We start from the raw sequence: 57,671 nt of genomic DNA, 5'->3' as shown, positions 1-57,671 counted from the left end.
GGACAACGTGATGGAGGGACAATGACCGCTCCAAATGCTAAAGCTGTGCAACGTTGCATACAAGATGCGGTTAAAGATTCGGGCATTTTAGCCGAAGATATTGACACTATAAATGGGCATTTAACAGCGACTTCAAAAGACAGTTTGGAAATCGAAAATTGGACAAAAGCATTAGGTAGAAGCGGAACGGGTTTTCCGTATATAAACTCTTTAAAAGCGATGGTTGGTCATTGTTTGGCAGCTTCGGGTAGTATAGAAAGTGTCGCTACTGTATTGCAGTTAAAACACCAATTTGTGTTTCCTAATATTAATTGCGAGGACGTGCACCCTAAAATATCTGCACTAATTTCTGAAGAAAAAATTGTAAAACAGACTATTAATACAAGCCTTAATATTGCAGCAAAAGCCAGTTTTGGTTTTGGTGATGTTAATGGTTGTGTGATTTTTAAAAAATATAAATAGGATCTTCGACAAGCTCAGACTGACATTGGTTTTTCATATTTGTGATTGTAATAAACATTTTAATTTCGATATTGCCAATTGTGTATATAGATGCCACACTGAGCTTGTCGAAGAGGAAGCATTAATAAAATGAGCTTAAATATGAAATTTTATTACGTTTATATATTATTATGTGTTGATAAAACGTACTACACAGGTATGACTAATGATTTAGAAAGAAGAGTATCTCAACATAAATCTGGTCACAAAAAAGACTCGTACACAGCAATGAGGTTACCTGTTAAATTGTTATGGTATTTACAATGCGAAAATCCTAAAGAAGCCATTGCGATTGAAAAACAAATTAAAGGATGGTCTCGAAGAAAGAAACAAGCTTTGATAGAAGAAAACTGGCAAGATTTAATTGAATTTTCGAAAAATTATTCTCAATATAATAATCGTATTTAATCTGTGATTGGTCTTCGACAAGCTCAGACTGACATTGGTTTTTCATATTTGTGATTGTAATAAACATTTTAATTTTGATATTGCCAATTGTGTATATAGATGTCAAAGTGAGCTTGTCGAAGAGTAATAAATATTATAACCTTGGATATTGCTAATTGTGATTATAAATGTCACACTGAGCTTGTCGAAGTGCTAAAAAAAAGAGATATTTAAAAATATATTTACGCTTACGCTGAAATAGAAAACAGAAAAATCACACTATGACTAAAGAAGAACTTATCGCGAAATTAAAAACTATTGTACAACCTTATATTCAAAACGAAGACGCTTTTAATAATTTATCTGAAGCGACTGATTTTATAAACGATCTTAAAATAAATTCAGCAAATTTAGTAGATGTTATTCTAGATGTAGAAGACGAATTTGATATTAGAATAGAAAACGACGACATGGAAAAAATGACGTCTGTAAAAGCAGCAATGGATATTGTAAACGAAAAATTAGCAGCAAAATGATAGGTAATGATATTGTCGATTTAAAACAAGCTGCTAAAGATAGTAGTTGGAAACGTCCACGTTTTTTAGATAAAATTTTTACGCCAAGAGAGCAGCAATTAATTTGGTCTGCTAAAGATCAAGACCAAATGGTTTGGCTACTTTGGAGCATGAAAGAAGCTGCGTATAAAGTAAATGTACAACAGTTTGGGATACGGTTTTTTAATCCAAAACGTTTGGAATGTACTTTACTTTCTAATTTAAAAGGAGAGGTAGTTATTGAAGACAATCGTTATTTTATAGAGTCTATAATTACTGAAGATTTTATTTATTCTATTGCGTTAATAGCGTCTGGTAAAAGTTATAAAAGTGAATGGTTTTTGAATCAAAGTCAAGATTATATTATACAAAGTAAATGCCTTAAAAACCGCTTTTTAAAAACGTTGAATTTAGATGAAGTAACTATTATTAAAAACAATATTGGTGTGCCTAAACTACAGCATAACAGTGACTTGTTAGATGTCTCTTTTTCGTTGACACATCATGGTGCTTTTAGTGGTTATGCTATCTTGTGATTTCTAAATACTGAGTAGTATTTTTTTCTAAGTTTGTTTTACTTTCAAAAAATACAATGTCATCACCTAATAAGGCTTCAATTAAGTAATAGTGTCCTTTAAAATAAGTGTGTATTACTGTAGCTTTAAGCTCAGAATTGGTTACCATTTTTAATTGATGTGCGTATATTATAGCATCACCAATAATATTAAACTCTCCAAAAAACGAAGCTATTAATGGTGCTTCTGGATTTTTAAATAAATTTTCTGGACTATCATTCACAACAATTTTGTTGTCGTACAAAACAATCATTCTGTCTGCAAAACCTAAAACATCTTCTCTGTCGTGGGTTGCAACAATACATGTAATGTTTTTATCTTTTAAATATCTAAACACATTACGTCTAAGCGATTGTTTTTGGAAGTTATCAATATGACTAAAAGGCTCGTCTAATAAAATAATTTCTGGCTGTTTTGCCAATGCACGTGCTAATGCTACACGCTGTTTTTGACCACCGCTTAACGTTTTTACTTTTGTTTTAGCAAGTTCAGTAAGTTCTACAACTTCTAGTAACTCTGCAGTACGTTCTTTTTTTTCTTCTGGAAAAAAATTAGAAAGGTGTTTACCAATGTTTTCTTCAACGGTTATATAAGGCATTAAGTCAAATTCTTGAGAGACATATTTCATGAATTCATAACCGACAACCAAATTATATTTAGGACCTAAAATCTCTTGGTCTTTCCAGAAAATTTGACCTTCATTTAAGTCAAATTCACCAAAAATAAGATTTAAAAGAGTGCTTTTTCCAGAACCGCTTTCGCCAATAATAGCAACGTGTTCACCTTGATTAGCAATTAAAGAGATGTCTTTTAAAACAGGTGTTTTATTATACGAAAAAGAAAGATTTTTTACTGCTAGCATAGTCGTGCAAAAATAGTATAAAAAAACCGCTCCAAATGGAACGGTTTTGAAATTTATTATTGTTTTTTAATTCCACCCACCACCTAAAGCTTGATATAGTTTGACATTAGCTAATAATTGGTCGCGTTTAGTTTCTATAATTTCAATTTTAGAATCTAATGCTTCTCTTTGTGTAAGGAGTACTTCTGTATATTCTGCTCTTGCAGATTTAAAAAGTCTAATAGAAAGATCTATAGCTTCCGTAAGTGCCTCCACTTGTTGTGTTTTTAAAAGGTAACTTTTGTTTAAATTCTCTACATTAGATAATTGATTTTCTACTTCTATAAACGCATTTAAAATCGTTTTTTCGTATTCATAAATAATCTGAAGTTGCTTGTTACTGGCAGTTTTATATTCTGCTTTAATTGCATTTCGGTTAATTAATGGAGCGATTATATCTCCAATTAAAGAATATGCTAAAGATTCTGGTGTGCTAGTTAAAAATTTAGGTTTAAAAGCTTCTAATCCAACACCAGCTTTAATACCAATGGAAGGATAGAAATTTGCCTTAGCTATATTTACGTTTAATTTTGAGGCAGACAACTCTAGTTCAGCTTGTCTAATATCTGGTCGATTGGCTAATAATTGTGAGGGTACACCAGAGTGCATAACGTCTACTTCTTTAGTTATAAAATCATTAGAATTTCTGATTACTGTTTGTGGATATCTTCCAACTAAAAAATTAATCAAATTTTCTGTTTCTACTATTTTTTGCTGAATTTGATATTTATTACTTTTATTTTTAAAAACCTCAGCCTCAAAGCGTCTAACAGCTAGTTGTGTTGCTCTGGCAGCTTCTTTTTGAAGCTTTACCATTTTTAAAGCACTTTGTTGTAAGTCTAAGTTCTGTTTAACTATAGTAAGTTGGTTATCCAAAGCAATAAGCTCATAATAGGCACTTGCTATTTCTGAAACTAATTGCGTAACCATAAAGTTTTTACCTTGGATAGTTGCTAAATATTCTAAAACTGCTGATTTTTTACCATTTCTAAGTTTTTTCCAAATATCCAATTCCCAAGAGGCAGAAAGTCCTGCCGAAAAGTTGGTTAATGGTTCCGGAAATTCTTCATGTTCACGTATGTCTAAGTGTTGCTCTACAGCACCATTTCTGGTGAATTCACCAACTTTATCAACTTCCGCACCAGCGTAAATACCTACATAAGGTAAATAGTCTCCTTTTTTAGCTTTTATTTCGTTTTGAGCCATATTAATTTGCTGTAGCATCATATTTAATTCTTGATTATTAGCTAATGCCAAGTCTATCAAGTTTGTTAAATTTTGGTCGGAAAAAAAGTCTTTCCACTTTACAACTGCTGTGTTTAGTGTATCATTACTATTGTTACTGTAAGTCTCAGAAATGGTTTTATTTTCTTCTCTTATCGCTATTTGTGTTGGCACACATGATTGTAATAATAGTACAATCATGATGCTAACAACAAAAAGATGTTTTATGGTTTTATTATTCATCTTTATTTTTTTTGCTTAGTTTTTTAAATAGATTTTTTAGTTTAAGAATCTGCTCAGTATTCTTTTTAGTTTGTTGTCCAGCAGATTCACTATTTCTAATAAATTCTTCAGATAAAGGCTCAAGCGACTCATCTTTTATTAGACTTTTTCCTTCAGCCATTTTGGCGAAAATGTAATATAATCCTGGAATAATTAATACTCCGCCAATAGTCCCTATTAACATACCTCCTAATGATGAACTTCCTATGGTTTTATTAGCAATTGCTCCTGCACCTGTTGCTATTATTAAGGGAATTAATCCTGCAATAAAAGCAAAGGACGTCATTAAAATAGGTCTAAATCTAGCTTTGGAACCCTCAATTGCTGCTTCTAGAATTGTAGCGCCTTGTCTTTGTTTTTGTACTGCAAACTCCACAATTAATACTGCGTTTTTACCAAGTAGTCCTACTAACATGATTACTCCAATTTGTGCATAAACATCATTAGCTAATCCCATTGCTTTTAATAGGAAAAATGATCCAAAAACACCCACAGGAAGTGATAAAATAACCACCAATGGTAATAAAAAACTTTCGTATTGTGCAGCTAACACAAAGTAGACAAATACTAAAACTATAATAAATATATAAGTCGATTCATTACCTCTACTGGCTTCATCATAGGATAAGCCTTCCCAAGCGATGTCATATCCATTGGGTAGCTCTTTTTTAGCTACTTCGTTTATCGCGTTTATGGCGTCACCACTTGTATATCCTGAAGCAGGTAAACCTCTTATTGACGCAGAATTGTAAAGGTTATATCGTGTAATTTCATTTGGTCCTAATTTTTTTTCAATAGACATAAAAGCGGAATATGGTACCATATCTCCTTCTTCGTTTTTAACATAAAGCTTTTCTAGATCAGATGGTAGTCTTCTATATTCTGGTGCTGCTTGTGTGTATACTTTAAAGAATCTACCAAATCGAATAAAACCTTGCTCGTAAGTACTACCAATTAAAATATTTAAATTTTCCATTGCTTTACTAATAGTTACTCCTTTTTGCATAGCAATTTTATTGTTTATTTTTAACTCATATTGAGGGTAGTTTGCAGAAAAGAAAGTAAATAATCCAGTAAGCTCTTTACGTTTGGACAATGCAGCTATAAAGTCGTTATTAATCTTTTCAAAATGTTGATAATCTGTAGAGTTGGTTTTGTCTAGTAAGCGCATTGCAAATCCACCAGAAGATCCAAAACCAGGTACTGCAGGAGGCTCAAAATACTCGATAACAGCTCCTAAATCTTTGGTTTCTTCTTCAAGTTCTTCCATTATCTCATGCACAGAGTGGTGACGATCTGACCAAGGTTTTAAATTAATTAAACACGTACCAGCATTAGAGCCTCGACCTTCTGTCATAATCTCATAACCAGCAAGTGATGACACAGATTCTACACCTTCGGTTTCTTCACAAATTTTTTGAAGTTTTTTAGCAACTTCATTTGTACGTTCTAAAGTTGCTCCAGGAGGCGTTTGGATAATGGCATAAATCATTCCCTGATCCTCGTTAGGTATAAAACCAGCAGGTAATACTTTATTAGTAAAATATATTCCTGCACAAAATGCTGCTAATATCCCAAAGGTTATAATACGTCGCGCTACTATTTTGTTTAGTACTGCTACGTATTTTCCTGTAAGTTTTTCAAAACCATTATTAAACCAAAGTATAAATTTATCTACAATAGATTTTTTAGTTTTACCATGGTTATTTTTTAGTAGCATTGCACATAAAACTGGTGTTAATGTTAATGCTACAATTGCTGAAATTACAATTGAACCAGCCATAGTAATCGAAAATTGACGATAAAATACACCAACAGGACCTGTCATAAATGAAATAGGTATAAAAACCGAAACCATTACTAAGGTTATGGCTACAATTGCTCCTCCAATTTCGCCTAATACTTCATAAGATGCTTTGTAGGGTGTGAGGTGGTCTTCTTCCATTTTAACATGGACTGCTTCCACAACAACAATAGCATTGTCTACTACAATACCAATTGCTAATACTAATGCAAAAAGAGTAATTAAGTTAATTGACAACCCAAATAATTGCATTACAAAAAAGGCACCAATTAAGGATACAGGTACTGCAATGATTGGTATAAGTGTAGAGCGCCAATCTCCTAAAAATAAAAAGACAACAATGGCTACTAAAATAAAGGCATCTCTAAGGGTATGTAAAACCTGCTCTATAGACGCGTCTAAAAAGTTAGACACATCATAACTAATTTGGAAATCTACATCAGGTGGTAAATCTACTTCTAGCTCTGCTAATTTGGCTTTTACCTCTTTAATAACATCACTACCATTACTACCAAACGTTTGTTTTAGGACTATTGAGGCGGATGGTTTACCATCTAAATTAGAATAAATGTCAAAAAACTCACTACCTAAATTCACATCAGCAATATCTTTAAGTTGAATGGTTTCACCTTCTTTATTTGCTCGAACAATGATGTTTTTATATTGATCAGGTTCGTTATATCTATTTTGATAGGTTAGTACATATTCTAAAGATTGTGCAGTTTTACCAGAACTTCTACCTAAACGACCAGGTCTAGCTAAAATGCTTTGCTCTTCCATTGCTTCTAAAACTTCTTCTGCAGAAATATTATAGGCACGCATACGATCTGGTTTTAACCAAACACGCATTGCGTATTTTCTGCTTCCTAAAATTTGTGCACTTGCAATCCCTTTAATACGCTGTATTTCTGGGATTATCTTGGTATATGCATAGTTGTATAAAAACTTTTCGTCGTTGTGCTTATCTGTACTAGATAGGTTAACGTACATTAACATACTAGGTTGTACAGGTGTTATAATTACACCTTCACGTTGCACTAACTCTGGTAATAATGGCATGACCTGATCCACACGTGTTTTAACCCTAACAACAGCTTCGTTAGGATCTGTTCCTGGTTCAAAAATCACACGTACTGTAGCTTCACCAGCACTTGTTGCATCTGATGCTATATAACGCATGTCTTGCACACCATTTATAGCTGTTTCTAGCGGAATTAAGGTAGAGTTTACTAATACCTCTGAACTAGAACCAGGATAGGCTATAAAAATATTTACTGTTGTAGGTGCTATTTGAGGGAATTGAGATATAGGGAGTTGCTTGATAGCTAATCCACCTATAAATAAGATGATAACCGAAATGACAATAGCCAAAACGGGTCTTTTTATAAATTGTTTAAACATGTCTTTTGAAGATTAAATTCTAAAATTATTCAGCGTATAAGTCTAACTCAGACATTACTTTGGTTGGCTCTAAAAACTTGGTTTCTATTTTTTGATTGTTTTTTACCATTTTTATACCTTCTAATAAAATCGTGTCGTTTTGCGAAAGCCCTTTGCTTATTATAAATAGATGTGGTAGCTCTGCTCCAATTGTAATTTCTTTTTGTTTTACTACATTATTTTTATCTATTACAAAAACATAGGTTTTATCTAACACTTCAAAAGTGGCTTTTTGTGGTATAATTATAACATCTTTAAAAGGGATAGACATTAATACACTACCAGTTTCGCCATGTCTTAAAATACCATCAGGATTAGGAAACGTGGCTCTAAAAGCAATATTTCCGGTTTCGCTATTAAACTCTCCTTCTATAGTTTCAACAATGCCTTTTTGGTTAAATTGTTTGTTGTTAGCCATTAGTAAGCCAACTTCTTTTTTAACGTCTTTATCTGTGCTTGTTATATAATCTAGGTATTCCGCTTCTGGTACGTTAAAATATACCCACATTTTACTATTGTCAGACAACGTGGTTAGTAACTCTCCTTCGTCCAAAAGACTTCCTTCTCTTGCTTCTAAATGGTCCATTATACCATCAAAAGGTGCGGTTATTTTAGTAAAACCTAAATGAGTTTGTGCTAAAGCAACTTCAGCATTTGCTTTATCTAAATTGGCATTTGCCATAGCTAATTCATTTTGAGAAACGACATTGCCTTCAGCTAATAGTTTAGTGTTTTGTAATTCAATTTGTGCAGCATTAGATTCGGCTTTAGCCTTTTGTAATTCAGCTTGATAAATATTTGGCATTATCTGGAACATAGGTTGTCCCTTTTTAACGTGTTGACCTTCGTCTACAAATATACTTTTGAGATAACCTTTCTCTAAAGCTCTTAATTCTATATGTCTTATGGAGTGAATTTGACTAACATAGTCCTTAATTATAGTGGTGTCTTTTTTGATAGGATTTGTAACAAGAAAAGCAACATGTTCTTTCTTTTCTTCTTTTTTAGTTTCGCAACTTGTATGAAATAGACATGCGAATAAACCCATGAAAATGAAGATTTTTTTCATAATTTTTTATTTAAAATAAAATGAGATTGTAGCAAGTCATTGCCAATAAGGCATATGACTGGCTGTTTGTGTTCTGTTAAAATGTTTTGTAAGTAATAAACCAATTGCAAATTGGTTTTAAAAAAGAGAGAAAATCAGATTATAAAAACCTCTAATCTAATGTGAAGTTTTGTCGAAGTTTGACAAAAAATTTGTTTGTAATGGTTAGCCTCTGCTTGAAGTTGAGAGGATAAATCGCTTAATAATTGAGCGTTTAAAAATGCAGCTATATAGCTACCAAAAGAATTTATAGTGGTATTTGTTACCGATTCTTCATTTTCTGCTTCTTCACTTTCTGTATAATCAAAAATTAATTGGTTGTCTTGATTATTGAAAATTGAAAAGTGAGCGGATTGACTTGAAATGTCATCTATTGAAACTGGGTTTGTTGTTTCAGATTTAGATGTATTAATTAAAGTGAAATTATTATCTAATGTACTATTTGCAAATACGTTTATTACTCCTGAGAATAACAAGAGTATTATTAGCGTCAAATATTTAGAGATAATTTGTTTCATTTTATGGATGCAAAATTATATCAATTGACTAATATCACCAAAATAAAGATTGTTTTTTATGTGTTATTTAAGACTAGAAATATGATATACAAAAAACCTGTAGGATATTGTACCTACAGGTTTTTAATACTTTGTATGTGTTTGTTTTAATCTTTAAAGTTTTCGATTTCTATTGGTAATACTTCAAAACCCATATTGTATAGTGTAAATCCATAAATATCAGCATATTGCTCTATGGTTTTACTAACGGGAGTTCCTGCTCCATGTCCTGCATCAGTTTCTATTCTGATTAAAACAGGATTGTTTCCGGTTTGTTTAGCTTGTAATTCTGCAGCAAATTTAAAACTGTGTGCAGGTACAACTCTGTCGTCATGGTCACCTGTTGTAACCATCGTAGCTGGATATTGTGTGCCTTCTTTTACATTATGTACAGGAGAGTAGCCTAGTAAATAATCAAACATTTCTTTATTATCTTCTGCAGTACCATAGTCATAAGCCCAACCTGCTCCAGCTGTAAACGTGTGGTAACGTAACATGTCTAAAACACCAACCGCAGGTAAAGCTACCTTCATTAAATCTGGACGTTGGGTCATTGTTGCTCCAACTAGAAGACCTCCATTAGAGCCACCTCTAATAGCTAAAAAGTCTGATGAGGTGTATTTTTGATTAATAAGGTACTCTGCAGCAGCAATAAAATCATCAAACACATTTTGTTTTTTAAGTTGTGTTCCTGCATCGTGCCATGCTTTTCCGTATTCACCTCCACCACGAAGATTAGGTACAGCGTATATACCACCTTGTTCCATCCATACAGCATTAGCAATGCTAAAACTAGGTGTTAAACTTACATTAAAACCACCATAACCATATAGGATTGTTGGGTTTTTACCATCAAGCGTTAATCCTTTTTTATGTGTAATAATCATTGGTACTTTTGTATCGTCTTTTGAGTTATAAAAGACTTGTTTGCTTTCGTAATTTTCAGGATTAAAATCAATATTAGGTTTACGGAATAGCTCTGAAGTACCGTTTTCAATATCATATTTATAGATACTACCAGGAGTTACATAGTTTGTAAATGAATAGTATAATTCTTTTTCTTCCTTTTTAGCACCAAATCCACTAGCACTTCCTACACCAGGAAGTTTTACTTCTCTTACTAATTTACCATCATAGTCGTACTGCATTACTTTAGATACTGCATCTACCATATATTCAGTAAAAAAGTATCCACCAGCTGTTGAAGGACTTAATACATTTTTAGTTTCAGGTATAAAATCCACCCAGTTTTCTGGTGTCGGATTTGAAGCATCAACAGTAACTATTTTTTTGTTTGGAGCGTTTAGATTTGTAACTAAAAATAATTTTGATCCTTGGTTTTCTATTAAATAAGTGTCACTATCTGTATTACCAATGATTTCTACTAATTTAGAGTTTGGTTGTGTTAAATCTTTAATATATAATTTGTTTCCAGAGGTTGAAACACGAGGTGATATTAATAGGTAACGATCGTCCTCTGTTACGCTTCCGTAGATATATCTGTGTTTTTGCGAAGGTGTACCTCCAAAAATTAATTGATCCTCTTTTTGAGAGGTTCCTAATTTATGGTAGTATACTTTATGTTGATCTGTTTTTGCAGATAACTCGCTACCTTTTGGTTTGTCATAGCTTGAGTAATAAAAGCCTTCATTTTTGTACCAAGACATACCACTAAATTTTATGTCTACTAAGGTGTCTTCAACTATTTTTTTAGACTCAGTATCCATTATTAATATTTTTCGCCAATCGCTTCCTCCTTCAGAAATAGCGTAGGCTAGTATCTTTCCATCTTTAGAAAAACTTGTTCCTCCAAGAGATATGGTACCATCTTCTTTAAACGTATTGGGATCTAAAAATACAGTAGCTGTATTTGGATCTTCACCAGTTTTATAGCGATATATTACGTATTGGTTTTGTAAGCCATCATTTTTATAAAAATAGGTATAGTCACCTTCTACAAAAGGAGCTCCAATTTTCTCGTAATTCCATAATTTTTCTAGACGTTGCTTTAGTTTTTCTCTGTAAGGAATATTATCTAAATAGCCATATGTAACTTTGTTTTCTGCTTTTACCCATGCTTCTGTTTCTGGACTTCTATCGTCTTCTAACCATCGGTAAGGGTCTTTGACATTTGTGCCAAAATAGTTATTAACAGTATCAATCTTGGTTGTTGTTGGATACTCAACAACAATACTTTTTTCTTTTTTTTCTGCTTCTTTTTTACAGGACATAATAGTTATTACGGTTAAAATACCAATAGCTAGTTTTTTCATGTTGAAGGGATGGTTTAATTGTGTGAATAAAATTAATTAAAAAAGCACATGTAAACTACTAACATGTGCTTTTTAAGATTTTTTTAATTCTTTATAAATTTTTGAGCTTTTATATTTCCGTTACTTATAATTTTTAAAATATAGTTTCCTGATTGAATATTTGAAACATCTAAGACGTTAGCATTTAATATTCCTTTTAATACTTGTCTTCCATTCATGTCAAAAACAGAATACTCCGTGTTTTTTAAAAGATGATTTTCATAATTTAAATTTAAACTGTGAGTCGTTGGGTTAGGGTAAAGAATAAGATCTGACAATAAAAACTCGTCAAGACTTAATTGATTTTGACCCTCTATTATATTTAATGTTTGATTGATTGTTGGGTTTAAAATTACATCTACTATACCTGAAGGCCACTCCACTGTTAAGCTTGTAATATTGGTTGCTGTGCCTAATCCAAAATGTGTGTTTAGCGTGTTCATGTATCTAAATCCGTCACCACTTCTAACATCTCTAATTTGGCTGCCAAGAGCAGTCTCTATTGTTATTCTAGCTCCAATTCCATTTATATTACTAACGTTGCCAACGGTATTTAATGTAATCCAATTATTTGTGGTGGTGTCATTCATATAAATTGAACCAGCACTACTAAAGGCATCAATAAATCCATCTGTGTTTAGGTCTCCAAAAGATCCTGCTGAAGGTAATATGCTTGTGTAAAGATTAAAAGTCATGTCACCATTACCAATTAATATATTGCCATTTGAAGCTAAGTCCAAAATACCATCATTATCAAAATCGTAAGTTACGTTCTCAATACCAGTATCTGTCATATCTAATACTCCTGATCCAGTAGTGACATCTGTAAACGTTACTATTCCTGTTGTTGCGTCTAAATCATTTCTCATTAATTTATGAGAACCAGAACTAGCGCCAACAAATACATCCATATCACCATCGTTATCAAAATCGCCCCATGATGAAGACCACGTTTGCATTGGATCTGATAATCCAATTTGAGAGGCTACCTCTGTATAATTGACTACTAATGTATTTGAAGCATCGTAATAAGAATCGTTTCTATACATTTGATTTAGTCTTCTAGCTTCTTCACCACCACATTTGGCGATAAACAAATCAGAATCTCCATCGTTATCATAATCAACGAAAATTGATCCATAATGTCCACCAGATGCGTAATCTCCTAAATTAAAAGGAGCAGTTCCTACGGTTGATTGATAGTATTGTAAATTACCATTGCCATCGTTAATGTAATACACAGTAGGCTCTACATCATGACAAACAAATGCATCTAAATGACCATCCATATTTAAATCTGCAAAGTTTGATCGTTGAGAGAATACATATTCTGAACCAGAAATTTCAGTAAATCCTGTTCCAGTATCGTTTGCTTTCATAAAGGTTACACCTTGACCTGCACCATATAAAAAGTCCGTATAACCATTAGCATCAAAATCTGCAGCTGCAAGACTCCAGTTTGGTGTAAAATCTGCTGAAGACGTTGCAATATTTACACTATTAAAACCACCTGTAGCTAATTGATAATTAATATTAATATTAGTAGCTGTAACAGCAACAACATCATCTAGAAAATCACCATTCATATCAACAACAGCACGATTTGTGCCAGTTGTAGGTAAAGTTTGTTGAGTAAATGTAACAGGAGCTGGAGGAGGAGGAAGGACTACAGCACCTTCAGTCAATTGCCAATCAAATCCAGAGTCATTCCATTTATCGTCAAAAGCAATATAATATGTTGTGCCAGCAATTACGTTAAATTCTGCAATAGACAAAAAATTTGTTCCAGAATCGTCATCTCCTGCAACACATGTTAAGTTACCACAGGTTCCTGAATATATATGTAATCGAGTGTCTTTTCCTGAATTTTGAGTTAAATCCGTACTAATGGTAACTGTGTAATCGTTGGTTGGTATATACCTGTACCATTCTCCATTTGTTGCTCCAGTTCCATTTGCTGCGCAAATAGGAGTAGGTATTTCTGTTCCATCAATAATTCCGTTAATGGTAAAAACACCTGGACCGACTATGGCAGTGTCTGTGTTTGCATCCAAACAGCTATTACTGTTGGTTTGTGCTTTAATTAAAAAAGTAATTAAGCAAATTAAAATAGTAAGTAGTGGTTTTTTCATGGTTGGCTATTGGTTTATTCGCAGTTTTGTGTTAGTGAAGTGATCCATTGTTCTAAAAGAATAACACCTTCTTGGTGTATGAGTGTTCTGCCTAATAATGGCATTCTATATTCTTCTTGTGTATTATTTAATCTAAAATGAATTAATGAGCGTGCTATGTTATTTGGTTCTACAATTTTAGAGTAAGGTGCTATTGGTGTATCTGGATCAACACAAACACCTAAACTAACCTCACCTTGATAATCTCCAAATGCAAATCTAACAGGTCTGTAGTCACAATGTCTATCTTGACTGTGGCAGTGCGCACAATTAATGTCTAAGTAACCTCTAATTCTGTCGTTAAGTGTTGAGGTAGGATCTTGCCAATTAGAAACCGTATTAATAGTGTTGGGTATGTTGTCCTCTAAATAACCAATTTCTATCCATTTTTGTAATTGATTTTTAACACCATCAGCGTAAGCTAAATCTTTATTAAGGTTTTGGGGTTTTGGACCAATTGGGATCGAATTAATTTCAGACTTGTGGCATGTAAAGCACTCTGCTGCAGAAGGAATTCTGTAAGTGGTGTTTTTTGTTACTCCGTTTTCAATAAAAGTAACATCCGTATAACTTCCGGATAAATCAAAGTATGCTTCTGTTTGATTGTCATTCCAGATATAATTTGCAAATTTCCAACCTTCGTTGGATTTATACATTAATCGTGTTTCAATAATCCTTGATAAATTACTAGGTAATGTATTTTGGTAATAAAAGTTTTTTATAAAAACAGTGCCATCAGGAAAATTTAATATGGAATAATCATTAACATAAGTTGCCTTTTGGTTTTCTGGCATCCATATAAATCTTTTTTTGTGTGCGTAATCTGTAAATAACGAATTAATAGGCTGATATGGCAGGACGCCCAAAACAGGAGATAAGTCTTTAAGATTGCCTTCAAAAAAATGGTATTCTGATAAAGTGTTAAAAGGAGTTGCTTCTGGATTAAAAATAACAGGAGACGTTGCTGCACTTTGTTGTATTGGGACATACGTTTCTTCTGAGCTACAAGAAAATTGTAGCAAACCAGAAAAAATAATAACTAATAAGACTGCGTAGTTTTTGACCATATAAAAAGATATATGGTCACTAATATATAAATTAATTGTCCCAAAAATGGGATTAACTTAATGAATTTTAGCTTGTTATAATTTAAACTAGCTTGTTTTTTACTAAATATTCTGCAATCTGAACTGTGTTTGTAGCTGCTCCCTTACGTAGGTTATCACTAACAATCCACATATTAATAGAGTTTGCTTGAGATAAATCACGTCTAATACGTCCAACAAAAACCTCGTCTTTACCATTAGCGTATAATGGCATTGGATAGGTGTTTGTATCTAGATTATCTTGTACGACTACACCTTCGGTTTGGCCTAAAAGCGTTTTAACTTCAGCTAAATCAAAATCATTTTCAAATGCAATATTAACAGACTCACTATGTCCACCAGCTGTTGGTATTCTAACTGCAGTAGCTGTTACAGCAATAGTATTATCGTTTAATATTTTTTGAGTTTCGTTAACCAATTTTAATTCTTCTTTGGTGTAACCATTGTCTTCAAATACGTCACAATGCGGAATTGCATTTTTAAAGATAGGATAGTGATACGCCATTTCTCCAGTAACGCCATTTAATTCATTTTCTAATTGTTGCACAGCTTTTACTCCTGTACCAGAAATGGATTGGTAAGTTGAAACGACTATTCTTTTAATTTTATATTTTTTATGAAGAGGAGCCAAGCACATAACCATTTGTATGGTCGAGCAATTAGGATTGGCTATTATTTTGTCTTTTTTAGTAAGTTGATTTGCATTAATCTCCGGAACCACTAGTTTTTTGTCCTGATCCATTCTCCAAGCCGAAGAATTATCAATCACAGTTGTACCTACATCTGCAAATTTTGGTGCCCATTCTAATGATGTGCTTCCACCAGCCGAAAATAAAGCAATATCTGGTTTGGCATTTACAGCGTCCTGTAAACTTACAATTTTATAATCTTTACCGTTAAATGAAAGTGATTTACCTACTGATCTTTCTGAAGCTACAGGTATAAATTCTGATATAGGAAATTGTCTTTCTTCTAATACTTTACGCATAACTTCTCCAACCATTCCGGTTGCTCCAACTACAGCTACTCTCATTTTAAATACAAATTAAATTAAAGGCTAAAATTAGGGTATTTAACTAAAAAAATAATACAATTAGTATTAATTTTTTCGTAAAAATTTGAGCATAAAAAAACCGATTTTAAAACTAAAATCGGTTTTTTATGATAATACTAAAAATTAGATTACTTTTTTAAAGCATCTCTAATTTCCATTAATAATTCGTTATCAGATGGTCCTGCTGGTGCAGCTGGCTCAACTGGTTTTTTAGTTTTATTGTATGCTTTAACAATTAAGAACATGATAAATCCAACAATTATTAAGTTAATTATTGTGTTAATCCAGCTACCATACATGATTGCATTTTCTGGTTTTGTAACAACACCAGCTGCATCTACTACTGCTTCATCAAGTACAAGTTTTTTAGCAGCAAAATCAATTCCTCCTGCAAAATGTCCAACAAATGGCATAGCCACGTTGTTTACAAATCCATTAATTACTTGGCCTAATGCTCCAGCCATAATTACAGCAACCGCAAATTCAATTACGTTCCCTGTCATGATAAAATTCTTAAATTCTTTAAGCATAATTTTAATTTTTAATGTTAGTTAATATTAATGATATTCGAATTTAGTTAAAATTTTAACATAATTGGTATTTATCAAATATATGTAAATGACATTTATCGACGAAATACACGTTTTACACGTTGAGAGATGGCAGTAATTAATTCATAGGAAATGGATTGCACATTTTCGGCTAAAGTTTCAGCAGTGTGTTGGTCATTAAAAACAATAACTTCGTCACCTTCATTACAGTCAATTGATGTAATATCTACCATAATCATGTCCATACAAACATTACCTAATATATATGCCTTTTGATTATTTATGGTTACAAATCCATTACTATTACCATATTGTCTTTTTATACCATCTGCGTGACCAATTGGTAACGTTGCAGTTTTTGTGTCTGTTTGCGCTATAAAAGCTCTGTTATAACCTAGGCTTTCTCCTTTTTTTATATGATGAATTTGCGAGATGTTAGTTTTTAAAGCTGCTATTGGTTTTAGGTGTTTGTTTACATTTGGATCGTTTCCAAAACCGTTTAATCCAATACCACTTCTAACCATATCAAAGTGTGCTTCGGGATAATTTATTATACCAGATGTATTACAAAGGTGCAAAAATGGCCTGTAGTCTAATTTAGCATAGACTTGTTTGTATATTGTTTTAAAATGCTCTATTTGAGATACAGTAAATGCTTTATCATCCAAGACTTCACTTTCTGCTAGATGAGAGAATAAACTGGTGATGTGTACCGCTTTGGTTTTAGATACTGTTTCAGTTATTTTAGAAATATCCTCCAAGCCAAAACCTAATCTATTTAATCCAGTGTTAAATTTTAAATGTACAGGATAGTTGTGTTGCTTATGAGTTTCTGCGGAAGCGATAAAAAGGTCTAAAACTCTTTGTGAATATAGACTTGGCTCTAGGCAACGTGTAATAATGTCGTCAAAGCTTACGGGTTGAGGATGTAATACTAATATTGGTGTTGTGATTCCTGCATCGCGTAAAGCAACACCTTCATAGGTATAGGCTACAGCAAAATAATCAACTTCTAATTCTTGAAGATATTTTGCGACTTCAATAGCGTCACTACCATAAGCAAAAGCTTTTACAACTGCTAAAAATTTAGTGCTTCCGGATAGTTTTGATTTTAAAAACTTAAAATTATGTTTAAGTGCCTTTAAGTCTATTTCTAAAACTGTTTCTTGAGCCTTATTCATTAGAGATTTTAGGTTTAATTTTAATCTCCTCAGCAGCTTCAACCTTCATGTCTTTTACTTTTTCTCTAAGGGTTGCTTTATAATACGCAGCTCTGCTTAGTGGCTCATACTCTTCAGTTTCGCCTAATAATACAAGGTTGTCATTAGCAGATTTTCTAAAACTATATTGTGCTAGATTTCCGGTTCTGGTACAAACAGCGTGTACTTTTGTAACATATTCTGCAGTCGCCATTAAGTATGGCATTGGACCAAAAGGGTTACCTTTAAAATCCATATCTAAACCAGCAACAATAACACGTATCCCTTTATTTGCTAAGTCGTTACAGACACGAACAATTTCGTCATCAAAAAACTGAGCTTCGTCAATACCAACCACATCACAGCCATCTGCAAGAATTGGAATATTAGCTGCAGCAGGTACAGGAGTGGATCTAATCTCGTTAGCATCGTGTGAAACTACCATTTCATCATCATAACGTACATCAATTGCTGGTTTAAAGATTTCTACTTTTTGTTTAGCAAATTGAGCGCGTTTAAGTCTTCGGATTAACTCTTCAGTCTTTCCAGAAAACATTGATCCACAGATGACTTCAATCCATCCAAATTGTTCTTTTTGATTTACTGTATTTTCAAGAAACATTTTGTAAATTTAGCACTAAAACGTAAAGCATTTACGTTTTGTATAAAGGTGGGTCAAATTTATTAAAAATCAAAAGGCTAACTTGCAATTAATTCAAAAATTATAAAAAAAAATAAAACCATGAAGAAGAAATTAGAATCAGAATTAATGAGTATTGCACACAGGATTCTAAAACTAGTTGGTAAAGAAGACGTTAATAGGATGCATGCAGAAGTTGCTGTTTTGTATGAAAAGTTAACCGTTTTAAAATTTGCTAACGAGAACTTTGAAGATAGCATTCCAACGATTGGTAATGACTCTTCCTTTTTTGATATGTTGGACTCTGCCTTCAATAATAAAGTAAGTGATAATATAGAAGTCGACGATAAAACTTATATTAATTTAGACGATGCTGATCAGGATGATATTATGGAGCCTGTCATGGAAAAAATTAAAGATATGGTTGCCCAAATGCCACAAGAAACACATCAAGTTGATGATCTAATAGACTCGGTTTTACCAAAACATAACTATGCTAAAAATGATTTTGAAGAAATAACTGCAGGCTTTGATGAGATTCCTGTTTTTGATCCTGTGTCAAAATCTGATATAAATGAAAAAAAGAGTTTAAACGATAAACTTAAATCTGGTTTAAACATTGGATTAAACGATAAATTGGCATTTATTAAGCATTTGTTTGATGGTGAACCTGACGATTATAATAGAGTGTTATCGCAACTTAATACGACTACAACATTAGACGAAGCTTTTAATTTAATTAATAATGTGGTTAAACCAGACTACAATAATTGGGTTGGTAAAGAAGATTACGAAGTCCGTTTTATGGAAATTATCGAAGCTAGATTTAAGTAGTTAGCAAACATTAATACTTAATTTAAATGAAACAAACGTCTATAAAGACTGTGTTGTATTGGATTGCTACAATTTTAGTTTGTGTGATATTTTTATACTCAGCACAGATGTATTTTTTTAATACAAATATGGTAGAAGGCTTTTTTAAAGCACTAAATTATCCAACCTATTTAGTAATTCCTTTAGCAATAGCCAAAATACTTGGTGTTGTTATGATTTTATGGCGAAAAAATAAATGGTTAACAGAATGGGCTTACGCTGGATTTTTCTTTGATGCTTTATTAGCAACAGTAGCACATTACAATGCAGGACATGGTCTTTTTGGTATGTCTTTTTATGCTGTTATTATAGTTTTAATCTCTTATTTTTTAGGGTTATCGGTTCGTCAAAAAAACAAACTAATAGTTTAAATATATATATCCTACCAAAGGATTTTTTATTGTTGAAATACTTAACACATAATAATAAGTGCCAACAGGTAACACTTTATTCTGATTAAAAGGACCTTGATTTGGCATTCCGTTCCAATCATTAATATAAGTAATACTTTGGTATATTAATGTACCATATCTATTGTAAATTTTTAAATCATTATTTGGATAGTCTTCAATGCATGGTATTACAAAGGTGTCATTTACCATATCACTTCCAGGAGAAAACCCTTTAGGGATTTGTAAACAATCATCAACAGTAATCATTGCCCAATCCTGATTATTTGTGTCATTTCTATCAATCTCTAAAACTTCAGTTAATGTAGCTGTGTTTAAAAGATTATTGGAAGATATAACTTGAGCTGTTATAGTTAAACTCTCTGATTGATTTGGTAGTAAGTGGCTTATACTCCATAAAAACGAATTTACATCATAATTTCCAAAGCTGGTGTTAGCAGTTATAAGCTGATAGCCAATTGGGAGTTTTTCAAAAATCAAAATATTTGTAGCTTCGGTTGTTCCAACATTACTAGCGCTAATGGTAAAAGTAACCTCTTGACCAATAGAAGTTTGTGTTGGAGTTACAGATTTTAATACTTCAATATCAACATTAGTTGTATCCTCTAAAACAGTTAATGTTGCATTTGCTTGAGAGCTATCAATATTATTTTGATTGCTAAAATTGCTACTGCTATTATTGTATATACCTTCCATTGTAGAGGTGACCAAAACCGAAAAACTACAACTTGCCACACCTGCTGGAATAATTAAGTCAGATACGCCAACAAATGTTCCGCCTAATGAGCTAGTAAATGTTGCAGTACATCCATTACTATCTGTCCAAGATATTGGACCTGCTATAGTTAATCCAAGAGGCAAATTGTCTGTAAAGGTTATATTTGATTGCGCTGCGTTACCAGAAACATTAAATACTGTAAACTCTAATTGACTTTGTTGACCTACAATTATTTGGTCTGGAGTAAAGGTTTTTAAAACCGTTGGAGCAATAACTTGCATGTTGCTAATAGATAGGTTGGTATCTGGAGTTAGCTCATTATTTTCGTTAATATTGGCTATGGCTTGTGCAGTATTTGTAAATGCACCACCATAACTTGGTGTTGTTACCGGAATTGCTATTTGTATTGTAGAGCCTCCTTCCATATTTGTAATATTACCAGAAATAGTATTACCAGAAATATTAAATGCGGACATGCAGGATGCTATGCCTGAAGTCACAATACAAGATGGTGTTCCGTTTATTGTAAATTCTGGACCTAATATATCTTCAAAAGCAATATTTGTTGCGTTTGAACTTGTGTTACTATTTGTGATGTCTATTATCCAATTAAATGTACTATTTACACCAACAGAGGTAAATTCGGGATAGGTCTGTACAACGATGTCAATACAAGGTGCTAGATAAGTTAAAACATGATCTGTATTGTCATCCAAATTAAACTCGTTATTATAACTAACACTAGTTATGCTTGCGTTGTTTCTAACTGTAATAGGGTTAGTGCTGCACTCTGGTAGCCAATCTATAATGACTTCATAGGTTATTGAGCTTTGCGCAGGAAGTACCACATTTTCTTCAGGAGTAATTTCCCAAAAAACATCGTTTTCTCCTGCTTCAGGAATACCATCCTGAAACTCTCCGATGTTAGCATTAATAATATCATAACAAGTGGCAGTACCTGTGGTGTCAATACAACTTACAGAAATTAATGTTCCTGATGAGGCGTCAGTAATAAAATCACTTAAATAAATTATTGAATCTACATTACCATAATTAGTCGCCACAACTTGATAAGTGACTTCTCCCCATTCTATTGTGTTTGTTGGTGTTAAACCACTTGGTAAAACTGGGTTTGTCTGTTCTTTTGTAATATTAAGCATAACAGTTTCGGCAGGATCACATTCCTCTAAAGGAGGTAATAACAAGAAATCACTATCAGCATTATTTCCAATATTTGGATCAATAATAGTGCTTTCTAATAAATTTACACCACTTCTAACGTGTACCAAGGTATTATCGTCTGCTTGTATGGAGCAGTCGTCTGGTTCAATAAATACTACAACAGTAGTTACTGTAATTGTAGTGTTAGTGGGTAGGATAAATTCGCTGCTTTCCCAAAATTGATCCTGATCAGTTAAAGTAAAATCTGTACAGGCAATAGGACCTGTGGTAGCATCACAATTTATGGATATAATGTCCCAATCGGTATTTAAGGTTAAATTTTGAAGAAAAAAGCGCATATAAGCATCTTCAGGACCCATATTACAAATGGTGGTTACAAAAGTTACTTCTTCGTTCCAATCAATTTCTGCTAAAGGATCAGGATTAGTTTGTATAGTAGTTATACATAAATCCGTCATGTCGCAAAGGTTTCCTTGTGGTAATGGATTAGTAATTATGTTGGAACTATCTGAAGATTGATTGATATCAGAAGGGATAAACGTTAGGTCGATTAAACTTGATAATTCTAAATTGGCAAGCTGTATCGCACACGTTGGATCTAAAAAAAGGACTTCCATTTCAAAAGTTATAGATCCTCCAGATGTAAACTCGATAGGTGTTGTAAAGGTAAATAAAGGTTGAGACGATGTAATCCCAACTGTTACACCTCCATATGTTGAGGTGTCAGGACACAGCACACCAGCAGTAGTGCTAATGCAATTTAAACTATTAAGTCGTATTCTAGGAACGCCATTTAAAGGTCCAAAAGGATTATCAAATCTACTTATAAAGTTTTGTAATGGAAAAGGTACGTCACTATTATTTGTAATAGTAACTTGATAAGTTATAGTTTGGTTCCAATCACTTATTGAAGTGCCTGAAGTAGGTAAAATTTGATTGTAATCAACTGTAAAGTTAATTGGAGGTTCGACTATGTCAATAGATATAACAGACGTGTTGTTGGATAAGTTATTATCCGTTGTGCCTTCAGGCGAAAAAACTGTGGCGTTGGTAGCGACACCTCCAGGCGTTAAAGAAGCTTTAACAACAACCTTTAATTGTACACTGCTATTTGAGGGTAGGCTTGCTATTGTACCAGATATTGTGTTTCCGCTTAAAGTAATTGGTGTAATCACGCTGGCTCCACCAGTTTGATTTTGACTATTAGTACTTAAAACCGTTAAGGAGGGATTTAATGTTTGTGTAAAAGTTGCATTAGTAACATTGCCTCCCGAATTAAAAATGGTAACAATATATTGAAAATCTTGATAAATATTGACTTGCGAAATTGAACTGCCAGATAAGTTTTGCGCAGCAACTACTATTGATAAATCTGTGGTTTGCGCTTTGCTTATTAAAAATGATAAACAAAAAACAAGTAAGCAAAACGATTTTTTCATGGTTGGTTTATTAATAGATGTCTAATTTACTAAAAGGTTGCTTCAACTCTCTCAAAAAGATTGTAAATTTGAATAAGAATTCAGTTAAAACATGAGTAAATTATACATAGTTCCAACACCAATTGGTAATCTTAAAGACATGACATTTAGGGCTGTAGAGGTTTTAAAAGCAGTCGATTTAATTTTAGCAGAGGACACACGCACCTCAGGCAAGTTATTAAAACACTATCAGATTGGCACGCAAATGCAAAGTCACCACATGCATAACGAGCATAAAACGGTGGATAATCTGGTCCAAAAACTAAAAGCAGGAACCACTGTTGCATTAATTAGTGATGCAGGGACACCAGCCATTTCTGATCCAGGATTTTTACTTACACGTGCCTGTATAGAACAAGGTATTGAAGTAGACTGTCTTCCAGGAGCAACTGCGTTTGTACCAGCATTAGTAAATAGTGGCTTCCCTAACGATAAGTTTGTTTTTGAAGGCTTTTTACCAGTAAAAAAAGGGCGTCAAACAAGATTAAAGCTATTAGCCGAAGAGACCAGAACCATCATTTTTTACGAAAGTCCACACAAATTAAATAAAACCTTAGGTCATTTTTGCGAGTATTTTGGAGAGGACAGACCAGTATCAGTGTCTAGAGAACTAACTAAATTATACGAAGAAACAATTCGTGGAACCGCAAAACAGGTTCTAGAACATTACACCAATAAACCACCAAAAGGCGAAATTGTAATTGTGGTAGGCGGAAAAAGCAAATAAAATATAGGATAAAGATGACAATAACAGCATTTAAATTAAAATTAAAAAACACACCAAATACTATCGCTTTCGCGGAAACTATGCAAGTTGTGGACACATATTTTGATTTTACACCAACAGCTTTTACAAATGGTTTGGTGCAAAATGCCGAAGGAGAAAATTCTGGATCATGTAAAGTGTTTGCTTTTGCAAAAGCAGAAGCTTTATCTAAAACCGAAACCTTGGCATGCTTTGGACAGTATTATTTTGATGAGGTTTTAAATGACCCAAATGGAACAGGTCATCAAAACATTAGAAACTTTATGATAACAGGTTTTGAAGATTTGCATTTTAATCAAAACCCATTAACTAAAAAGAATATCTAATAAAAAACCTCACTAGAAATAGTGAGGTTTTTTTATTATTATCTAAGTGTAAGCTTTAATTACACGTGTTTCCCGACTTCAAAACCATGTTTTCCTAAATATTGGTTTCCGCTATCAATAGCATCTTCTTCTAAAGTAGTTCCCATACTGTCGTTCCATCTGTTTAGGTATCCAAATAAAGAGATTACACCAAGCATTTCTACAATTTCACCTTCGTCCCAATATTCGTGTAAACGTGTTTTAATGTCGCCATCAACTGCATTTGGTACTTGACTAGCAGCTAAACTAAAATCTAAAGCAGCACGTTCTGCGTCGCTAAAAGCAGGATGTGTGCGGTATTCCCAAATGTTATCTAATTGTTCTTGTTCTGCGCCATAACGTTCTGCTGCTCTAATAGCATGTGCTTGACAATATCTGCAACCTGTAGCATTACTACTAACCCATGCAATCATTCGTTTTAAGGCAGAGGTAACACGACCTTCATTAGCCATAACCGCTTTGTTTAAATTAATAAAGGCTTTACTAATAGCAGGTCTACGTTGCATAGTTAATACCGAATTTGGACAAAATCCAAGAGTCTCGTTAAAGAAAGTCGCCAATTCTTTAGTTTCTAAATCGTAATCTGCTGTTAAAGGTGTTACTAATGGCATCGTTTTTTCGTTTTTAAGTAGTATTTTTGATTGATATCAATAAACGAAAAAATATTCAATTATGTCGCATAAAATTACAACCAATTGGAAGGGAAACATGTTATTCGATTCTGATAACCCAAGTGGTCATCATGTTTTAATGGATACAGATGTAGAAGGTAAAGAACGTGAAGGCCTATCTCCAAAAGCACTAATGTTATCGTCCTTAGCAGGTTGTTCTGGATTAGATGTCGTATCTATTTTAGATAAAATGAAAATTGATACTTATGATTTAAAAATGGAAGTTGAAGGTTTGTTAACCGACGAGCATCCTAAATATTATCATACCGTAATTTTAGATTATCATTTTACTGGTACAGATTTAAATGAAGAAAAAATAAACAGAGCAGTACAATTATCTATCGAAAAATACTGTGGTGTTATGGAGATGTTTAGACGTTTTGCAGAGGTTAAAACCAATGTGCATATTCATAATAAGTAATTATAATTACTTAGAAAAAGTCTAATTTATATTCTAAATCCATTACATGCGCTGGACCTTAAAACCAAAACCAAATCCTGAAACCGTTAAGTCTTTAGCGGATAGTTTGCAAATTGATGTACCCATTGCATCGCTTTTAGTACAGCGTGGCATTGAAAATTTTGAGGATGCTAAATCTTTTTTTAGACCTAGCTTAGACCATTTGCATGATCCGTATTTAATGAAGGATATGGATAAAGCTGTGGTTAGAATACAGCACGCTATTGCTAATGATGAAAATATATTGGTATATGGCGATTATGATGTAGATGGCACAACTTCCGTTGCATTGATGTCATCGTATTTAAAAACAAAAACACCTTTAGTTGCGACTTATATTCCAGACAGATATGACGAAGGTTATGGTGTGTCTTATCAAGGTATTGACTTTGCGGAAGACAATGATTTTGGTCTTATAATAGCACTAGATTGTGGTGTAAAAGCTGTAGATAAAGTTGCATACGCGAAACAAAAAAATATAGATTTTATAATTTGTGATCACCACAGACCAGGTCCTACTGTACCAGATGCGGTAGCTGTTTTAGACCCAAAACAAGCAGATTGTAATTATCCTTATAAAGAGTTGTGTGGTTGTGGTGTTGGGTTTAAATTAATTCAGGCTTTAGCCGAAAAAGATGGTCAAACTATCAACGATTTACTTCCGTATTTAGATTTAGTAGCGACTGCAATTGGCGCAGATATTGTTCCCATTACTGGGGAAAATAGGGTTTTAGCTTACCATGGTTTAAAAGTGGTAAATCAAAAGTCGAGAGCAGGATTTAAAGCGATTATCAATCAGCTTAAAAAAGACACGTTAACTATTACAGATGTTGTGTTTACTATCGCGCCACGTATTAATGCTGCAGGACGCATGAAGCATGGGCAATATGCGGTTGACTTATTAACGGAAGTCGATTTTGCTACTGCAGTGACGTATGCTGAAGAAATTGAAGCTTTTAACTCTGACCGACGAGAAACGGATAAAACAATTACAGTTGAAGCGTTAGCACAAATCATAGAAAACAAAGAAGAACAAAGACTAACCTCTGTCGTGTATCAAGAAGATTGGCACAAAGGAGTTATTGGTATTGTAGCTTCAAGATTAATTGAGACGTATTACAGACCAACATTGGTGTTTACTAAAAGTGGAGACAAATTAGCAGCATCTGCTAGATCAGTTTCTGGATTTGATGTCTATAATGCCTTAGAGGCTTGTAGTGAGCATATCGAACAGTTTGGAGGTCATATGTATGCTGCAGGTTTAACGCTTAGAGAAGAAAACTACGAAGCTTTTAAACAAGCATTTGAAGATGAGGTTTCTAAAACCATAGATAAAAATTTACTAACACCAGAAATTAAAATTGATACGACTTTAGGGTTAAGTGCTATTGATGATAAATTTTGGCGTATTATTAAACAGTTTGCACCTTTTGGACCCGGAAATATGACGCCTATTTTTATGACTGAAGATTTGAAAGATACGGGTTATGGAAAATGTGTTGGAGAGGATGATAAGCATATTAGATGTACAGTGACCCAATCTGGCAGAGAAAAATTTGTGTGTATTGGTTTTAATTTAGGCGATAAATTAAATCTTATAAAAGATAAAAAACGTTTTAAAGCGGTCTATTCTGTGGATGAAAATCATTGGCAAGGTAATGTGTCTTTGCAATTAAAATTAAGAGATTTAAAAGAGTAATATGGCTAAAAATGATCCATACGCAGCACTGAGAATAAGAGAATTTAACATCTTTTTATTATTAAGATTTGCTTTAGTTTTTGGCTGGTCGATGCAATTTATTGTAATTGAATGGGAAGTCTATACATTAACAAAAGATCCTTTGTATTTGGGATTAATTGGACTGATGGAAATTATTCCAGCATTTTCTATGGCTTTATTTGCTGGACATATTGTTGATCAAAAAGAAAAACGGAATTTGTTAGCACTTTGCATCGCAGCATTTTCGTTAATTAGTTTGGGCTTGTTTTTATTGACTTGGGACAAAATTGTTGCCAACTGGGAAACCAGTAGTATTTTATATTGCATTTACGCTTTGGTCTTTTTTGGTGGCTTTTTACGTTCGTTTTTTGGACCGACTATTTTTTCATTAATAGCTTTATTGGTGCCTAAAAAGATTTATCCGAATGCAGCGACTTGGAGTAGTAGTACTTGGAAAGCAGCAACCGTTTTAGGAGCCTTATTTGGTGGTTTTTTTATTGGTTGGATTGGTGTGGCTAGTACATTGTGTATTGTATTTGTCTTAGTGGCATTGGCTTTTGTAATTACATTCCAGATAGAGAAGAAGCCTATTTTAAATCCTAAGATTGGCGAGTCTGTAAAAGACAGCCTAAAAGTTGGACTTAAATTTGTGTTTAATAATAAAGCTATTTTAGGCGCATTATCTTTAGATATGATTGCAGTTTTATTTGGTGGTGCAGTTGCTTTATTGTCTGTGTTTGCACAGGATATATTACATGTTGGACCTAATGGTTTTGGTATACTTAATGCGTCTGTATCCATTGGTAGTATATTAACCATGTTTATTACAACCTATTTGCCAGTAAATAAAAATGCAGGTAAAAAGTTGTTAATTTCTATTTTTGGTTTTGGAATTTGTATTATTATTTTTGGAATGTCCAAACTGTTTTGGGTTAGTGTTGCAGCCTTGTTTTTTTCTGGTGTGACGGATGGTGTATCCATGGTAATACGTCAAACCATTTTACAATTAAAAACACCTGATCACATGCGTGGTCGTGTAGCCTCTGTAAATAGTATGTTTGTGGGATCGTCTAATGAGCTTGGTGCTTTTGAAAGTGGTATTGCTGCCAAGTACTTAGGTGGAGCTGCTAGAGCTGTAATTTTTGGAGGTGTTATGACACTTTTGACAGTTGTTGCTATTGGTGCAAAAAATAAAACCTTAAGAAACTTAGATTTAACTAAGGATATTGAAGACCATGAAAATGAGGATTAATTTACTTTTTTGCCATTAATTGCTCTAAAATACTATAGTTTTTATTTAAAAATAATTGGTAGCTTTTTAAAGCATCTTCTAGAGAAAAACCCCATTTATCAATGACTTCGACTTTGGTTTTTTCGGATAAAAGCCCAAATAATGGACGGTATTTTATGGGTCTATTGTACCAAAGAGAAAATTCGGGAACATCGTTTTCTAGGCTTGCTGTAATGCATAAGCTTTGTTTTGAAGTTGTAGATTTGAAGTCTAAAGATGGACTATAGTAAATTTGGTTTTGTTTTAAAGATTTCATTTGTGTTAAAATCTCTAACCATGGATAGTTAGTTATCATTTTAATGACTTCGGTATCGCTTAAACTGTTTTTTGGATATTCTATTTTAGGTTTATCCGGATGACAAATAGAGTAGGTGTAAGTCATTTTATTTATAGTCCTTTAACTCCATGTTTTCGCCATCAAAAACACCATAGGTGAAGTACTGTATCCAATCTCCTAGATTAACGTATTTAGAGTTGTTGCCTAAGTCTATGTTTAATGGTAAATGTCTGTGTCCAAAGACAAAGTAATCACGATGTTTTGTTTCTAATTTGCGTTTGCAGTATTGCACTAGCCATTCTTTATCGTTTCCTAAAAATTTAGCATCATCGTCACCAGAGATCATTTTGTTTTTAACAGACATGTATTGTCCTAAGCGTAAAGCAAAATCTGGGTGTAATAAACGTTGGAATAACCATTTAGCAACAGGATTGGTAAACACTTTTTTCATGCGTTTATAGCCTTTATCTTCTGGTCCTAAACCGTCTCCATGCCCTATAAAAAAGGTTTTATTGTTAAAGGTAAATTCTTTTGGTTTGTGGTAAATGGGAATGTTTAATTCTTCTTCAAAATAGCCATCCATCCATAAATCATGGTTACCTACAAAGTAATAGATTGGGATTCCGGAGTCACTAATTTCAGCAAGTTTACCTAGTGTTCTGGTAAATCCTTTTGGTATTACGCGTTTATATTCCATCCAAAAATCAAACATATCTCCTAATAAGAAAATAGCTGCTGCATCTTCTTTTACCATGTCTAACCATGCGACAAACTTTTTTTCGCGAGGTAAGGATAGCTCTTTTGTTGGTGCGCCTAAATGATTGTCTGAGGCGAAATATATTTTTTTTCCTTTTGGAATTTGCATGTGGTAAAGATAACTATTTCTTGATAATGCCTATCGTTAGCAGGTGTGTGCGTTAGCGATTGATACGGTATCCTTTTTTGTGCGCGCTTATGCGCAAAAAAGATATAGTGGAAAGCGCGACCCTTGTGGTAACGCCCAAATTATTTATTGGTTATCGCTGGCGTACCATTGTGCGTAGCTAGTTGCGGTTTCGGAAAGTTTTAGTGAGTGTAATTTGATGTTGTTTGGTAGTCGGTCTTGTATTTTTTGTGCAAAATCGATGACCATCATTTCGCTGGTTGGTTGATAATCTACTAGTAACACGTTGTGATCTCTGTCTTGAAGCTCTTTGGCTAGTTGGACATGTGGTGTGTTTTTGTTAAATACTGTGGCGTGATCAAAAACGTCTACAATTTCTTCTTTTACTATTTTTTTTAGATCTGTAAAGTCTATTACCATTCCAAATTTTACATTGTTGCTATCAGAAATTGGTGTACCTATTACTGTTACATCTAGTTTGTAACTGTGTCCATGGACGTTTTTACACTTTCCGTCATAACCATAAAGTGCGTGTCCAGTCTCAAAAGTAAATTGTTTTGTAATACGAATATTGCTCATTAACCTAAGTTTTATTGCGCAAAGATATTGAATTTGTAAAAGCGAAAGGTTATTAGGTTACATTTGCGCACTTTTTTAAATATAAAACAGGTTATGAATCAGATTTTTGAGGCTTTAGATTTTATTGAAAATCCATTGTATGAGCAAATTATAGAGGATATTGCAAAGCAAAAATTTACGATTATTGATAATTTTTTTTCTGAAGAAGAAGTTGTTGCTTTAAGAGGGTCTATACTTGAGAAGTATGAGGAGGATGCTTTTAAAAAGGCTGCTATTGGTAATAAATTTGATGAAGTAATAGTTAAATCTATTAGAGGTGACGTGATTTTATGGATTGAGGAAGCTAGAGCTAATGCAGCGGAATCTTTGTTTTTTAATAAGATTAATGATTTGGTTGGTTATTTAAATAAAACGTGTTTTTTGGGAATTTTACATAAGGAGTTTCATTATGCGATTTATCCAAAGTCAACGTTTTATAAACGTCATTTAGATACCTTTAAAAATGATGATAGACGTAAGTTGTCTTTTGTGTGCTACTTAAATCATGAAGATTGGCAACCAGAAAATGGTGGCGAATTGGTATTGTATTTAGACGATAATGGTAATGAGGTAGAGAAAGTGGTATATCCTTTTCCTGGTCGTGTGGTAATATTTGAAAGTCAAATTTTAGAGCACGAAGTTAAACCAGTAAATACTAAAAGATTAAGCATTACTGGTTGGCTTAAAACGCGTTAATTAGCGTCTTCTGTTGCGCATTTTATTATAGAAATAAGCTATAATTACAAATAATGCTAGTAATGGAAAAATTAAATTGCTCATAATTTTAAGACTCTTTGTTACGATTTTTATTAAATCTGTACAGCAAATAAGCTAGTACTACTAAGATAAAAAGTGGCAAATACGATCCAATTAAAATACCGATTTGATAATTGTCATCTGGAGCATTTTTGATTTTGTCTTCAATATTGACTTGTAGTAAGCTTAATAACATACGATTTTATTATGTTGTAAAGTTAGTTGTTTTGTGCAAGAGGCAAAAATTGTTTTCTAAATTTTATAATTAACGGAAAACCACGCGCTATAATCCACAAAGTAAAGGCCATAAATATACCATGTAGTTTTAAATTGTAATAATCTGCAATAAAAAGGACTGGTAAAAAAACAAAAAAAGTGGATAGTAAAAGTAAGTTACGTAGGTCTTTCATTTTTCCTAAACCTTTAAACATACCATCAAATATAAAGGCTAAAGCACATAAGGGTTGCATGGCTAGTACCATCCAAAAAACACTATAAAAGGTTTTTAAAACTTCGGGTTCCTTGGTAAAAAGTTTACCTATTGGATAGTAAAATATAGCTCCAATTAGTGCTACTAGGCTACCTAAATAAATCCCATATTTTATTAGTTTTTTACTTAATTCTAATAGCTCTTTATAGTTTTTTTGACCATACAGTTTGCCAGACAAAATGTTTCCTGCGCTGGCATAACCGTCTATTATAAAGGCTCCTAAAAACCATAGATTAATTGCAATTGTATAAGCTGCAATATAGTTTTTGCCATAGCCTGTGGCATATTTTGTTGCAAAATATAACGTGATATTTAAGGCTAGTGTACGTACAAACAAGTTTAATATCATGATAGTAAAATTGCTGATTTGTTTGTTTAATGGGAATTTAACCCGAAGCGGAATATTAGTTTTGGTTAAGAGTAAATAGCCAGATAGGATTGCCATTATTATTTGTGCTATTATACTTGCATACGCAGCACCTTTTATATGCATAGGTTGTATAAATCCATCAATACCATACACTAGCATAAAGTCTAAAATCACATTTAAAAAGGCTCCAATAATTGCAATTACCATGGGATAGTAAGTGTTTTGTAATCCTCTAAAGGTGCCAAAAACTGCAATAACAAATAAGGTAAACGGAAAACCAAATACTCTAATTTTATAATACTCTATACTATAATCCAAAATCAGTCCTGAGGCATTATAAAGTTTAAATATCTGCGATGTAAATGGATATGTTGTTACTATTATAACTAAGCTTAACGAGGTAATTAATAAAATAGCTTGAGCAGGTAAGTCTTTAACTTGGTCTAACTTATTAGCGCCAACATGTTGTGATATTATAGAAGAAATAGCGCTTCTAGTTTGTCCTAATATCCAAATTAACATAGATAAAAATGTGGTAACTATACCAATTGCAGCCAAGGACTCAGTTGGGTTAAGCTGTACATTTCCAACAACAGCAGCATCTGTTAAAGACAAAATAGGTTCTGATATACCTGCTATAAGTGCAGGAATGGCTAGTTTATTTATATGTCTTATGCTTATGGAGGTATTCAAAATTTGTATTCAAAATGATTTTGTAAAGGTCGTAAAAGATTATCGAAGTTTTTGTAAAGAAAAATCTGTATTTTTGATTTCTAAACACTCTTTATATGAAATCTATTTTAGTTCCTGTTGGGTCATCAAAAAACGCACAAAGTCATTTACAATACGCAGTAGATTTTGCTGAAGCTTTTGGCGCAAAATTATATGTTGTTCAAGTATATAATGTTTATACCAAATCAGGAACGATGATTAAGGTGGATCATATTTTAGAAAGAGAAAGTTTAGATTTTTTAAATAAGCACGTTGCTTCGGTTAATAAAAAAAATGTTGAGGTTATTGTAAAAACCTTTAAAGGAAAATTAGTAGACACGTTAGAGTTAGTTTCTAAATCGTTAGACATTGATTTAATTATTTTAGAGCCTAGAACAAACTCGATTAAAGATGAAGTTTATTTAGGGAAAACCTCTGGTAAAATCATTAAGCAAACTAATATTCCTGCACTTATTGTTCCTGAAGGTTATGTTTATAAACCAATAAATTCAATATTATTTGCATTAAAATCTGCAGTCATTAACAAAGTTGATGCTTTGTATCCTTTATTAAGTTTAAAAAACCATTTTAATGCTAAGTTAAATTTACTGCTAGTAAAAACACCTTTTCACTCTCAAAGTGATTTTGTTATAGCAGAGGATTTAAAAGAACATTTATCATCTACAAAAGAATCTGAAAACGCTACTACGTTTCAAGGTGTCTTAGAGCATTATAAAGAGTTTAATCCTGATATCCTTTGTGTTGTGCGTCGCAAAAGAGGATTTTTTACTAAAATGTGGGAAAAAAATAGTATCCTTAAAAAGGACTTTTATGTGACTACATTTCCTGTTTTAGTGCTAAGCGGACTAAAATAAGTTATTCGTGTTTTGTGCTTTTGTCGGAAAAATCATTTGATTTAACTAATATAATAGCTGTTTGTCGTAAAGTCACTATTTGGTAAAACTTGACTTTGCCTTATTGCGTAAGTTTATAAAACTAACCAAATAATGAAACACTTATACCTGCTAATCTGTTTTATAAACTTTTCTGTATTTGCACAAAATACAACCTACAACCCAATCACTAGTTCTGGAGATTTATATGAATATAGTCAGTATGCATCGGTTGGGAATAAAGATTTAAGTATACAAGATATACTTTTAGAAAAAAATCTTGAATACCAAGATTTAAGCTCTGATAATCAAAGTTTAGGATTTACTTCTCAAAATTATTGGGTAAAATTTAAATTAGAAAATACATCTAATGATAAAGCGACCTATTATTTAGAAACTGCAAGACCTGTAACAGATAAAGCTAATATGTTTATTGTTACACAAGACAGTATACAAACGTTTAAAAGTGGTGATCAAATTCCTTTTGAAACCAGACAAGTGGCACACAGATCTACTGTATTTAAACTAGTTTTATTACCTAACACTGTTCAGGATGTTTATATGGAGTTTGGCAGTGATGGAGAAACAATCAACTTACCGCTTAACCTGTTTACAGAGTCTGAGTTTTGGATCATGAATTATAAGCAACAATTGTTTTTGGGCTTATTTTATGGTCTTTTATTTTTGGCAGGGATTATATACTTGTTTTTTTATACTAGTTTAAAAGAAAAAACATTTTTGTATTATGGCTGTTATGTGTTTTCAATAGCTTTATTACAAGGCGCTTTGGATGGTTTTATTTTTGAATTTTTACTAACCAATGGTGGCTATTTAAATAGTAAAGCGGTTTTAATAGCAGCATTGTTTTCTAATTTTTTTCTATTAAAATATTGTGAGTATTTTTTAAAAGTTTCGCAATATCTAGGCAGTTTTAAGATTGTATATAATATTATATATGTCGTTTTAGGTGTTTTATTTGTCATGGTTTTTATTTCACCAAAAACAATGGAGTTTGTTTACCCATTATCTAATTTAAATGGCTTACTAAGCCTTATTTTGCTCTTGGCTACAATTTTTACAATGCGTTATAAAAAACTACGTGTCGATTTTTATTTTTCTATTGGAATTTTCTTTTTGATAATTGGTTTATTAGGCTTTGTAATGAATAACTTAAGTCTATTGCCTAATAATTTTTTTACTTTAAATAGCTCTAAATTTGGAACAGGAATGGAGGTTATTTTCTTGTCTTTATCTATGACTAACTTGCTTAAAAAGTTAAGGGAAGATAAGGAAGAGTCGCAAGAATTAGCGTTAAATAGGTCTCAGGAAATAAGTCAATTAAAAACTTTTTTCATGTCCAATATGAGTCATGAATTAAGAACACCTATTAACGCAATTATGGGTATTGCACAAACCGAATTGAAAAATAATGGTAATTCTGAAAGTAATAAAAATTACGAAATTATTAAAAATGCATCACTTAGTTTACTTAGTAATGTTAACGATATTTTAGATTTTGAGAAGATTGAAAAAAATGAATTAAAATTAGTCAACGAGGTATTTAATCCTTTTAATGCAGTTACTGAAATTAGTAATAATTGGAAACTTGAAGCACAGCGTAAAGGCTTAAATTATCATTTTGAAATAGATGCAGATATACCAGATTTTATTGAAAGTGATTTAGAGCGTTTTGTGCAAATTATAAATAATGTTTTAAGTAACGCTGTTAAGTTTACAGCAGAAGGTAGTATTGGTTTTAAATTAAAATGTTTTCCGCAACCTAATGATGTTAATCGGTTTTCACTTCAAGTCTCAGATTCTGGCGTTGGTATGACACCAGAAACCAAGAAAAACATTTTTGATAGTTTTAATCAAATGAGGAATAATCACAAAAGAAAATTTGGTGGTATCGGGTTAGGATTAACTATAGTCAACCGTTTAGTAGATTTATTTGATGGAGAAATAACGGTAGAGAGTCAGTTAAATAAAGGCACTGTTGTGTATATAGATTTGCCTTTAAAAGTCGTCAAAATAGCGACCCTTAGCGATCAAAAAGCAAACCCAAGCACACGTCATGCTGCTCCTTTAAATGTTTTAGTTGTAGAGGATAATATGCTAAACCAAATGGTTATTAAAAAACTACTTAGTACTGATAACAAGTTTACAATGGTTATTGCTAACAATGGTGAAGAGGCTTTAAAACTATTAACAAACGCTAGTTTTGACCTAATTTTGATGGATTTGCAAATGCCTATTATGGATGGTTACGAGGCTACGCAACATATTAGAAGTGGTATTTGTGGTCCCAAAATACAATCAATACCAATTATAGCAGTAACTGCAGATGTTATGCAGGAAACTAAACAACGTGTTTTAAACATTGGTATGAATGATTACATGACAAAACCTATTAATAAAGAGCTTTTGTTTAAAAAAATAGAGCGTTGTATTTATGATACTACTAATTTAAAAATTGCTTAATTTATAAAAGCTATGCTTTTTTTGGTGACAACTTCTAATGATTCTGGTAGATAATTTTTAGTCCAAGGATGTTTAGCATTAAATACATGATTGGTTTTTGGTAGTGCAATTAAGGTGTTTTTAGGGCTCCAAAGTTTTAGCAATTTTGCTTCTTCAAAGCTTACCGAAGGATCTTCAGTACCATGAATTATTAAATGAGGAATAGTTAATCGTTTACAGCAATTTTCTATATCTAATCGGTCTTTATTATTTATGTAATCCAAGTAAAACTGAAAATTATGAGGCATATTTTGTTTTGTCCGACTGTTTAAAACGTATTTAACACCATCTTGTTTCCATTGTTCTAAATTTCCTGTTGTGGAGGTGCGTTTGCCAAAAGCACAAACACTAGCCCAAGTTATTAGCTTTGTAATTCTGTGGTCTTCACTTGCTTTAATTATTGAAATTCCACCACCTCTAGAATGTCCAATTAAAGTGATATTATCAGTGTCAATATTATTTTTGTATATACTATGATCTGAAGTAAAATGATTTAGCATATCGTCTAAATCTTGTAATTCTTTAGTGTAGTTGTTATCAGCAAAAGCGTCTAAATCCGGAAAATCTATAGGTTGATTTACAGTTCCTCCATTATGCGAAAAGTTGAATTTTACAAAAAATAAATTTTGTTTAGCAAAGTTATTTGCTACTAAATCCCACGTTCCCCAATCTTTAAAACCCTTATAGCCATGACAAAAAATCACTAAAGGTTTTTGCTTTTTGTTATCATTATAAAACGTATCATAAACAATTGGTTTTTGATTAATACGTGTTAATATTTGATTTTTTATCTTCATTTATAGCTCTTTTTCTATAAAATCTTGATCTGTATTAAAGATTTCTATGATTAAATTTTTAAGCTGAATTTCAAATTCATTTAAAGTTTCCTGAGTGATTAACGTATCCTTATTCCTGTCGTGACTGCTTTCTTTTTTTATGAATGGAATAAAACCTGCGCTTAAATTTTTAAACGAAATAATACCTGCTTCTACAGGTAAATTTATTTTTTTATCCTTTAAAAGCATATAGACATACATTAAAACTTGAAAAGATTTGCTATACTTATTATAGTCCGTTAATAAGTCGTCCCAATTAATAACTGACACTTTACTTTGGTCTACTTTTCCTGTTTTGTAATCTATTATTCTAACAACACCATTACATTGGTCTATTCTATCAACTGTACCTCTTAATTGTATTGTAAAAGGTAAGGTGTCTATATTTATTTTTACGTTTTCGACCTTAGCTTCTAATGCAATAATTTTTATTGAATCTCCTTTTTTTAAAGCTTCAATCTCTAAGTTTAAAAAATTTAAAACATAGCGTTTAGCAATTTCAAAAACAATAAGGTTTTTACCTTTTGTCATATCACCTTCCTTGTATTCTTCTTTAAAAAACGAGGTGATAAGAGTATCTATTTTTGGTATTAAAGATTTTACGTTGTCAACAGTTATTGTTTGTCCAATAAAAGGTGTATAAAGACTTTCAAGTGTATTGTGTACAACGGTTCCTAGTGTATTGGCAGCAATGGTTTCTTCTACTTCTTCTAGGTTAGAAATACCTAGTAACTTTTGATAGTAAAAATCAATTGGGTTTCTAACATAACTGGTTAAAGATGAAGGAGAAAATCCTCTGTTAGCAATATTTTTTAATTGCGAAATAACACTTTCGGTTTTACTAACTGTTATTAGTTGCTTATTATGGTTAGGTACTTTTGGCGTTAGTATTTTATGAGTGACCTGATGTGTACTTTCTAATTCTAATTGATTGATAAATCTACTTTTTTCTCCTCCAATTAGCGTATCAATTTCTGTGTTATATAATATATAAATATTTTTTGCACGCTGTAATAAGTGATAAAAGTGATAGGTGTATACTGCGTCTTTTTCTTTATAAGTTGGTAGTTTGTTTTCTAATTTGACATCAAAAGGAATAAAGGAGTTATTCGTTTTTCCTGAAGGTAAAATACCTTCATTAACATTAGATATAATTATAGTTTCAAAATCTAAAACTCTAGATTCTAACATTCCCATGATTTGTAAACCCTGTAAAGGTTCTCCTTGAAAATCTAATGTTTCAGAGCTTAGTAACTCTTTATAAATACTATATAAACCTTTTATATCTTTTATATGGTTGTAGTTTTCATTTAGTCGTAAAATCTCATTAAATAAGATATTAAATCTGTATAGATATTCTAATCCTAATTGATTTTTATCTTTATTTTCTGTGAGATGTTCTTTAATTATATTAATCAGTTTAAAACAGTTGTTTAGAGCTGTTTTAGCGTCGTTATTCCAATTGCTAAACAATAGTGACACTAACGCTTTATTGTCTTGAGCTAAGGCTGATATTTGAGCTTCTGTTAGATAGACTAAATTGTTTTTATTGATAAGCTCTATAAAATTAATAGCGTTATCGTTTTTAAATAATGGTTGTATATATTGATGAGAAATTATACTTATAACATCCTTGTAATAAAATGGATTAGCATGCTTTTTATGTAAAGTGAAAATATGTTCAAATAAAGAAGCTAATGGGATGGTTTTTAAAGGAAATCCCATGGTTATATTTAACGTCGAAACGGATTCTGGTACAGAATTTAATACGGGAATTAATAAGTTTTCGTCACCTAAAACTACAGCTGTATTTTTTAAACTGGCATCATTTTTACTTAAATCCTGTAGTATTGTACCTATGGCTTTTGCTTGACCTATATTTTTAGGCACACCAAAAATATTAATGTTTTTTTTAGTTGAGTAATGGTCGTTGACCCAGTTAAAATCATGATCCTTAAAATAGCTCCATTTGTTTTTATGTTGTCTTAAAAACAATCCAGCATCATGAATTTTGTTATTCATAAATTGCTTGTCAGTGTCCCAATAAATGGTTGCTAATTTATTATGTAGTAGTTGTTGTATTATTTTTTCTTCTGCTTCATTTAAGGCATTAAACCCTAAAAATACATGGTGTTTGTCTGTGCTTGATATGTATGCATTACTGTTGTTAAAGGCTTCTCTATAAAGCAAGCCTTGATAACCTTTATTTTTAGAAATTAAAGATGTAGTAAAGGCGTTATAATAATCGTTTAACTTATTCCAGAATTTTAAATAGCTACTGACCAGTTTAGTTTGATCTTCTTGTAGTGACCAATGTTCTAGGTTTTTAATAGCTTTTAGGTAGTCAAATATTTTTTTCTGCGGAATTAGATAACGATCAATCTCATTAAAATCTTGAAGTATAATTTGTGCCCATTTTGAAAAGGTATCAAACGACTCTCTTTCCTTTTCTGGAGTTAGTATAATATATACGTTATAGAACTCAAAAAGCAGCTCTGTGTTTGTTGTCGTTTTTAAACCTGATAATTCTTCTACAAAGGATTCTATACTAATAATCTTTGGAGCAAAAATAGTCTGATTTAAAGTTAAGCTTAACGTGCGTCTTAAAAAAACACCTGCTCTTCTGCTGGGTAATATAAAGACAAGCTCGCTAAAGTTTACTTCCTTAGTTACTAAATCGTCAATTACATCTTGTATAAAACTTGTCATTATATAAAAATAAAAAACGCTTCGGAATACCGAAGCGTTTTTCTATAAAACTTATTAGTGTTTGGTTATAACTTATTTTCTAAGTTTAACTTCTACACGTCTGTTGTTAAATCTTCCAGCTTTTGTTTTGTTGCTGTCAATTGGATAGTCTTCACCAAATCCGTAAGCGTTTAATCTTTCAGAGTTAATTCCGTTTTCGATTAAGTAAGCCATTACAGCGTTAGCTCTAGAATCAGATAATGTTTGGTTAGAAGTTTTGCTTCCAACGCTATCTGTGTGACCTTCAATTGTAAAGTTAGCGTCTGGGTATTCTTTTAAGATTGCAGTAATAGACTGTAATACAGAGAAAGTTTCTTTTCTGAAGCTAGATTTTCCAGTGTCAAATAAGATAGTTTTAGCATAGCTATTTAATTTATCTAATACAACTTGAGTTGGTATAACAGCTTCTGGACAACCATTGTTAGCTACTGTTCCTACTTCTTTAGGACAGTTATCATCTTTATCTAATACTCCGTCACCATCAGTATCTGGCCAAGGACATCCTCCGTTTGCAGCAGGACCTGCTTCGTTTGGACATTTATCTTTAGCATCAGCAACACCATCACCATCAGCATCTGGACAACCTTTTAAAGATTTTAATCCTTTAACTTGTGGACAATCATCGTTATTATCAGATACTCCGTCACCATCAGAATCAGGACATCCGTTAAACTCAGCTAAACCAGCTTCGTTTGGACACGTATCTTTAGAATCTTCGATTCCATCACCATCAGAATCTGGACATCCGTTAAATGCTTCTAATCCAAAAGTATCAGGACAAGCATCATCTTTGTCATATATTCCGTCACCATCAGTATCAGTTCCACCAAATTTAACTGCTAAACCAGCTGAATGTTGGAAATGCTTAGTTAAATAATCTTCAAATGAGTGCTTGTATTTAGACTCAACAAATAAACCAATGTTATCAGAAAACCAGTAAGTTAAACCTAAAGAAGCATTAACTGTTCCTGCTCCAACTGCGTTGTTAGAACCTGCTTTTGTAGAGTAAGTGTTATAAGCACCTTCTTCAATCCAAGTGTAACCACCTCCAACTCCAATAGCTGGATCTAATCTTTTTGAACCTAATACTTCACCTAAGTGGTATCTTACGTTACCATCAATAGCGTAGTATGCTAAATCATTAACACGTAAACTAGGGTTAGTACTATCTTGACCCCATTTGTTAATTCTGTTTATAGAACCTCCAGCTTGGATAGAGAAGTTATCACCAACATACTTAGATACAGAAATTGTAGATAAAGATGGTAAAATACTCCAGTGATCGTTAGCGTTAAAGAATTCTTGGAAATAATCTCCTTGTGGAGCGTTTTCACCTACAGGAAAAACATCTACTGCGTTTACACCGAAGTTAATAGCCCATGGGTTGTTTTGGTCTTGTGCCATAACGTTACCTAAACTAGAAAGTAGTAACATTGTGAACAATAATCTGCTAAGATTTTTCATATTCAAAAATTTAATTTTTAAGTGTTAATTAAAAGCAAAAATAAGTTGTTATATATTATTAACAAAGACAAATATATAAAAATATTGATTATTTGTTGCTTTTATATCAGTATTATAGATTGTTTCTAAATAATTTCCAATACTTTACCAACTTTAATAAAAGCACTTACTGCTTTCTCTAGTTGTTCCTTAGTATGCGCCGCAGATAACTGCACTCTAATTCTAGCTTTGTCTTTTGGTACTACTGGGAAGAAAAATCCTATTACATAGATACCTTCTTTTAATAACATATTTGCCATGGTTTGAGATAGTTTAGCATCGTACAACATTACTGGTACAATTGCTGAGTCACCATCAATAATATCAAATCCTGCAGCTTTCATTTCTTTTTTGAAAAATTTAGTATTTTCTTCTAGTTTATTACGTAATGAGTTGTCATTGGCTAACATATCAAACACTTTTATTGAAGCACCTACAATAGCTGGTGCTAATGAGTTTGAAAATAAATAAGGTCTTGAGCGCTGACGTAATAGCTCTATAATTTCTTTTTTACCAGTAGTGTAGCCACCCATTGCGCCTCCAAGTGCTTTACCTAAAGTTCCTGTTATGATGTCTACTCTGTCCATAACACCTTTTTCTTCTAGAGTTCCACGTCCTGTTTCTCCAATAAATCCAGCCGAGTGACACTCGTCTATCATTACCATAGCGTCATATTTATCTGCTAAGTCACATATTTTATCTAAAGGTGCTACTAATCCATCCATAGAGAATACACCATCAGTTACAATTATTTTAAAACGTGCGCCATTTGCGTTAGCATCAATAAGTTGCTTTTCTAAATCAGCCATGTCGTTGTTTTGGTAACGGTAGCGCGCAGCTTTACATAACCTTACACCATCAATAATTGAGGCGTGATTTAACGAGTCTGATATAATTGCATCTTCTTTACCTAATAAAGGTTCAAATACACCACCATTTGCATCAAAAGCTGCTGCATATAATATCGTGTCTTCTGTACCATAAAATTCTGCTATTTTGTGTTCCAAAGTTTTATGTATGTCTTGTGTACCACAAATAAATCTAACAGATGACATACCAAAACCATGCGTATCCATTGTGTCTTGCGCTGCTTTAATAACTTCTGGGTGAGAGGATAACCCTAAATAGTTATTTGCACAAAAATTTAAAACAGTTTCGCCTGTGTTTAAAGTTATTTCGGCACCTTGAGCAGATGTTATAATACGTTCTTCTTTAAAAAGACCGTTGTCTTTAATGTCTTGTATTTCGTTTTGTAAGTGTTCTTTTATTTTACTGTACATAATTGTATTTTTTACAAATTTAATAATGTTATCGCGTTAATTGTTTAGTTAAATCTATTCTTTAATTTAATACGTTACTATTTTGATTGTATCGTTTACATAGATTAATATTTTTTTCTTTACCAAATAGTTCATTTCCTTTAAAGTGTCAGAATATTCCTCTAGTTGTTGTTGGTACTTAGGATTAGATAATCCTGTTTTGTAATCTATAATAATAGCTTCGTTATCTTTTATTGCTAGTCGGTCAGGTCTAATTATTTTGCCTGATTTTGTAATAATATCTCTTTCGTTATATATGGTATAATTATCAGTAAAATAAGGGTTTAACTCTGGTGTATTAATAATGTTAGTAATTGTATTGTTTAAAATTAATGCTTGTTCCTTATTAATAGTTCCTGTTTGAGTATAGGTTAAAATAACGGGCTCAACATCTACTATTGTGTTTATTTCTGACATTATATCGTGTATCAGGTTTCCTTTTTCAATAGCATTTTCTTGTTCTGTATCCCATAGATAACCTGATTTAGTAATAATTTTAATATCATGATCTTGTTTAGAAACGCTAATAAATAATTCTGTTTCTTGGGTGTTTTCTAACTTGTCTTCTTGTTGCGATTCGCGATTAGCTTTTCCAAACGTATACTCTAATTGTGAGTCACTCCATAGACCCTTGTCTATTAAGTAATTTGTTAGTAATCCAGAATACGTGTTATGTGTCACTATTCCTTTTACTGATTTTTCTTTTTTAGATATAATATATAGTTGCTCTATAGGTCTAGTTAATGCTACATATAATAGGTTAATATTATCTAATTCTTGTTCTGCTCTATGTTGATTGTAAATGGTTTCGCCAGTTGTACCATATTCCTCAAAGTCCTTATTAAAATTGAGTAGCGTTTTAGAAAAACCACTAAATTGTTCTTGGTCTAACGGAAACCATTCTTTGGGTTCCACTTCTTTATAAATATCTAAATGTGCATACGGAAAGATAACCACCGGAAACTCTAATCCTTTAGATTTATGGATTGTCATTATCTGAACCGCATTTTGATTGCTAGGAGAGACAATATTCAAACTGTCCTTTTTAGATTCGTAGTAATCTACAAAACTGGGTAAATCGGATATTTGCTTTTGAGAAAACTCTAAAACGATGTCTAAAAAGTACTGTGTATAGGCATTTGACGTTTCCGTCATTTTAAAACTTCTGACAATATCTTCAGTTAAATCAAATAAGGATAATTCTACTAATTCGGTTGGATTACAATGTATTGAGAATTGCTCAAAACCTTTAAAAAACTCAGGAAGTGGCAACTCCAAGTTGGTTTTAAAATAAGCATGTTTATCTTGTATTGCATTAGTATTAGCTAAATAATCCAACACTTTGATTCTAACCTCTAAGTGGTTTGGGTTTATTAGTAGTTTAAAGATATTAATAACTAGTTTAACCTCTTCAGAGTTGTTTATCAACATGGTTTCGGAAGAGGTGATTCTAACTCCTTTTTCGCTTAAAAATTCGGCAATAGCCACACCTTCTTTTTTCTTTCTTACTAATATGCAAATATCTTTAAGGTTGTATCCGTTTGTTAAGCATTGGTTTATGGTGTCAAAAACTGTTTCTGGAAACAACTCGTTAATATCGTCTTCTTTTTGTAAATCTAAAAACTGAATATTAACAAAGCCTTCTTGATTTAACACCGGAATTTGATTTGCTTTTTTATACAAATCAGAATAGTCGTTACTACTAAAACTAGTGTTAGCCAAAAACTCAAAAAACGTATTATTAAACGTAATAACCTTTTTAAAACTTCTGTAATTATACTCTAACCTAACAACTTCTTTGTCAATAGGAAACGGGTTGTCGGTTTTAGTCAGTCCTAAAAATTGCTCTGCTTTTCCACCTCGCCACCTATAAATAGCCTGTTTAGCATCACCTACCAACATGGCTGTGCCTTGCTCACCTTTTAAGTTTTGTCCTGTTAGTGTGTTTTCTATTAAAGGCACTAAGTTTTCCCATTGCATTTGTGACGTATCCTGAAACTCGTCGATAAAATAATGTCTAAACTTTTCGCCTAAACGTTCATAAATAAAAGGCGTTGGTTGGTTTTTAATTTCTTTACTGATAAGCGTATTAAACTCGGAAATCAATAATTTATTTTCGTCTTCCTTAATCGTAGTTAACTCTTTGTTTATAGCATTTAAAACGGATAAAGGCGTTACATTTTTGTACACAGCTTTTATAAATTTTAAGCTAATAACATTTTCTTTAATTAAATGATATGCTTTATCTATCTGTGGTAAAAGTTGATCAATTAATTGCGCTTTCGCGGAATCTAAAGTCTTTGTGTAAACGTTACCTTCAGCAATATTATCGGCTAATTTATTATCATATAGTTTGTAAAATTCAAAATTAGAAACTTTTACAAAATGGTTATATAACGTTCCTCTAGAAAAACTTTTGGCATCCAGACCATTAGTTTTAAAGACCTCTAACAATTGGTTGGCTGTTTGCTTAATTAATGTTTCTTGATGTTTTATTTTTTTAATTAATTGCGCTTTTAAGGATTTAAAATCCTCTAGTGTTTTATGTTTAATACTGTCTAAATGTGGTAAGTCGTTGTCGTTAATTAATAGTTTGGCAATACTATTAAAATCTCTAGAAACGTCCCAACTTTTATCATCATCAGCTTTTTCTAAAGCAAAATCAATTAAAACTTTAGTAAGTGCCACATCAGTTCCTGCTTTAGCTATAAGACTATCCACTGCTTGATTAAGTAGCGATGGTGTATCAAGCTCGACCTCAAAATTTATCGGAATTTTTAAATCATGCGCAAAAGTCCTGATTAATCTATGGTTAAAACCGTCTATGGTAGAAATGTCAAAAGCAGCATAATTATGCATTATGGTGTTTAATAAAGCAATTGATTTTAAATGAACATCAGTAGGTTTAAGGTCTAACTCAGTAGTAATAGCCTCAAACATTCCGTTTGGTTTAGTAATAATTTCTGGATCAGAAAACGATTTTAATGTGTCTAAAATTCTAATTTTCATCTCGCCTACAGCCTTATTTGTAAAGGTTATGGCTAATATTTGTTTAAAACCGTCATTATGTTTTCTGCTAAACAATAGTTTTAAATACTCCTTAACTAAAGCAAAGGTTTTTCCGCTACCAGCAGAGGCATCATAAACTTTAAAAGGTGTTTTTGTAGACATTGTAATTTTAAATTTTAGACAAGATAATAACAATATTATGGTTCCTAAATTTATTTTAAAACATTCTTTGATAAATAAATGGCGATGTTAAAATATTATTAAATACATTTAATCCATTGCTTAAATATTTTCAATTGAAGGCTTTAATGTTTAATTTTGATTATATTGAATATTAACACATAAAAACATACAATTATGGCTTTTGAATTACCAAAATTAAAATATGCGTATGATGCATTAGAACCAAATATCGATGCACGTACAATGGAAATACATCACACAAAGCACCACAATGGTTACACAACTAAACTAAATGGAGCTATTGAAGGAACTGACTTAGAAGGTAAATCTATTGAAGATATTCTTACTAATTTAGATATGAATAATATGGCTGTAAGAAATAATGGAGGAGGTTTTTACAATCACTCATTATTTTGGGAAGTTATGAATCCAGAAGGTAAAGGACGTTTATCTGGAGAATTAAAAGATGCTATTGAGGCAGCTTACGGAAGCTTTGAGGCTTTTAAAGATGCTTTTAGTAATGCAGCAGCAACTCAATTTGGATCAGGTTGGGCTTGGTTATGTGTGCATAAAGGTGGTAAGGTTGAAGTGTGCTCTACACCAAACCAAGATAACCCCTTAATGCCAGGAGTAACTTGCGAAGGAACACCAATCTTAGGATTAGACGTCTGGGAGCATGCTTACTATTTAAACTACCAAAACAGAAGACCAGATTATATCGATGCATTTTTTAATGTAATTAACTGGAACGAAGTAGAAAGACGTTACGCAGAAGCTAAATAAGCTTTAAAATGCAATAAAATTAAAAAAGCAGATTCAATATTGAATCTGCTTTTTTTATGCTGTAAATTGTATGTTTTTTAAAATTTTGGCAAATAAAAAAGGAGAACGAGAGTTCTCCTTTTTTGCCCCAAATCTACCATGAACTTAACCTACTTATGTTATGGTAAGCTCAAATATAACGACATTTAATTTGATATATTATAAAATATAGTTAAAACGTAAAAATATTCGCTTAAATGAGTGTGTCGTGAGAAAAATTGCACTTCTTATTATTAGTAAGCACGTTCTTTATTTCCTTCGTAAAAATTAATAAAAGCTCTGTTAACTACTCGGTTACCACCAACTGTTGGATAGTTTCCTGTAAAATACCAATCTCCTAAATGATCAGGTATTGCTTTATGCAAATTAGCAACTGGCTGAAAAATGATTTCAACTTCAGCATTAACGGACTCATCAGTTAAAAGTTGAGAGATCTTAGCCGAAATTTGTTCTGTTGTAAATTGGTCATAAATTTCGTTTACAAAATTCTTAACATCTTTATCTGCTAGGTCTTCTTGTGCTTTACATCTGTGATATACTTCTTCTACTAAATCGTATTTTCCGTTTTCTTTAAGTAGCGCTAATGCAGCATTAAAAGCTACCAAGGTTTCTAGATTAGCCATGTCAATACCATAACAATCAGGAAAACGTATTTGTGGTGCAGATGATACGATAACAATCTTTTTAGGATGTAATCGGTCCATCATTTTAATAATACTCTTTTTTAAAGTGGTACCTCGTACAATACTATCGTCAATAATTACAAGGTTATCCGTAGGTTTTATAACACCATAGGTTACATCGTAAACGTGAGCAACTAAGTCGTCACGACTACTATCTTCTGTAATAAAGGTTCTAAGCTTAACATCCTTTATTGCTATTTTTTCTATACGTGGTCTTTCTTTTAATATAGATGTTACCTGATCTGCAGATAATTGTCCATTTCCGTCTAAAATAGCTTTGGTTTTTTTCTCATTTAAATGCTCCTCGACGGTTTCAATCATTCCATAAAATGAAGTTTCAGCAGTATTAGGAATATAAGAGAAAACACTATTTTTTGTATCATTATTAATAGCCTTTAAAACTTGTGGCATTAATAAACGTCCAAGCATTTTACGCTCTTGATAGATTTCGGCATCACTTCCTCTAGAAAAGTAAATGCGCTCAAAACTACAAGATTTACGCTCTAAGGGTTCTAATATTTTTTTTATCGAAACTGCACCAGATTTTTTAGAGATTAAAGCATGACCTGGAGTTAGCTCTTTAACATCATCAAACTCTACATTAAATACCGTTTGTATCACAGGGCGTTCTGAAGCAACAACAACTATCTCGTCATCTGTATAATAATATACAGGTCGTATACCTGCTGGATCACGAAGTACAAAAGCATCTCCATGTCCAATTAAACCAGCCATAGCATAACCACCATCCCAGTTTTTAGCAGCACGTCTTAATATCTTGGCGATTTTTAAACGTTCGGCAATTAAAGGAGAACATTCATGTTTGCCATAACCTTCTTTTTTTAGGTCTTTATAGATTTTGCTTACTGCATCATCTAAAAAGTGACCTATTTTTTCCATTATAGTAATGGTGTCTGTATATTCTTTTGGATGTTGTCCAAGGTCTACTAGATTTTTAAACAGCTCTTTAACATTAGTCATATTAAAGTTACCTGCTAAAATCAGGTTACGATGCATCCAGTTATTTTGTCTTAAAAAAGGATGAACACTTTCCACGCTATTTTTACCAAACGTACCATAACGCACATGTCCTAGTAGTAACTCACCAATATAAGGTATGTGTTTTTTTTGAAGCGCAACGCTATCTTGGTATTCTGGATGTTGTGCTAACTCTTTATTTACACGTTCGTTGATTTGTGCAAAAATATCCTGAATAGGTTGTTGTGCTATGGAGCGTACACGACTAATGTAACGTTCTCCTGGAAGCGTATCCATTTTAATACTTGCAAAACCAGCACCATCTTGACCACGATTGTGTTGCTTTTCCATCATTAAGTACATTTTATTTACACCATAAAAAGCACTTCCATATTTTTCTTTATAAAATTCTAAAGGTTTACGTAATCTTATCAGTGCAATTCCGCACTCATGTTTTAAAGCATCACTCATTGTTGTTGTGTTGTGAGTTGTTTATTAAAAAGATAAAAATAAAAAACGCGCTCATAATTACGAGCGCGTTTTTTTTATTTTAATTCGATATCGAAATGTGTTAATTTTTTAAATTCTTTTAGTCGATTGTTGACCTCGTCTTTTTTAAGGTCAATCATGCGCTCAGTTCCAAATTTTTCGACACAAAAAGAGGCTAAAGTAGATCCGTAGATTACTGCATTTTTCATGTTTTCAAAACTAATGTCTCCCGTACTTGCTAAATAACCAGCAAATCCACCAGCAAAAGTGTCTCCTGCTCCAGTTGGATCAAATACTTCTTCCAATGGTAAAGCAGGTGCATAAAACATATGGTCATCATGGAAAAGTAAAGCACCATGCTCTCCTTTTTTGATAACTACATATTTTGGTCCCATTTCATGAATCTTTCTGGCAGCAACAACTAAACTATATTCTCCAGTTAATTGTCTTGCTTCTTCATCATTAATAGTAATTACATCTACATTTTTAATCACTGCAAGTAAATCGTCTAATGCGATATCCATCCAGAAATTCATAGTGTCTAAAATAGCTAATTTTGGCTTTTTAGTCATTTGGTCTAAAACACCTTGTTGTACTAAAGGGTGTAAATTACCTAACATCACGATCTCTGCATCACGATAATTTTCAGGTACTACAGGATTAAAATGCTCTAATACGTTTAATTCAGTTGCTAAAGTATCACGAGAGTTCATATCATTATGATATTTTCCACTCCAGAAAAAGGTTTTACCGTCTTTTACAATCTCGATACCTTCAATATTTACTTTTCTATCCGTTAAAAGGTCTAAATATTCCTGAGGAAAATCTCCTCCAACAACAGATACTGCTGCTTGATCTACATCAAAATTTGCAGCTGACAACCCTATATAAGTTGCTGCTCCACCAAGAATTTTATCGGTTTTACCAAAAGGAGTTTCTATAGCGTCAAATGCTACTGTACCTACAATTACTAATTTGCTCATAAAGGCTTTAAAATTTAGTGCAAACTTACGTAAAATATATTCTGTAAAAAAGTGGAATCTTTTGAAAGAAATGCTAATTATTTACGACCAAAATCTGCAGGGATTTCACCCCAAGCTTTGGTTTCCCATTTAACAATAGTAGTTTTGTAGTCGTTTTCTTTTAACCAAGCTACAGCACGATCTACCAAATCATAAACTGGTTTATTTTTAGCGTTACGCTCAAGCTTACTATTACAGGTTTTTTTTCGTACCCAACTTATAGCTGTTTTGGAGTCTGTATATATAATACGATCGCTATTATGTTTTTTTAAAAAACTTAAACCATGTACTAATGCCAAAAACTCGCCTAAATTATTTGTGCCTTGCTCAAATGGTCCTTGTTTAAATAATTGTTTCTTGGTTTTAGTATCTACGCCTCTATATTCCATTATACCTGGATTACCAGAAGAAGCTGCATCCACAGAGATAGAATTATAATTTGGACGTCCAATTTTTTTAAGCTGTTCATGGCTTAGCTCACTTTTAAAATCCTCTTTTTTTCCGATATAGTCAAAGTAGTTGCCTTTTAATGCTTCTTTTGCTGCGTCAAAAGTGGAGAAGGATTTATATTGCGCACCTGGATAGTCTTTAATTTGTGCTTTACAATCATTCCAAGTTTCAAAAACGCCTTTACGATGTCCTTGCCAAACGGTATAATATTTTTTCTTCTTTTTACTCATGTTAGTATTTCCGTGTAAAAGGAAATCTTATTTTTTTAATAGTTGATCAACCACTTCCGGAAAATGTTTCATCTCTAATTCGTGAATCTTGTCTGCAACATCTTGTGCAGTGTCTGAAGCTAAAACCTCACATTTTGATTGAAAAATGATCGCACCTTCGTCATAATTCTCGTTTACGTAATGAATTGTGATACCTGTTTCTGTTTCTTTATTATTAATTACAGCTTGATGCACATGCATTCCATACATGCCTTTTCCTCCAAATTTTGGTAATAAAGCTGGATGTACATTGATGACTTTATTTGGAAAGTCTTTTAGGATTTTTTCTGGAAATTTCCATAAAAAACCAGCTAAAATAATTAAATCAGGTGTATTAGATTTAAGAATATTTAATACATCATCTGTCTCTGTAAAGGCTGTTTTATTGAAAGATAAAGCGCTAACTTTCAATTTTTTACAGCGATCTAAAACTTTGGCATGAGGATTGTTAGTTAATACCTGAATAACAGACACATTGTCTCTATTTTGAAAAAACCTTATTAAATTTTCAGCATTAGATCCGCTTCCGGACGCAAAAATTACTACACGTTTCATTTTCTATTTTCAATGTTAAATTCTTCAAACAAAAAAAGCAATAATTATTAACAATTATGGGCTAAAATCGAAATTCTTCGATTTAAATAATTAAATTCGTAGCACATTTTTAAAGTAAACGTGTGTTTTAAAATAAAGTTTTTTATTTTTGCCTCTTAATTAAAACTAAAAAAATTAAAATTATGTCAGACATTGCATCAAGAGTAAAAGCGATTATCGTAGACAAATTAGGTGTTGATGAAAACGAAGTTGTAACTGAAGCTAGCTTCACAAACGACTTAGGAGCAGATTCATTAGACACTGTAGAATTAATCATGGAATTTGAAAAAGAATTCGATATCCAGATTCCAGACGACCAAGCAGAAAACATTGCTACAGTAGGTCAAGCTGTATCTTATATTGAAGCTGCTAAATAAGCACAATATTTATGGAACTTAAGCGAGTAGTAGTTACAGGATTAGGAGCGTTAACGCCAATTGGAAACACTAAGGACGAGTATTGGTCTGGTCTTATTAGTGGTAAAAGTGGTGCTGCACCTATAACATATTTTGATACTGAAAAGTTCAAGACAAACTTTGCTTGCGAGTTAAAAAATTTCGTGGCAACTGATTTTCTAGATAGAAAAGAAGCCCGCAAAATGGACAGGTTTACGCAGTACGCAATGGTCGCATCTGATGAGGCTATTGCGGACTCTAAACTAGACTTAGAGACTATAAATAAATTAAGAGTAGGTGTAATTTGGGGAGCCGGAATTGGTGGATTAGAAACATTTCAAAATGAGGTGTTAAATTTTGCCGAAGGTGATGGTACTCCAAGATTTAATCCTTTTTTCATCCCTAAGATGATTGCAGACATTGCTCCAGGAAACATTTCTATAAAAAATGGTTTTATGGGTCCTAATTACACAACTGTATCTGCATGTGCATCTTCTGCAAACGCAATGATAGATGCCTTAAACTATATACGTTTAGGACATTGTGATGTTATTGTTACAGGTGGTAGTGAAGCAGCAGTTACAATTGCTGGAATGGGAGGATTTAATGCAATGCATGCTTTATCAACCAGAAATGAAAGTCCAGAAACAGCATCAAGACCTTTTGATGCCACTCGTGATGGATTTGTTTTAGGTGAAGGAGCAGGTGCAATTATTCTAGAAGAATATGAGCACGCTAAAGCAAGAGGAGCCAAAATCTACGCAGAAGTTTTAGGAGGCGGAATGTCTTCTGACGCGTACCACATGACTGCACCACATCCTGACGGAATTGGAGTAATTGCAGTAATGAAAAACTGTTTAGAAAATGCTGGTTTAAAACCAGAAGACGTTGATCACATTAATACGCATGGTACATCTACACCTTTAGGTGATGTTGCCGAGTTAAAAGCTATTAAAGAAGTTTTTGGTGATCACGCAAAAAATATTAATATCAATTCTACCAAGTCTATGACTGGGCATTTATTAGGTGCTGCAGGAGCTATTGAGTCTATTGCTGCTATATTAGCAATGGAACATGGTATTGTTCCACCAACAATAAATCATACTACTGTAGACGAAAATATTGATCCAGATTTAAACTTAACACTTAATGCACCTCAAAAAAGAGAGATTAATGTTGCTATGAGCAATACTTTTGGTTTTGGAGGACACAATGCTTGTGTGTTATTTAAAAAACTAGACTAGTTTTATTGAATGAAACGCATTCGTAACATATTTAATTCCCAATCAAATGACGATGGGAATTTTTTTGTGGCTATATCTAAAATACTAAAGTTTAAACCAAAAACTTTAAAGTTTTATCAAACAGCCTTTACGCATCGTTCCATGAATATTAAAGACGAAAAAGGACATATAATTAATTATGAACGTCTAGAGTTTTTAGGCGACGCTATGCTTAGTGCTGTGATTGCGCATCATTTATACATGGAAGTCCCTGGAGGTGATGAAGGTTATCTAACTAAAATGCGATCAAAAGTAGTTAGTCGAGAACATTTAAATGAACTTGGTAAAGATTTAGGACTTATAGATCTTGTAGAAAGTAAAATACCTAAAGGTCAATTTGGAGATAATATACATGGTAACCTATTTGAAGCTTTAATAGGTGCAATATATCTTGACAAAGGTTACAAAAACTGTGATAAGTTTATTCAAAAACGCGTTATAGATCCTTATGTTGATATCGAAAAACTAGAAGGTAAAGTCATAAGCTATAAAAGTTTGTTGATAGAGTGGTGTCAAAAAGAAAAAAAGGTCTTTGACTATAATGTTTATGAAGACACTGGTAATGACAATATTAAACACTTCTCTGTAAAATTATCTATTGACTCAAAAATAGTAGCTAAGGCTAGAGCAACTTCAAAAAAGAAAGCTGAAGAAAAAGCCTCCAAACGCGCCTTTTTTGCACTTCAAAGTCAAATTACTAAAGCTGGCTTTATATAATAAAAGTACTATTCTTAAATTCTTAATAATTTAGGTTTAACTAAAACGTTTTCGTGGTTTTTTGTTGTTAAGTTTAAGTAAAATTGAATTATAATAAGCGTTTAAATGCTATATTTACAATTAATTTTATATTAAAATGGCTGTTCGGAAACTCTCCTTAGATGATTTTTTAGAAGAAGAGCATTACGCATTAATAGGTATTCATTGCGTAATAGAAGACTATAGATTAGCTTTTTTAATTAATCAAACATTAGATATTAAACTTAAAAGACGGTTAGATGACCTAACCAATCCAAGTTTAAATTCCAGTTATGCATTGTTTGAGTGGTTTGACGAAAAACAACTTACCACATACCACCTAGTAGCCAATACATGTAAGGTACAGCATAATAATTTACAGCAACAATCAAATTCGTTATTTGGAGAAGACTCATCAGGTGCAACTAATTTTTATTTGTTACCAGAATTTAAAAAAGTAAATTATCTTCTTAAAATAGAAACCGAATTCCATAATAAAGAAAAAATTATTTTAAATAACATTCTAAGGATTCCACAAGTAGTGACTGCTTATAGTATAGACACAGATGCTTTAAAATCCAAGGACAATTTAATATTCAACTAATGCCAATAAGAAAAAAAACTAAGATCGTTGCAACTTTAGGACCAGCAACTAGCAGCAAAGAGGTATTAAAAGGTATGTTAGACGAAGGTGCTAATGTATTTAGAATCAACTTCTCTCACGCAGATTATAAAGACGTTGAAGAACGTGTAAAAATGATACGAGAGCTAAACGACGAGTTTGGTTATAATGCTTCCATATTAGGAGACTTGCAAGGACCAAAACTTCGTGTAGGAGTGATGAAGGGAGAGGTAATTGTAAATCCAGGAGATGAGATTGTTTTTGCAACAGGTAAACGTTTTGAAGGTACTAAAGATCGTGTATACATGACTTATGACCGTTTTCCGCAGGATGCAAAACCAGGAGAACGTATCCTTTTAGATGACGGAAAATTAATTTTTGAAGTACTATCAACAGATAAAAAATCAGAAGTAAAGGCCAAGGTAATTCAAGGTGGACCATTAAAATCTAAAAAAGGAGTTAACCTTCCTAATACAAACATCTCTCAGCCAGCTTTAACAGAAAAAGACGTCGAAGACGCTATTTTTGCATGTAAGTTAGGAGTCGATTGGATGGCCTTATCATTTGTGCGTCATGCAGAGGATTTAATGCAATTACAAGAACTAATAAAAAAGCATAGCGATCATAAAATTCCGATTATTGCAAAAATCGAAAAACCAGAAGCAGTAGAAAACATAGACAAAATTGTAGCCTACTGTGATGGATTAATGGTAGCACGTGGTGATCTTGGAGTAGAGATTCCTGCAGAAGAAGTACCATTAGTTCAAAAACAACTAGTACTACGTGCAAAACGTGCCAGAATACCAGTAATTATAGCAACACAAATGATGGAAACTATGATTACTAGTTTAACACCAACACGAGCAGAAGTTAATGACGTTGCAAACAGTGTAATGGATGGTGCAGATGCAGTAATGCTATCAGGAGAGACAAGTGTAGGACAATACCCTGTGCAAGTTATCAGACAAATGTCTAACATTATTAAAAGTGTAGAAAACTCTGAGCTAATAAAGGTGCCACAATCACCACCACACATACGTACCAACAGATATATTACAAAATCCATATGTTATCACGCAGCACACATGGCTAATGATATTGACGCAAAAGCAATATCAACATTAACCAATAGTGGATACACAGCGTTTCAGATATCAGCATGGAGACCAAAATCACATATATTAGTATTTACCTCAAACAAGCGTATATTAACGCAGTTAAACTTACTTTGGGGAGTAACAGCGTTTTATTACGACAAGTTTGTTAGCACAGACGAAACCATAGAAGACGTAAACGCTATTGCATGTAAAAAAGGGTTTTTAGAAGTAGGAGACATGTTAATAAGCTTAGCAGCTATGCCAATTCAAGAAAAAGGAATGGTAAACACACTAAGAGTCACAGAGATTACAAGTTGTAGTTTTTAAAATAACTTGGGCGTTACCACAAGGGTCGCGCTATCCACTATATCTTTTTTGCGCATAAGCGCGCACAAAAAAGGATGTCGTTTCTATCGCTAACGCATAGCCAAGAACAAAACAATAAATTAAAACCAGTTATATAGATATAACTGGTTTTTTGATTTAAAACACTTACAAACTATGTTAAATATTAATCAAAATAGCAATTAAATTAGTCAGTTAAGTAATGATTATGTAATTTAAAGTAATAAACGATTAATAGTATATAAAATGAACAACCTAGCGATACAAACAATAGAAAAAGAGCAAATAAAATTTTTAAAATTCCCTAAAGAAGAATTATTATCCTCAAAAAAAGAAAAAGTAGAACGCTGTCAGACTCTAACAAGAGCAATGGTATTAGGTAATATAGAGCACGAGAAAGTACATATTTTGTTTGCAGACAACGAAGGATTAAAAAGAGTAAACACCACAATTTGGGGAGTAACAGAAGACTATGTAATATTAAAAACTTCTACAATTATTCCAATGGAGCGTATTGTATCTGTAGCCTAAAATTTAAAACTTAATTGGACACTAATGGTTTTATCCGACTCTATCTTTTTAGGTTTATTTAAAGTATTTAGATTGGATAATGAGATGCCAAGTAAACGCACAGAATTATTCATTTTTTCTTGATATAGCAAATCCTTTGCAGTATCCAAAATTATAGCAGCATCAGCTATAAAATAAGGTAATGTTTTACTGCGTGTTTGTAGCGTAAAATCACTGTATTTAATTTTTAACGTAATAGTTTTTCCTGCGACTTTGCTATTAGCTAATCGTTTTGCAACTTCGTCAGCAATAACCTTTAGTTTTTCAAGCATAAAGACTTCGGAGGATAAGTTTTCAGTAAACGTGCGCTCAGCAGCTAAACTTTTTCTAATTCTGTTTGGTTTTACTTCGCTGTTATGTATACCTCTAACAATATAATAGTACGATTTTCCTGACTTGCCAAAGTTAGACTCTAAAAACTCAATTGATTTAGATTTTAAATCCTTACCATTATATATTCCCTTTTGGTACATTTTCTCGGCAGTAACCTTACCAATACCATAAAATTTTCTAATGTCTAAAGCTTCTAAAAAAGCTAAAACCTCTTCAGGATTTACAACTTTTTGCCCATTAGGTTTGTTGTAATCACTAGCAACTTTAGCAACAAATTTATTAATGCTAATTCCAGCTGATGCAGTTAAGCCAACTTCATTAAAAATTCTAGATCTAATCTCTTCTGCTAACATAGATGCGCTAGGATTACCTTTTTTGTTTTGGGTAACATCTAAATAGGCTTCGTCCAAGGATAATGGCTCAACCAAATCGGTATAATCGTAAAAAATTTTTCTAATTTTATTAGAGATTTCTTTATAGCGTTCAAAATCTGTTTTAACAAAAATTAGATGAGGACATAATTTTATTGCCAATCTACCAGACATGGCGCTTTTGACTCCAAATTTTCTTGCTTCATAGCTCGCAGCACTAATAACACCACGCGTTCCGCCACCTCCAACAGCAATAGCTTTACCTATAAGTTCTGGATTATCCATTTGAGCTACAGATGCGTAAAATGCGTCCATATCCACATGAATAATTTTTCTTATTGGTAAATCGTTTTGCATCTTGTAAATTTAGACATTAAATGTCTTTTATTGATTTCAATTTAATTTAAGATTTATAATTACCTAAAAAAATGATAGAAATAGAACGTAAATTTTTAGTCAAATCTAATGCCTTTAAAGCAGTAGCATTTAAACACACCAAAATTACGCAAGGTTTTTTAAGTACTGACAAAAAAAGAACTGTAAGGGTGAGACTTAAAGATAATCAAGGGTTTTTAACTATAAAAGGAGAGTCCTCAAGTAGTGGATTGTCTAGGTTTGAATGGGAGAAGGAAATTACAAAAGTAGAAGCAGAACAATTATTATTACTTTGCAAAAAAGGAGTAATTGATAAAACACGTTACGAAGTAAAAGTAGGTGAGCATACGTTTGAAGTGGATGAGTTTTATGCAGATAACCAAGGATTAGTCATTGCAGAAGTTGAGTTAAATCATGAAAACGAAACTTTTGTAAAACCGGATTGGTTAGGTGAAGAAGTGACTGGAGATATTAAATATTACAATTCGCAACTTAGCGAAAACCCATATTGTACATGGTAAAATAAATACTTTAAAATAGCTATAAATTAAAATAGCCTTACTAAGATTAGTAAGGCTATTTTTTGGTTTTTAATTGGTTGTTAAACTAGTGTTTATTGTTGTTTAGGTCCACCGCTTACGATTGTAAACTCAGAACGTCTGTTAAATTGATGTTGCTCTTCTGTACAACTAGAACCACAGTCATATAATAGCTCTGATTCTCCTTTACCATCTCCAGATATTCTACTTGCATCAATACCTTTAGATACGATGTAAGCTACTGTAGATTTAGCTCTTCTATCAGATAAGCTCATGTTATAAC

General features: G+C 32.4%; 52 protein-coding genes (1 of these 52 running past the window's edge). 22 read left to right on the top strand and 30 right to left on the bottom strand.

Annotated elements, in window-relative coordinates; genetic code table 11:
• The 4 genes from V6251_RS13550 to V6251_RS13535 all read left to right on the top strand — a co-directional run.
• Positions 1 to 462, top strand: partial view of a beta-ketoacyl-[acyl-carrier-protein] synthase family protein gene (locus V6251_RS13550; RefSeq protein ID WP_341588695.1) — the end only. 810 nt of this gene lie to the left of the window's left edge; only the last 462 of its 1,272 coding nucleotides appear in the window; the start codon falls outside the window, past its left edge; its stop codon occupies positions 460 to 462.
• 141 nt (positions 463 to 603) lie between these two features.
• Positions 604 to 909, top strand: coding sequence for a GIY-YIG nuclease family protein (locus V6251_RS13545; protein ID WP_341588693.1), 306 nt, complete (start codon positions 604 to 606; stop codon positions 907 to 909).
• 260 nt (positions 910 to 1,169) lie between these two features.
• Positions 1,170 to 1,424, top strand: coding sequence for an acyl carrier protein (locus V6251_RS13540; RefSeq protein WP_218700878.1), 255 nt, complete (start codon positions 1,170 to 1,172; stop codon positions 1,422 to 1,424).
• Complete coding sequence (locus tag V6251_RS13535; protein WP_341588689.1) at positions 1,421 to 1,978, top strand: 4'-phosphopantetheinyl transferase family protein; 558 nt, start codon at positions 1,421 to 1,423, stop codon at positions 1,976 to 1,978. The genes V6251_RS13540 and V6251_RS13535 overlap by 4 nt, the downstream gene beginning before the upstream one ends.
• On the opposite strand, the gene V6251_RS13530 is transcribed toward V6251_RS13535, so the two are convergent.
• The 12 genes from V6251_RS13530 to V6251_RS13475 all read right to left on the bottom strand — a co-directional run bounded on the left by V6251_RS13530 (position 1,968) and on the right by V6251_RS13475 (position 18,348).
• Positions 1,968 to 2,879, bottom strand: a complete 912-nt coding sequence (locus tag V6251_RS13530; protein WP_341588687.1) for an ABC transporter ATP-binding protein — start codon at positions 2,877 to 2,879, stop codon at positions 1,968 to 1,970. The two genes, V6251_RS13535 and V6251_RS13530, sit on opposite strands and share 11 nt — an antisense overlap.
• A 66-nt stretch (positions 2,880 to 2,945) precedes the next feature.
• Entirely contained in the window at positions 2,946 to 4,385 is a 1,440-nt protein-coding gene (locus V6251_RS13525) for a TolC family protein (protein ID WP_341588686.1), read from the bottom strand.
• On the bottom strand, positions 4,378 to 7,629 hold the full coding sequence (locus V6251_RS13520) for an efflux RND transporter permease subunit (RefSeq protein WP_341588685.1): 3,252 nt from the start codon (positions 7,627 to 7,629) through the stop codon (positions 4,378 to 4,380). Before V6251_RS13520 ends, V6251_RS13525 begins: the two co-directional genes overlap by 8 nt.
• Positions 7,630 to 7,654: 25 nt before the next feature.
• Entirely contained in the window at positions 7,655 to 8,737 is a 1,083-nt protein-coding gene (locus V6251_RS13515; RefSeq protein WP_028282610.1) for an efflux RND transporter periplasmic adaptor subunit, read from the bottom strand.
• Between the two features lie 134 nt (positions 8,738 to 8,871).
• On the bottom strand, positions 8,872 to 9,294 hold the full coding sequence (locus V6251_RS13510) for a hypothetical protein (RefSeq protein ID WP_341588683.1): 423 nt from the start codon (positions 9,292 to 9,294) through the stop codon (positions 8,872 to 8,874).
• A 146-nt stretch (positions 9,295 to 9,440) separates the two neighbouring features.
• Positions 9,441 to 11,606 (bottom strand): prolyl oligopeptidase family serine peptidase, encoded by a 2,166-nt coding sequence (locus V6251_RS13505; RefSeq protein ID WP_341588682.1) that lies wholly within the window; start codon positions 11,604 to 11,606, stop codon positions 9,441 to 9,443.
• 83 nt (positions 11,607 to 11,689) lie between these two features.
• The gene (locus tag V6251_RS13500) at positions 11,690 to 13,777 is read right to left on the bottom strand and encodes an FG-GAP-like repeat-containing protein (RefSeq protein ID WP_341588680.1); all 2,088 of its coding nucleotides are present in this window, start codon (positions 13,775 to 13,777) and stop codon (positions 11,690 to 11,692) included.
• A 14-nt stretch (positions 13,778 to 13,791) separates the two neighbouring features.
• Positions 13,792 to 14,883, bottom strand: coding sequence for a hypothetical protein (locus V6251_RS13495; RefSeq protein ID WP_341588679.1), 1,092 nt, complete (start codon positions 14,881 to 14,883; stop codon positions 13,792 to 13,794).
• An 82-nt stretch (positions 14,884 to 14,965) separates the two neighbouring features.
• Positions 14,966 to 15,955, bottom strand: a complete 990-nt coding sequence (locus V6251_RS13490; protein WP_341588677.1) for an aspartate-semialdehyde dehydrogenase — start codon at positions 15,953 to 15,955, stop codon at positions 14,966 to 14,968.
• Positions 15,956 to 16,104: 149 nt separating this feature from the next.
• Positions 16,105 to 16,506 carry a large conductance mechanosensitive channel protein MscL gene (mscL, locus tag V6251_RS13485; protein ID WP_145005258.1) on the bottom strand — a complete coding sequence of 134 codons (402 nt, stop codon included), beginning with the start codon at positions 16,504 to 16,506 and terminating at the stop codon, positions 16,105 to 16,107.
• A 95-nt stretch (positions 16,507 to 16,601) separates the two neighbouring features.
• Positions 16,602 to 17,708, bottom strand: a complete 1,107-nt coding sequence (alr, locus tag V6251_RS13480) for an alanine racemase (RefSeq protein ID WP_341588674.1) — start codon at positions 17,706 to 17,708, stop codon at positions 16,602 to 16,604.
• A complete protein-coding gene (locus V6251_RS13475) occupies positions 17,701 to 18,348 on the bottom strand; it encodes a thymidine kinase (RefSeq protein ID WP_028282618.1) in 648 nt (215 codons plus the stop codon). Before V6251_RS13475 ends, alr begins: the two co-directional genes overlap by 8 nt.
• Before the next feature lie 120 nt (positions 18,349 to 18,468).
• Here V6251_RS13475 and V6251_RS13470 point away from each other — a divergent pair, with 120 nt between their 5' ends.
• Together V6251_RS13470 and V6251_RS13465 are read left to right on the top strand one after the other, a co-directional pair.
• The gene (locus V6251_RS13470; RefSeq protein ID WP_341588673.1) at positions 18,469 to 19,200 is read left to right on the top strand and encodes a hypothetical protein; all 732 of its coding nucleotides are present in this window, start codon (positions 18,469 to 18,471) and stop codon (positions 19,198 to 19,200) included.
• Positions 19,201 to 19,226: 26 nt separating this feature from the next.
• Complete coding sequence (locus tag V6251_RS13465; protein WP_341588671.1) at positions 19,227 to 19,610, top strand: DoxX family protein; 384 nt, start codon at positions 19,227 to 19,229, stop codon at positions 19,608 to 19,610.
• Here V6251_RS13465 and V6251_RS13460 read toward each other — a convergent pair.
• Positions 19,599 to 22,988 (bottom strand): DUF7933 domain-containing protein, encoded by a 3,390-nt coding sequence (locus V6251_RS13460; protein ID WP_341588669.1) that lies wholly within the window; start codon positions 22,986 to 22,988, stop codon positions 19,599 to 19,601. The genes V6251_RS13465 and V6251_RS13460 overlap by 12 nt on opposite strands.
• A 91-nt stretch (positions 22,989 to 23,079) precedes the next feature.
• Here V6251_RS13460 and rsmI point away from each other — a divergent pair, with 91 nt between their 5' ends.
• Both rsmI and V6251_RS13450 read left to right on the top strand, forming a co-directional pair.
• Positions 23,080 to 23,754: a 16S rRNA (cytidine(1402)-2'-O)-methyltransferase gene (gene rsmI, locus V6251_RS13455; RefSeq protein WP_341588667.1), complete on the top strand. Its 675-nt coding sequence runs from the start codon at positions 23,080 to 23,082 to the stop codon at positions 23,752 to 23,754.
• A gap of 14 nt (positions 23,755 to 23,768) precedes the next feature.
• Complete coding sequence (locus V6251_RS13450; RefSeq protein ID WP_341588665.1) at positions 23,769 to 24,119, top strand: HopJ type III effector protein; 351 nt, start codon at positions 23,769 to 23,771, stop codon at positions 24,117 to 24,119.
• A gap of 59 nt (positions 24,120 to 24,178) precedes the next feature.
• On the opposite strand, the gene V6251_RS13445 is transcribed toward V6251_RS13450, so the two are convergent.
• Positions 24,179 to 24,769, bottom strand: a complete 591-nt coding sequence (locus tag V6251_RS13445; protein ID WP_341588663.1) for a carboxymuconolactone decarboxylase family protein — start codon at positions 24,767 to 24,769, stop codon at positions 24,179 to 24,181.
• Between the two features lie 61 nt (positions 24,770 to 24,830).
• Between V6251_RS13445 and V6251_RS13440 the strand changes: the two genes are divergently transcribed.
• From V6251_RS13440 to V6251_RS13430, 3 genes are read left to right on the top strand one after another with little or no spacing between them, the layout of a single operon-like run.
• Positions 24,831 to 25,250, top strand: a complete 420-nt coding sequence (locus tag V6251_RS13440) for an OsmC family protein (protein ID WP_341588662.1) — start codon at positions 24,831 to 24,833, stop codon at positions 25,248 to 25,250.
• A 46-nt stretch (positions 25,251 to 25,296) separates the two neighbouring features.
• Positions 25,297 to 26,988 (top strand): single-stranded-DNA-specific exonuclease RecJ, encoded by a 1,692-nt coding sequence (gene recJ / locus V6251_RS13435; protein WP_341588660.1) that lies wholly within the window; start codon positions 25,297 to 25,299, stop codon positions 26,986 to 26,988.
• A gap of 1 nt (position 26,989) precedes the next feature.
• Positions 26,990 to 28,261 carry an MFS transporter gene (locus tag V6251_RS13430; RefSeq protein WP_341588658.1) on the top strand — a complete coding sequence of 424 codons (1,272 nt, stop codon included), beginning with the start codon at positions 26,990 to 26,992 and terminating at the stop codon, positions 28,259 to 28,261.
• 1 nt (position 28,262) lies between these two features.
• Here the strand turns inward: V6251_RS13430 and V6251_RS13425 are convergent, their stop codons facing one another.
• The 3 genes from V6251_RS13425 to V6251_RS13415 all read right to left on the bottom strand — a co-directional run bounded on the left by V6251_RS13425 (position 28,263) and on the right by V6251_RS13415 (position 30,039).
• Positions 28,263 to 28,682: a hypothetical protein gene (locus V6251_RS13425; protein ID WP_341588657.1), complete on the bottom strand. Its 420-nt coding sequence runs from the start codon at positions 28,680 to 28,682 to the stop codon at positions 28,263 to 28,265.
• 1 nt (position 28,683) lies between these two features.
• Complete coding sequence (locus tag V6251_RS13420; RefSeq protein ID WP_341588656.1) at positions 28,684 to 29,442, bottom strand: UDP-2,3-diacylglucosamine diphosphatase; 759 nt, start codon at positions 29,440 to 29,442, stop codon at positions 28,684 to 28,686.
• 144 nt (positions 29,443 to 29,586) lie between these two features.
• On the bottom strand, positions 29,587 to 30,039 hold the full coding sequence (locus V6251_RS13415) for a 6-pyruvoyl trahydropterin synthase family protein (RefSeq protein WP_145005302.1): 453 nt from the start codon (positions 30,037 to 30,039) through the stop codon (positions 29,587 to 29,589).
• A gap of 93 nt (positions 30,040 to 30,132) precedes the next feature.
• Between V6251_RS13415 and V6251_RS13410 the strand changes: the two genes are divergently transcribed.
• Positions 30,133 to 30,774, top strand: a complete 642-nt coding sequence (locus V6251_RS13410; protein WP_341588654.1) for a 2OG-Fe(II) oxygenase — start codon at positions 30,133 to 30,135, stop codon at positions 30,772 to 30,774.
• Positions 30,775 to 30,862: 88 nt separating this feature from the next.
• Here the strand turns inward: V6251_RS13410 and V6251_RS13405 are convergent, their stop codons facing one another.
• On the bottom strand, positions 30,863 to 31,030 hold the full coding sequence (locus V6251_RS13405) for a hypothetical protein (protein ID WP_341588653.1): 168 nt from the start codon (positions 31,028 to 31,030) through the stop codon (positions 30,863 to 30,865).
• Positions 31,031 to 31,052: 22 nt separating this feature from the next.
• Entirely contained in the window at positions 31,053 to 32,387 is a 1,335-nt protein-coding gene (locus V6251_RS13400; protein WP_341588651.1) for an MATE family efflux transporter, read from the bottom strand.
• 95 nt (positions 32,388 to 32,482) lie between these two features.
• On the opposite strand from V6251_RS13400, the gene V6251_RS13395 reads away from it, so the two are divergent.
• Positions 32,483 to 33,280, top strand: coding sequence for a universal stress protein (locus V6251_RS13395; RefSeq protein ID WP_145005313.1), 798 nt, complete (start codon positions 32,483 to 32,485; stop codon positions 33,278 to 33,280).
• A 132-nt stretch (positions 33,281 to 33,412) separates the two neighbouring features.
• A complete protein-coding gene (locus V6251_RS13390) occupies positions 33,413 to 35,779 on the top strand; it encodes a hybrid sensor histidine kinase/response regulator (protein WP_341588650.1) in 2,367 nt (788 codons plus the stop codon).
• Here the strand turns inward: V6251_RS13390 and V6251_RS13385 are convergent.
• The 5 genes from V6251_RS13385 to V6251_RS13365 all read right to left on the bottom strand — a co-directional run bounded on the left by V6251_RS13385 (position 35,776) and on the right by V6251_RS13365 (position 45,395).
• Entirely contained in the window at positions 35,776 to 36,615 is an 840-nt protein-coding gene (locus tag V6251_RS13385) for an alpha/beta hydrolase family protein (RefSeq protein WP_341588648.1), read from the bottom strand. The genes V6251_RS13390 and V6251_RS13385 overlap by 4 nt on opposite strands.
• Positions 36,616 to 39,363: a PD-(D/E)XK nuclease family protein gene (locus V6251_RS13380; RefSeq protein WP_341588646.1), complete on the bottom strand. Its 2,748-nt coding sequence runs from the start codon at positions 39,361 to 39,363 to the stop codon at positions 36,616 to 36,618.
• A 72-nt stretch (positions 39,364 to 39,435) separates the two neighbouring features.
• A complete protein-coding gene (locus V6251_RS13375) occupies positions 39,436 to 40,866 on the bottom strand; it encodes an OmpA family protein (RefSeq protein ID WP_145005325.1) in 1,431 nt (476 codons plus the stop codon).
• A 125-nt stretch (positions 40,867 to 40,991) separates the two neighbouring features.
• Complete coding sequence (kbl, locus tag V6251_RS13370) at positions 40,992 to 42,185, bottom strand: glycine C-acetyltransferase (protein WP_145005328.1); 1,194 nt, start codon at positions 42,183 to 42,185, stop codon at positions 40,992 to 40,994.
• A gap of 66 nt (positions 42,186 to 42,251) precedes the next feature.
• The gene (locus V6251_RS13365; RefSeq protein WP_341588643.1) at positions 42,252 to 45,395 is read right to left on the bottom strand and encodes a UvrD-helicase domain-containing protein; all 3,144 of its coding nucleotides are present in this window, start codon (positions 45,393 to 45,395) and stop codon (positions 42,252 to 42,254) included.
• Between the two features lie 195 nt (positions 45,396 to 45,590).
• On the opposite strand from V6251_RS13365, the gene V6251_RS13360 reads away from it, so the two are divergent.
• Positions 45,591 to 46,199 (top strand): superoxide dismutase, encoded by a 609-nt coding sequence (locus tag V6251_RS13360; RefSeq protein WP_341588642.1) that lies wholly within the window; start codon positions 45,591 to 45,593, stop codon positions 46,197 to 46,199.
• A 272-nt stretch (positions 46,200 to 46,471) separates the two neighbouring features.
• On the opposite strand, the gene V6251_RS13355 is transcribed toward V6251_RS13360, so the two are convergent.
• From V6251_RS13355 to purN, 4 genes are all read right to left on the bottom strand, one after another.
• Positions 46,472 to 48,370 (bottom strand): amidophosphoribosyltransferase, encoded by a 1,899-nt coding sequence (locus tag V6251_RS13355; protein WP_341588641.1) that lies wholly within the window; start codon positions 48,368 to 48,370, stop codon positions 46,472 to 46,474.
• Positions 48,371 to 48,444: 74 nt separating this feature from the next.
• On the bottom strand, positions 48,445 to 49,371 hold the full coding sequence (locus V6251_RS13350) for a PfkB family carbohydrate kinase (RefSeq protein WP_341588639.1): 927 nt from the start codon (positions 49,369 to 49,371) through the stop codon (positions 48,445 to 48,447).
• Positions 49,372 to 49,448: 77 nt separating this feature from the next.
• Entirely contained in the window at positions 49,449 to 50,090 is a 642-nt protein-coding gene (locus V6251_RS13345) for a ribonuclease H family protein (RefSeq protein WP_341588637.1), read from the bottom strand.
• 27 nt (positions 50,091 to 50,117) lie between these two features.
• Entirely contained in the window at positions 50,118 to 50,684 is a 567-nt protein-coding gene (purN, locus tag V6251_RS13340; protein ID WP_341588636.1) for a phosphoribosylglycinamide formyltransferase, read from the bottom strand.
• A gap of 182 nt (positions 50,685 to 50,866) precedes the next feature.
• Here purN and V6251_RS13335 point away from each other — a divergent pair, with 182 nt between their 5' ends.
• The 6 genes from V6251_RS13335 to V6251_RS13310 all read left to right on the top strand — a co-directional run bounded on the left by V6251_RS13335 (position 50,867) and on the right by V6251_RS13310 (position 55,731).
• Positions 50,867 to 51,100, top strand: a complete 234-nt coding sequence (locus V6251_RS13335; protein ID WP_013869581.1) for an acyl carrier protein — start codon at positions 50,867 to 50,869, stop codon at positions 51,098 to 51,100.
• 11 nt (positions 51,101 to 51,111) lie between these two features.
• Positions 51,112 to 52,362: a beta-ketoacyl-ACP synthase II gene (fabF, locus tag V6251_RS13330; protein WP_292948454.1), complete on the top strand. Its 1,251-nt coding sequence runs from the start codon at positions 51,112 to 51,114 to the stop codon at positions 52,360 to 52,362.
• A gap of 9 nt (positions 52,363 to 52,371) precedes the next feature.
• Complete coding sequence (gene rnc / locus V6251_RS13325; protein ID WP_145005352.1) at positions 52,372 to 53,118, top strand: ribonuclease III; 747 nt, start codon at positions 52,372 to 52,374, stop codon at positions 53,116 to 53,118.
• A 136-nt stretch (positions 53,119 to 53,254) separates the two neighbouring features.
• Positions 53,255 to 53,740 (top strand): IPExxxVDY family protein, encoded by a 486-nt coding sequence (locus V6251_RS13320; protein ID WP_341588626.1) that lies wholly within the window; start codon positions 53,255 to 53,257, stop codon positions 53,738 to 53,740.
• On the top strand, positions 53,740 to 55,182 hold the full coding sequence (pyk, locus tag V6251_RS13315; protein WP_145005359.1) for a pyruvate kinase: 1,443 nt from the start codon (positions 53,740 to 53,742) through the stop codon (positions 55,180 to 55,182). Before V6251_RS13320 ends, pyk begins: the two co-directional genes overlap by 1 nt.
• Before the next feature lie 264 nt (positions 55,183 to 55,446).
• On the top strand, positions 55,447 to 55,731 hold the full coding sequence (locus V6251_RS13310) for a hypothetical protein (RefSeq protein WP_292948460.1): 285 nt from the start codon (positions 55,447 to 55,449) through the stop codon (positions 55,729 to 55,731).
• Here the strand turns inward: V6251_RS13310 and dinB are convergent.
• On the bottom strand, positions 55,728 to 56,831 hold the full coding sequence (gene dinB, locus V6251_RS13305) for a DNA polymerase IV (protein WP_341588623.1): 1,104 nt from the start codon (positions 56,829 to 56,831) through the stop codon (positions 55,728 to 55,730). The two genes, V6251_RS13310 and dinB, sit on opposite strands and share 4 nt — an antisense overlap.
• Positions 56,832 to 56,902: 71 nt before the next feature.
• Here dinB and V6251_RS13300 point away from each other — a divergent pair, with 71 nt between their 5' ends.
• On the top strand, positions 56,903 to 57,370 hold the full coding sequence (locus V6251_RS13300) for a CYTH domain-containing protein (protein WP_341588621.1): 468 nt from the start codon (positions 56,903 to 56,905) through the stop codon (positions 57,368 to 57,370).
• A 92-nt stretch (positions 57,371 to 57,462) separates the two neighbouring features.
• Here V6251_RS13300 and V6251_RS13295 read toward each other — a convergent pair.
• Positions 57,463 to 57,671, bottom strand: a 209-nt coding sequence (locus V6251_RS13295; RefSeq protein ID WP_341588619.1) for an OmpA family protein, incomplete at its 5' end; no start/stop codon positions are given.

The sequence above is a fragment of the Olleya sp. Ti.3.14 genome (assembly GCF_038154885.1).
Taxonomy (GTDB): Bacteria; Bacteroidota; Bacteroidia; order Flavobacteriales; family Flavobacteriaceae; genus Olleya.
Note: the sequence above shows the minus strand (reverse complement) of the source record. Positions and strands in the feature narration are given on the sequence as shown.

Bases quoted from the DNA above. Each gene is read 5' to 3' on its own strand.
- V6251_RS13545 (WP_341588693.1), top strand. From the start codon at position 604: ATGAAATTTTATTACGTTTATATATTATTATGTGTTGATAAAACGTAC.
- V6251_RS13540 (WP_218700878.1), top strand. From the start codon at position 1,170: ATGACTAAAGAAGAACTTATCGCGAAATTAAAAACTATTGTACAACCT.
- V6251_RS13535 (WP_341588689.1), top strand. From the start codon at position 1,421: ATGATAGGTAATGATATTGTCGATTTAAAACAAGCTGCTAAAGATAGT.
- V6251_RS13530 (WP_341588687.1), bottom strand. From the start codon at position 2,879: ATGCTAGCAGTAAAAAATCTTTCTTTTTCGTATAATAAAACACCTGTT.
- V6251_RS13525 (WP_341588686.1), bottom strand. From the start codon at position 4,385: ATGAATAATAAAACCATAAAACATCTTTTTGTTGTTAGCATCATGATT.
- V6251_RS13520 (WP_341588685.1), bottom strand. From the start codon at position 7,629: ATGTTTAAACAATTTATAAAAAGACCCGTTTTGGCTATTGTCATTTCG.
- V6251_RS13515 (WP_028282610.1), bottom strand. From the start codon at position 8,737: ATGAAAAAAATCTTCATTTTCATGGGTTTATTCGCATGTCTATTTCAT.
- V6251_RS13510 (WP_341588683.1), bottom strand. From the start codon at position 9,294: ATGAAACAAATTATCTCTAAATATTTGACGCTAATAATACTCTTGTTA.
- V6251_RS13505 (WP_341588682.1), bottom strand. From the start codon at position 11,606: ATGAAAAAACTAGCTATTGGTATTTTAACCGTAATAACTATTATGTCC.
- V6251_RS13500 (WP_341588680.1), bottom strand. From the start codon at position 13,777: ATGAAAAAACCACTACTTACTATTTTAATTTGCTTAATTACTTTTTTA.
- V6251_RS13495 (WP_341588679.1), bottom strand. From the start codon at position 14,883: ATGGTCAAAAACTACGCAGTCTTATTAGTTATTATTTTTTCTGGTTTG.
- V6251_RS13490 (WP_341588677.1), bottom strand. From the start codon at position 15,955: ATGAGAGTAGCTGTAGTTGGAGCAACCGGAATGGTTGGAGAAGTTATG.
- mscL (WP_145005258.1), bottom strand. From the start codon at position 16,506: ATGCTTAAAGAATTTAAGAATTTTATCATGACAGGGAACGTAATTGAA.
- alr (WP_341588674.1), bottom strand. From the start codon at position 17,708: ATGAATAAGGCTCAAGAAACAGTTTTAGAAATAGACTTAAAGGCACTT.
- V6251_RS13475 (WP_028282618.1), bottom strand. From the start codon at position 18,348: ATGTTTCTTGAAAATACAGTAAATCAAAAAGAACAATTTGGATGGATT.
- V6251_RS13470 (WP_341588673.1), top strand. From the start codon at position 18,469: ATGAAGAAGAAATTAGAATCAGAATTAATGAGTATTGCACACAGGATT.
- V6251_RS13465 (WP_341588671.1), top strand. From the start codon at position 19,227: ATGAAACAAACGTCTATAAAGACTGTGTTGTATTGGATTGCTACAATT.
- V6251_RS13460 (WP_341588669.1), bottom strand. From the start codon at position 22,988: ATGAAAAAATCGTTTTGCTTACTTGTTTTTTGTTTATCATTTTTAATA.
- rsmI (WP_341588667.1), top strand. From the start codon at position 23,080: ATGAGTAAATTATACATAGTTCCAACACCAATTGGTAATCTTAAAGAC.
- V6251_RS13450 (WP_341588665.1), top strand. From the start codon at position 23,769: ATGACAATAACAGCATTTAAATTAAAATTAAAAAACACACCAAATACT.
- V6251_RS13445 (WP_341588663.1), bottom strand. From the start codon at position 24,769: ATGCCATTAGTAACACCTTTAACAGCAGATTACGATTTAGAAACTAAA.
- V6251_RS13440 (WP_341588662.1), top strand. From the start codon at position 24,831: ATGTCGCATAAAATTACAACCAATTGGAAGGGAAACATGTTATTCGAT.
- recJ (WP_341588660.1), top strand. From the start codon at position 25,297: ATGCGCTGGACCTTAAAACCAAAACCAAATCCTGAAACCGTTAAGTCT.
- V6251_RS13430 (WP_341588658.1), top strand. From the start codon at position 26,990: ATGGCTAAAAATGATCCATACGCAGCACTGAGAATAAGAGAATTTAAC.
- V6251_RS13425 (WP_341588657.1), bottom strand. From the start codon at position 28,682: ATGACTTACACCTACTCTATTTGTCATCCGGATAAACCTAAAATAGAA.
- V6251_RS13420 (WP_341588656.1), bottom strand. From the start codon at position 29,442: ATGCAAATTCCAAAAGGAAAAAAAATATATTTCGCCTCAGACAATCAT.
- V6251_RS13415 (WP_145005302.1), bottom strand. From the start codon at position 30,039: ATGAGCAATATTCGTATTACAAAACAATTTACTTTTGAGACTGGACAC.
- V6251_RS13410 (WP_341588654.1), top strand. From the start codon at position 30,133: ATGAATCAGATTTTTGAGGCTTTAGATTTTATTGAAAATCCATTGTAT.
- V6251_RS13405 (WP_341588653.1), bottom strand. From the start codon at position 31,030: ATGTTATTAAGCTTACTACAAGTCAATATTGAAGACAAAATCAAAAAT.
- V6251_RS13395 (WP_145005313.1), top strand. From the start codon at position 32,483: ATGAAATCTATTTTAGTTCCTGTTGGGTCATCAAAAAACGCACAAAGT.
- V6251_RS13390 (WP_341588650.1), top strand. From the start codon at position 33,413: ATGAAACACTTATACCTGCTAATCTGTTTTATAAACTTTTCTGTATTT.
- V6251_RS13385 (WP_341588648.1), bottom strand. From the start codon at position 36,615: ATGAAGATAAAAAATCAAATATTAACACGTATTAATCAAAAACCAATT.
- V6251_RS13380 (WP_341588646.1), bottom strand. From the start codon at position 39,363: ATGACAAGTTTTATACAAGATGTAATTGACGATTTAGTAACTAAGGAA.
- V6251_RS13375 (WP_145005325.1), bottom strand. From the start codon at position 40,866: ATGAAAAATCTTAGCAGATTATTGTTCACAATGTTACTACTTTCTAGT.
- kbl (WP_145005328.1), bottom strand. From the start codon at position 42,185: ATGTACAGTAAAATAAAAGAACACTTACAAAACGAAATACAAGACATT.
- V6251_RS13365 (WP_341588643.1), bottom strand. From the start codon at position 45,395: ATGTCTACAAAAACACCTTTTAAAGTTTATGATGCCTCTGCTGGTAGC.
- V6251_RS13360 (WP_341588642.1), top strand. From the start codon at position 45,591: ATGGCTTTTGAATTACCAAAATTAAAATATGCGTATGATGCATTAGAA.
- V6251_RS13355 (WP_341588641.1), bottom strand. From the start codon at position 48,370: ATGAGTGATGCTTTAAAACATGAGTGCGGAATTGCACTGATAAGATTA.
- V6251_RS13350 (WP_341588639.1), bottom strand. From the start codon at position 49,371: ATGAGCAAATTAGTAATTGTAGGTACAGTAGCATTTGACGCTATAGAA.
- V6251_RS13345 (WP_341588637.1), bottom strand. From the start codon at position 50,090: ATGAGTAAAAAGAAGAAAAAATATTATACCGTTTGGCAAGGACATCGT.
- purN (WP_341588636.1), bottom strand. From the start codon at position 50,684: ATGAAACGTGTAGTAATTTTTGCGTCCGGAAGCGGATCTAATGCTGAA.
- V6251_RS13335 (WP_013869581.1), top strand. From the start codon at position 50,867: ATGTCAGACATTGCATCAAGAGTAAAAGCGATTATCGTAGACAAATTA.
- fabF (WP_292948454.1), top strand. From the start codon at position 51,112: ATGGAACTTAAGCGAGTAGTAGTTACAGGATTAGGAGCGTTAACGCCA.
- rnc (WP_145005352.1), top strand. From the start codon at position 52,372: ATGAAACGCATTCGTAACATATTTAATTCCCAATCAAATGACGATGGG.
- V6251_RS13320 (WP_341588626.1), top strand. From the start codon at position 53,255: ATGGCTGTTCGGAAACTCTCCTTAGATGATTTTTTAGAAGAAGAGCAT.
- pyk (WP_145005359.1), top strand. From the start codon at position 53,740: ATGCCAATAAGAAAAAAAACTAAGATCGTTGCAACTTTAGGACCAGCA.
- V6251_RS13310 (WP_292948460.1), top strand. From the start codon at position 55,447: ATGAACAACCTAGCGATACAAACAATAGAAAAAGAGCAAATAAAATTT.
- dinB (WP_341588623.1), bottom strand. From the start codon at position 56,831: ATGCAAAACGATTTACCAATAAGAAAAATTATTCATGTGGATATGGAC.
- V6251_RS13300 (WP_341588621.1), top strand. From the start codon at position 56,903: ATGATAGAAATAGAACGTAAATTTTTAGTCAAATCTAATGCCTTTAAA.